This is a genomic window from Algibacter lectus (genome assembly GCF_900112395.1).
Classification (GTDB): Bacteria; Bacteroidota; Bacteroidia; order Flavobacteriales; family Flavobacteriaceae; genus Algibacter; species Algibacter lectus.
Genome location: NZ_FOLN01000012.1, coordinates 57672 through 115342, shown reverse-complemented (window position 1 = coordinate 115342; position 57671 = coordinate 57672). Strand labels below are relative to the sequence as shown.

Sequence of the window (57671 nt, the reverse complement as noted above, 5' to 3'; positions counted from 1 at the left end):
GCGCGACGGCTTTATTTCTATGGGACATGGCCGTGCTTTAATTACTATCGAAGACCAATCGATTCAATTAGATATTTACGAAAAAATCTTATCAAACAAATTATCGGTTAGAGACACCGAAGTATTAGTTCGTAATTATAACAACGACGAAACTGTTGCTGCTCCTGCAAAAAAGGAAGCCAATACAGCTATGCCAAATTTTGTTAAAACTGGCATAAGCTCGTTTTCGGAATACTTTGGACATAAAATTGACGTTAAAGTCTCTAAAAACGGAAAAGGAAAAATTACAATTCCATTTCATTCCGAAGAAGATTTTAACCGTATTAAAAAATTAGTCGAAGGTGATTCAAAATAAATTTCTAATAACAAGTTTTTGCGCTTTTCTATGTTGCTTTTCTTTATTTGCTCAAGATAAGGCTCCTCAGGAAGAACCTCTTCCGAAGGAAAAAACAAAAGAACTGCCAAAAGAATTTGTAATAGATTCTACACTACAAATAACAGAAGCTTACGATCCGTTAAGACCTGCAAAAGCTGCGTTTTACTCAGCAATTTTACCAGGTTTAGGGCAAGCTTACAACAAAAAATATTGGAAAATCCCTATTGTATACGCTGCATTAGGAACAGGAGTTTATTTTTACATAAACAACAGTAATGAATACACAAGGTATCGCGATGCCTATAAAAGTCGTTTAGCCGGATTTGAAACCGATGAGTTTTATTTCGATTCCTCTGGAACAAAACTTGACGAACCACGCGTAAGTACAGAGAGATTAGAAACAGCACAAGAATTTTATCGAAAAAATAAAGAAATTTCACTTCTTGTAACTATTGGCCTGTACGCTTTGAATATAATAGAAGCCAATGTGGATGCCCATTTACTACAGTATAATGTAGATGAGAATTTATCTTTGGCACCACACTACCAATTTAATGAGGTTGATGCAACTAGCAACCTTGGACTAACTTTAAATTTTAAATTTTAATATGAACATTGCTTTACTCGGATACGGGAGAATGGGTCAAACCATAGAACAAATAGCCATTAAACGCGGCCACAATATTGTTTTAAAGGTTGATAAAGATGATACAGATTACGATATTACTAAAGCCGATGTTGCCATAGATTTCAGTATTCCAAACGTAGCTTTCAACAATATTTCAAACTGTTTAAACAACAACATTCCTGTTATTTCGGGAACAACAGGTTGGTTAGATAATTATGATAATGCTGTAGCGTTGTGCGAAGAGAAAAAAGGCGCTTTTATTTATGCTTCAAACTTTAGTTTAGGTGTAAATATTTTTTTCGAATTAAATAAAACACTAGCTAAAATGATGAGCACCTTAGAGCAATATAATGTCTCTATGGAAGAAATTCATCACACAAAAAAGTTAGATGCACCAAGTGGCACTGCCATTACTTTAGCAGAAGGTATTATAAACAACAATCCACATTATGATGGTTGGATGCTTGACGATAAAGCTGATAAAAAATTACCTATAGTTGCTAAACGTATAGAAGATGTTCCAGGTACGCACACAGTAACTTACCAAAGTGAAGTAGATACCATTACTATAGATCACGTGGCACATAACAGACAAGGTTTTGCTTTAGGAGCCGTAATTGCATCGGAATGGATTGTTGGAAAAACAGGTGTTTTCACAATGAACGATGTGTTAAACATTGGTTAAAAAAATAAATTAATGTAACGCTACATCTCATTTAGCTACTTACATCAATAAATAAAATATTTAGGATTATGACGTTAATGCAATGGTTTATATTCATTTTAATAATTCAGGTTATTCATGGATTAGGTACCTGGAAATTATATATTAAAGCCGGTCGCCAAGCCTGGGAAGCATTTATTCCTGTTTACAACGGCGTAGTTTTAATGAAAATAATTAACCGCCCAATTTGGTGGGTTATTCTTCTTTTTCTTCCTATAGTAAACATGATTATGTTTCCTGTAGTTTGGGTAGAAACTGCTAGAAGCTTTGGAAAAAACAAACCTTTAGATACTGCTTTAGCCATTCTTACATTAGGGTTTTACAACTATTACCTCAATTACGCTGCCAATGTAACTTATATTGAAAATCGTGATTTACAACCAAAATCTTCTTCTGGAGATTGGGTAAGCTCTATTTTATTTGCCATTGTTGCTGCCACTATTGTACACACCTATTTTATTCAACCATTTACGATTCCGTCTTCTTCTTTAGAAAAATCTTTATTAGTAGGCGATTTTCTGTTTGTAAGTAAATTTCATTATGGTGCTAGAATACCAATGACAACTGTTGGAGCACCAATGGTACATGATACTATTCCTGGTTTAAAAAAGAAATCATATTTATTCAACGATAATTTCGAAGAACGTAAAACATCATTAGTCAATAAACTACAACTTCCGTACTTACGTTTTCCTGGTTTCGAAAACATAGAACGTAATGATATTGTTGTATTCAATCAGCCAGCAGATACATTGCTGGACATGAACGATTTTCAACCAGACAGAAACTATTACAAACCTATAGACAAAAAGACCAACCTTGTAAAACGTTGTGTTGGTATTGCAGGAGATAGCTTAGAAGTTCGCGATGGTTTTGTTTATATTAACGGAAAGAAAAACGAATTGCCAGATCGTGCACATTTACAATTTAGTTATTTGGTGCAACCAAAAACCAATCAATTTAATCCTGCATATTTAAAAGAACGTTATGATATTACTGATGGTTTTGGTATTATTAATAACAACAATACCTACTATTTTTCAGCGATTTCCGATGAAGCTTTATCACAGTTTAAAAACCATCCAAACGTTGCAAGCATAACGCCTAACAAGAAAGAAAAAGGCGTTCGTGATGCTAACATTTTTCCTCATGATCCAAATTATGATTGGAATGTAGATTTCTTCGGACCATTATACATTCCTGAAGAAGGAAAAACAATAGATATCAACTTAGATGTTTTACCTCTTTACAAACGCGTAATTAGCGAGTATGAAGGCAATGATGTAACCGTAAGAGGTAACCAAATTTTAATAAACGGAGAAGTTGCAACAACATACACTTTTAAACAAAATTATTATTGGATGATGGGTGATAACCGCCATAACTCTATCGATGCGAGAGCATGGGGTTTTGTACCGTTTGATCACGTTGTTGGTAAACCTGTATTTATATGGATGAGTTGGGATGGATCTAGCCCACGATGGGAACGTTTCTTTACAACCGTAAGCGGTTCTGGAAAAGCAACATCTTTTTTAATTCCATTTTTAATTCTGTTAGCAGGATATTTTGGATTCAAAAAATGGAAAGAAAGAAAAGCGGCCAATAGCTAATTATTGACTTAAATTTTATGGATAACACACTACTAGAAAGTCTACTTAAAGCCTTAGAGTTTTCGCCAGAAAACATAGAATTGCGATTTCAAATTGCAAAGCTATATTCTGATGCTTTAAATTATGAAGAAGCAGAGAAGCATCTATTATTTATTTTAGATAAACAGCCTACAGAAGCTCATAAATTTCTATTAGCAGAATGTTATTTTAAACAGAAAAAATATAATTTAACAGAGGTTATCCTCGAAGAACTTATTGAAAACAATGAAGCGACTGCTTATTTAGAACTTCAATGTTTTTGCTATATAGACCAAGACCAAAAGGAAGACGCACTTGCCACCTACCAACGTATTCTAGAAATTGACAAATCGTTTAGAAATGACGAATTTGAAAATTTATTTAGAATTCCGGTTGAAGATTTTGATGATGATTTTATAGATGAAGATGGCATATCTTTTCTAAGAAAACCAGACATTAATTTCAAAAATGTTGGTGGTATGGAAAAAGTAAAAGAGGAAATTGATTTAAAAATCATTAAGCCGCTTTTACATAAAGATTTATATAAAGCTTACGGTAAAAAAATTGGCGGAGGTATTTTACTTTATGGACCTCCAGGATGTGGTAAAACCCATATTGCACGTGCTACGGCAGGTGAAATTAATGCCAACTTTATAAATATTGGCATTAACGACATTTTAGATATGTGGATGGGAAGCTCTGAGAAGAACTTACACGAAATATTTGAAACTGCTAGAGCAAACACACCTTGCGTTATTTTTATAGATGAAATTGATGCCTTGGGTGCCAATAGAAATGATATTAATAAAACTGCAGGAAGAACTGTTATCAATCAATTTTTATCAGAACTTGATGGCATTGATTCTGATAACGATGGTATTTTAGTTTTGGGCGCTACAAATGCACCTTGGTATATAGACCCAGCTTTTAGACGTCCTGGGCGTTTTGATCGTATTATTTTTGTAGCACCACCAGATGAAATTGCTAGAGAGGAAATATTCAAAATTGAACTAAAAGAGAAACCTACAGACAATATTAAGTTTCAAGATTTAGCTAAAAAAAGTAAAGAATTTTCGGGAGCAGATATTAAAGCAAGTGTAGATATTGCCATAGAGCAAAAACTACTCGAATCTTTTAAAGATGGCATTCCTAAACCATTAACTACTAAAGATATTTTAAAAGCCTTTGGTAAAATGAAAGCTTCTACAAGAGAATGGTTTAATTCGGCAAAAAACTACGCTTTATACTCAAACGATTCTGGTTTATATGATGATATTTTAGTCTACCTAAAAATTAAAAAATAATGGATAGCCCAAATCTAGAACGCGGCATTCAGCTTTTTCAAATTGGTAGATATCAAGATGCTATCCCCTATTTCCAAACGGCTTTAACCGAAGATGTCAATAATAGTAATGCTAAATATTTTTTGGCACAATGCCTATTCCTTACTAAAGATTTAGATAAAGCGCTAAACTTGGCACTTGATCTTCGTGCGGAATTACCTAATTGGGCTAATGTTTACTTTTTACTGTCTCAAATATATTTACATCAAGATGATGTAAAAGAAGCGGAAATAAACATCGATAAATCTCTGGAGTTAGATCCATACGATGATACCGCTTTTGGACAAAAAGCATACATTGAAATTACAAAAAAGAAGTTTGAAGCGGCTTTAAATTTTGCCAACGAAGGGTTGCGAATTAATCCAAAAAGTAATTTCTGCCAAAATGCACGAACCACAGCATTAACAAAATTAAATAGAAAAGAAGAAGCAAAATCTTCTATTGAAAACTTACTAGAAGACGATCCTGAAGACGCTCACTCGCACGCTAACGTGGGCTGGAGTTATTTGGAGCACAACGATACTAAAAAAGCATTAACTCATTTTAAAGAAGCCTTATCACTAGACCCAAATTTAGATTACGCTAGATCGGGAATGGTAACCGCTATAAAATCTAAAAACAGAGTTTACAACCTCTATTTGCGTTACTCCTTTTGGATGAACAAGCAATCGGGAAAAAACCAATGGATTTTTATTATCGGTATTTATATTGCTTATAAAATTTCAGCAAAGCTCATTGCAGCGTCGGGGTATACTTTTTTATTAATCCCGCTAATTATTGCATATCTATTATTTGCTCTAGGCAGTTGGATTATGGAACCGCTTTCTAATATGCTACTTATTCTCGATAAATACGGCAAGTATTTATTAGACAAAAAAGAAAAACTAAGTGGTCAAATATTTTTCGCTCTACTTGTTGGAGCATTACTTATGTTTTTGGGTAATGTTTTAACAAAAAACGATTATTTCACCATGCTAAGCCTAACGTGTTTAGCCGCTATTTTACCGCTAACCCGTGGTGTTTTGGCAAATACCGAAAAATCTAAAATAATAAACTTAGTTTACGGCGGTATTATGCTATTAGTAGCCATTGTATTGTCGCTTACAGGTGGCTCTATTGCTCATATTGGCATTACGGTTGGTATTATGTTTATTGCGTATACTTGGCTAAGCAACTTTTTTACTAAATAATGAAAACTCTAATTCATCCCACATATTTCCCGAGTATTGCTCATTTTATAGCTATTGCAAATACAGATGAATTGATATTTGAAACCGATGATAATTTTTTAAAGCAAACCTATAGAAACCGCGCTTACGTATACGGTGCCAATGGTAAACTTACTTTAAATATACCCGTAATACACTCGCAAAAAAACAGGCAAAAGTATCGTGATGTTAAAATATTTAATGAAGAAAAATGGCAGAGCTTACATTGGAAATCTTTACTTTCAGCTTACAGAACATCTCCTTTTTTTGAGTATTATGAAGATGAGCTTCAACCTTTATTTGAAATGAAAACTGATTTTATTTTAGATTTTAATTTGAAGTGTTTTGAAACTATTACCGAGTGTTTACAATTAGACGTCCACACATCAAAAACTGAAATCTACCAAGAAACTCCAACAGATACTAATGATTTTCGATTTTTAGTACACGCAAAAAAAGAACAGCCACAAAATTTTGAAAGCTATACACAGGTTTTTAGCAACAAGCATGGGTTTATTCCCAATTTAAGTATTCTAGACTTACTTTTTAACGAAGGCCCAAATGCACTAAATTATTTAGAATCTCAAACCATTATTACGCCCTAATGTTACAGTCTATCGCACATTACGGTTGTCATTTTCTATTGCCTTTGGCTGTGGCGCTTATTTGGTTTAAACCGAATTGGAAAGTGACGTATTTAATAATGATTTCAGGAATGCTAATAGATTTAGATCACTTGCTAGCCGATCCTATTTTCGATCCAAATAGGTGTAGTGTTAACTTCCATCCCTTACATACGTATTATGCTTTGGCATTTTATATCGCTTTACTTTTCTTAAAAAAAACACGTTTAATTGGCTTAGGCTTAGTAATACATATTATTGCCGATACGGTAGACTGCTCTTTTATGTAAAAGATTACTTATTCTTAAAACTCTAACACCCGAATTTTAGGCCTAATAAACAAAACTTACTCATTTTCTAAACTAAGTGTTGTACTTATTGGATAATGATCAGAGAAGTGCTCACTGTAGCTTTTATAGCCATTAATAGCAAAAGCTTCATCGGTTAAAATAAAATCTATACGCATTGGTATAAACTGAAATTCATGTGTGCGCCCAAAACCATTACCGGCTTCCTTAAAAGAATCGTTAAGATCTCCCTTTATTTTTCTATACACATAAGAAAAGGCGGTGTTATTAAAATCGCCACAAATAATCATTTTGTATTTACACTTATTTTTGTGCTCCAAAAACAATTCAGTTTGGTTTTGTTGTTTTTTAAAAGCAGAACCTATACGTTGTAAAAGACGTTCGGAATTCTCTTTTTTTAAACTCTCTATTTTAGTATCGATACGAAGAGATTCCAAATGAATATTATAGACTCTAATAGTATCTTTTCCTTTTACAACATCGGCAAATATAGCGTTGTTTGCTGTTTTAGGAAACTCCACAGATCCGGAATTTATAATTGGAAAATTAGAGAAAATGGCTTGTCCGTATTTTATTTTTTTACCCGATAGTTTTTCGAACTTATATTTAAAACTAGACAGGTTAATATTCTCGTGCGGATGATATTCTTGAATGCTTAATATATCGGGTGCTTCTGCTTTTATAAAATCTACAATTTTCACTTCTACTTGGTCTTCTGGAATCCATTTATAAAGATTAAACAAACGAACATTATAGTTCATGACTTTAAAATTTTGATCGGATTCTATTTTTTTAGATGGTGAAAACTTGTATAAAGATCCAAAAGTTAAATACGCAAAAAGCAAAACTACTAAAGATGTTAATAGTTGCTTTTTTAACTTTACCAACCAATAAACTACAAAGAGTGCATTAATAATAATTAAAAAAGATACGCCTAAATTTATTACGGATAGGAATGAAAATGTTTTTGGCGGCAAGTAAGGAAAAACCATTGACAGCAATAATAACATCGCCACAATACTGTTGACGATATATATTATTTTATTAATGAAACTTAGGTTTTTCATTTTTGCTTTATTTGACTTCTATAGATACTCACTTTTTAATTAAATTAACTTTGCCCTTAGCAGATTTACCCGCGTTAGGGATTGAACGGTTTGTTTGAAATCCTTTTTGTTTTTAGCAAAAAACAAAAAGATTGAGTAGTGAAAGCCCGACCCTTTTCGGGTAACGCCCAAAACATTAATAATTACAATAACTTATTTACCTGCCCTGAAAAGCAATTCTTTTTCTTCGGCTGTTAAACTATCGTACCCACTTTTACTGATTTTATCTAAAATAATATCAATTTTTTTCTGATTATTAAACTGGCTAAAATCTGATTTTTTATAACCGCCTACCTTGCTTTTATTTTTATGAACCGTTTTTAAAGGTCCTTTTTTTGAAGCTTTAAACATATTTGCAATAGCATCTGCAAAACGCTCGAAACCGCTACCAATATCGTTTCCTTTTACTAATTGCGTGGCATAAACGTAACCTAAAAGTGCACCGCCAAGATGCGCTAAATTACCACCTGCATTTAACCCAAATAAACCAACAATGTCTAAAACAACAAGGCCAACACCAATATACCAAAGTTTAAGATTGAACATAAAAACACGTACATCTTGGTTAGGCATATAAGCACACAAGAAAATTAACAAAGCTCGGACAGCTGCCGAAGCGCCAACTAAACTAGAGTTACCGCCAAAAAAACTAGGTAATAATGCATAGCCCAAAAGAAACATAGCTCCACCACTTATGGCTCCTAAAAAATAAATATTTAAGGCTCTTTTTGGGCTAAATAAATTAAGAAACATACGTGCAATGACATACAGCCAAAGCATATTGAATAGTAGGTGTAAAAATTCGTAATGTACAAAAGCGTAACTTACTATAGTCCATGGGTTCACTAGAGCCGTAAAAGCATTACTAGGTAACTCGAACCACCTTAGGAATCTTGGCAAAATTAGCCCTACTAAAAAAACAACAACATTTACCGCTATTATTTTCTCTAATATGTTAAGCCGTGCTAACTTATATTTTATATCGGTAGTTAAACTCATTAGTTCCAACGGTTATTATTAAACTGTGTTTTTTTCCAATAATACATGATTAAAAACCCTGTAATTGCGCCTCCAACGTGGGCCATGTATGCCGTATTGCTTGGACTGAAAAATGACTGACCAGTAACGCCTGAAATTAAATCTAAAATAATGATTCCTGGGATAAAATACTTCGCTTTTATAGGAATTGGTAAAAAAATCATCATTAATTCTGCATTAGGGTTCATCATGGCAAAAGCAGCCATAATCCCCATTATACAACCAGATGCACCAACCATACTCGCGTTAAACGCCGGATAAATTTCCTTAAGCAGTGTTATTTGAGATTGCGATACTCCTGCTACAGTTTCATTATTGGTTAACATGGCTTTGATACTCTCTGAAGATAAACCAGAATCTAACAATGCATTATAATCTGGTAAATATTGAAAATAGTAAAAACCAACTTGTAATAATACAGCGCCTAGACCGGCAGAAATATAAATAAACAAAAAGCGTTTAGCTCCCAGAGTTTGTTCTACTGGCGAACCAAACATCCATAAAGCGAACATATTAAATAATAAATGCGTAATACTTAAATTATGGATATAACCACCACCATGCATAAACATATGCGTGATTAATTGCCATGGTTTAAATAATTCGTTTTGAGGAAAATACATTGCGAACCATTGATAAAAACCACCATTCCCTATAAATAAGGTACCGATAAACATAATCACGTTAATGATTATTAGGTGTTTAACGGTTTCTGAAATTCGCATCATAATTTATATAAATTTTTTGTCTAATTCGTCAACACTCATCGTTACAAATGTTGTTCTATTAGCCGGCGAAACATTAGGTTCTTTACAAGCAAACAGCTTATTTACTAAATGCTCTTGCTCGTCTTTTTGCAAAGACTGCCCTGTTTTTATGGCTAAACTTTTTGCCATAGATTTTGCTAGTAAATCCGTTGCCGAAAAATTACTGTCGGGCACTTCATTTTCTACATCACTAATAAGTTGCTCTAAAATAATAGACACCTCACTTTCTGGAACGCCAACTGGAACGCCTATAATTTCTATAGACTCTTCTTTAACGTTAGAAAACACAAAACCGGTATGCTCTAAATCTTCTTTTAACTGAATAATAACTGCTATTTCTTGATTTGAAAAATGTAAATCTAACGGAAATAATAGTTGCTGACTTAAAGCGCCTTTGATCGTTAGATGCTGAAGGTAATCTTCATACAAAATACGTTGATGCGCTCTATGCTGATCGATAACCAACATACCAGATTTAATAGTACTAACAATATACTTATTATGTAATTGGTATGTGGTGTGGGTTTTCTCGATATCTTTATCGAACATAGAAACTGTAGCTTCCTCGGTTTCGAAATGTACTTCGCTAAAATCTTGTTGCGTTTTTGTGCCTTTAGATTCTAAACCAACGTATAAACTCTCCCAACTTTCGGTGGGTTCTTTTTTATAAGAAACGGCTCTCTGTTTCACTGGAGCTTCATCCTGAAATGGATTAAAACTTCTATCTACTTCTATAGTTGGTGTACTCGCTCTAGCAGATTCTTTTTTAAGCTCGTATGGCGTATCTAAATTAGCATCGCGCTCAAAATCCAAAACTGGAGCAATGTTAAACTGCCCTAAACTGTGTTTTACAGCCGAACGAAGAATAGCATAAAGCGTATGCTCATCGTCAAACTTAATTTCAGTTTTAGTGGGGTGAATATTGATATCAATAGTTTGCGGATCTACTGTTAAATTTAAAAAATAACTAGCGTGTGTTCCGTTTTTAAGCAATCCATCATAAGCCGATGCTATGGCATGATTTAAATAGGCACTTTTTATAAACCTATCGTTCACAAAAAAGTACTGTTCACCTCTGGTTTTTTTGGCAAATTCAGGTTTACCAACAAAACCAGATATTTTAAGCACTTCAGTTTCTTCTTCTACCGGCACTAATTTTTCGTTAGTTTTTGTTCCGAAGATATTTACAATACGTTGTCTATAATTACTAATTGGTAAATTAAAGGCTTCGTTTCCGTTGTTATAAAAAACAAACCCGATGCCTGGGTGTGCCAAGGCTACACGATGAAACTCGTCTATAATATGACGTAATTCTACGTTATCCGATTTTAAAAAGTTACGTCTAGCAGGAATATTAAAAAACAAGTTTTTAACTGACACAGAAGTCCCTTGCGGTGTTACTACCACATCCTGGCTGGTAACCTTACTACCTTCCATAACAATGGTGTTTCCAACATCATCATGAGGTTGTTTAGTTTTCAACTCAACGTGTGCAATGGCCGCAATACTCGCTAAAGCCTCACCACGAAAACCTTTGGTATGTAGCTGAAATAAATCTTCTGCATTTCGAATTTTAGATGTTGCATGACGCTCGAAACTTAATCGCGCATCGGTAGTACTCATTCCTTTACCGTTATCGATAACTTGAACAAGTGTTTTACCTGCGTCTTTTATTATCAGTTTAATAGAGTCCGAGCCTGCGTCGATTGCATTTTCAAGCAATTCCTTAACAACAGATGCTGGACGTTGAACAACTTCTCCAGCAGCAATTTGGTTTGCGACATGGTCGGGTAAAAGCTGTATAATGTCTGCCATATAATTATTTAGAAAAGAATATAGATAAATCGAAATCGATAATAAATAAAAACACTAATAATAACACACCTACAATAATTAAAATGCGTCGGTTAGCTTCACGATCTCTATTATGCTTTAATTCGTTTAAAGCATTGTTTAGTTTTGTTTTAAATCCTTTGTTTGGCCCAACAGTGGTTCTGTATTCGTCAAACTTATGTTTTATTTCAAAAGGGTTTCCTTCACCTTTATCGTCAAAAAAACGAGGTGTATAACTGAATTTTTTATTTTTTCTTGCCTTTAAGATTCCCATAATTCTTGCGTTTTTAAATGATATGTATTACATGTATTTTTTCTCTAATAAATACATACAAATCAATAATAATACCAAAAATAAAATCAAGCTTTTTACGGGCATTGCACCGCGTACTTTTCTCTTACCTGCTCTATTTTCTTTCCATTGAGAAATATAGTCTTTGGTATTAGAGTCTTTGTTTAAACCAGAATCTGCTTTCTTTTCTTCAGAAAAACGAGATTGATAATCAAAGGTTCTATGTTTACGTTGTTTAAACAAAATCTAGTGGTGTTATCTTTCAAAAGTACTTAAAAATAGGCAGAAATAGGGCTTAGAAATGCTAAAAATATCTAAAAGTTAAGAGCTAAAAACAGGTAAACCCACCCGAATTAAAATATCAAATTCCAAAGGCGTTGATTAAAACACCTTTGGAATTTATTATAGTTTTATAAAAGGTATTAACTAATTCTGCGTAGTTCTGCCATTTTAATTGCAGCAATAGCAGCTTCAGTGCCTTTATTACCATGTTTACCTCCAGAACGATCTATAGATTGTTGTATGTTGTTATCGGTAAGCACACAGAAAATAACAGGAGTTTCTCCTTGCACATTTAAATCTTTGATCCCTTGTGTTACCCCATCACATACAAAATCGAAATGTTTAGTTTCACCTTGTATTACAGAACCAATAGCAACAATGGCATTAACCATTTGTTCTTGCATTTTTTTACATCCGTAAATAAGCTCGAAACTACCTGGCACATTCCAGCGTACAATATTTTCTGGGTCTACCCCATTTTCAATCAAAGCATTATATGCACCTTGATATAAACCTTCTGTAATAGTATCATTCCATTCTGAAACAACAATCCCAAATCGAAAGTCTTTCGCATTTGGGATTGTTGTTTTATCGTAATCCGATAAATTTTTATTTACTGTTGCCATATATGGTAAAGCTATTATTTGTTAGCCAACACCTGCGCTTTTCCGATAAACACATCTACAGTAGAAGCTTCGGTAGCGTTTGGATATTTTTCTTTAATTTGAGTAAAGTAATCTAAAGCCTTATCAGCTTCTCCTAAATCTAAAGCAATAGCACCTGCTTTGTATAAATACATAGGTGTAGTATACTCGTTATCTCTCATTTTAGCTGCTTTTTCGTAGTACTCTAAAGCATCTTCTTTTTGGTTTAACTGTACAAAAGCATCACCTATGTTTCCTTTTGCTAAAGGCGCTAAAACTTCATCTTCACTATCAAAAGCACTTAAATACTCTACAGCATTTTTGTAATCTTTCAATCTTAAATATGCTGTTCCTGCATAATAGTTTGCTAAGTTAGCTGCATCTGTACCGCTATATTCTTCTATAACATCTAGCATACCAAATTTACCTTCACCACCAGTTAAGGCTAAGTTGTAAAGAGAATCTTTAGCAACACCTGTTACCGCTTGGTCAAAATATTTTTGTGCTTGAAACATATCGTTCATTGCATTTTCTTGTTTAGGTGCAGCTACAAATTCTTTGTATGCTAACGATCCTAAAACAACTAATGCTACAACACCAATAATAATAAAAATATATTTTTGGTTCTTCGCTACAAAATCTTCTGTTTTAGAAGCTGTTTCATCAAGGGTGTTAAAAACTTCAGCCGTTGTTGATCCTTCTTCAATATCTTGTTCTTTCTCAACTTTCGTTTTCGGTTTGTAACCTCTCTTATTATATGTCGCCATTTTCTGTTTCTATTAATGTGGCGCAAAAATATAATTTTTCTTCAGAACTAAAAGGGTATTTATTTGATATTTTTCAATAATTTGCACTTCTTTTTAAGACTTTACCCTCTTTATGCGCTTTAAGTTGCTATTTATATGATTTTAAAATCACTTTCATTACTCAATTACAAAAATTTTGAAAGCAAAACCTTTGCTTTCAACGAGAAAATTAATTGCATTGTAGGCAATAATGGCATTGGAAAAACCAATGTGCTCGATGCTATATATCATTTATCCTTCGGGAAAAGCTATTTTAATCCGGTAGCTACTCAAAATATTAAGCACGACGAGGAGTTTTTTGTGATTAATGGCGATTATGAAAAAGAAGAAAAACTAGAGAAAGTAATTGTTAGTTTAAAACGCGGACAAAAGAAAGTTATAAAACGTAACGGAAAAGCTTATGATAAGTTTAGCGAACACATAGGTTTTTTACCCTTAGTTATTATTTCTCCTGCCGATAGAGATTTAATTATTGAAGGCAGTACAACACGTAGAAAATTTATTGATAGCGTAATTTCACAAAGTGACAACAGCTACTTAAACACGCTAATAAATTATAATAAAATTTTAACACAACGGAATGCGCTACTTAAGTACTTTGCACTAAACCACACCTTTAACAAAGACACTTTAGACGTATATAACAGCCAGCTAACCGATTTTGGAACTAAAATTTTCGAAAAGCGCGATGCTTTTTTACAAGAATTTATTCCTATTTTTAAATCTAGATACGAAGCTATAAGCAATGGTAATGAAGATGTAGATTTAAATTACCACAGTGATTTGTTTGATGATGATTTAAACACCTTACTAAATAAAGTCATTAACAAAGATAAAGCCCTTCAATACACAAGTGTTGGTATACATAAAGACGATTTGCATTTTAATATTTCGGGACACCCTATTAAAAAATTTGGAAGTCAAGGTCAACAAAAATCGTTTTTAATCGCTTTAAAACTGGCGCAGTTCGATTTTATCAAAGCACAAAGTGGTGTAAACCCCATTCTATTACTCGATGATATTTTTGATAAACTAGATGAACAACGTGTATCTCAAATTATTAAATTGGTTGACGATGAAAATTTCGGACAACTATTTATAAGTGACACACATGCTGAGCGTACGGAAAATGCTGTTAAACAAGTACATCAATCTTACGAGATTTTCAAATTGTAATACGCATGGATTTAGAGTATCATTATCAGGATTTATATGAAACGTCAATTAAAAAGATTAAAGCTGACGACTACCAAATTGACACATTAATCCACGACCCAACCGATAAACGTTTTGGAATTACACTTTTAATTCGTCCTTCCGAAGAAGTAAAACACAACATTCAAAAGTTTTTAAAACACCTAAAAACCATTGATCCCAATCAATATTATTATGAAAACTCAGACATTCATATTACGGTAATGTCTATCATTTCTTGCTATAACGGATTTAATTTGGATCAAATTGATATTTCAAAATATATAGAAGTTATAAAAAAAAGCATCATAGAGCAACCGCTTTTAGAAATTGAATTTAAAGGGGTAACAGCTTCGCCTTCTTGTATTATGTTGAAAGGTTTTATGAAAAATAATGGTTTAAACGCTATTCGGGATAATTTAAGAATTCATTTTAAAAACTCTAGTTTGGAGCAAAGCCTAGATAAACGCTACACTATACAAACAGCACACACCACTGTAGTTCGATTTTGCAATCCCTTAAATAACAAAACAGCATTTTTAACAGCAGTAGAATCGTATAAAAACTATAATTTTGGTACTTTTAAAGTTGATAACCTAGAATTGGTTTACAACGACTGGTATCAAAAAGAAGAACATGTAAAAACACTATTCAATTTTAGCATTTAATCTACAAAACTCTCATAAACATTTAACCTCATGGCAAAACGTAACAACGACAATATCAGTATTTCCGACGCATTAAAAGAATTTGTTGAAACTAACCGCTTAGAAAAAGGTTTAGATAAAGTTAATGTATCTGATGCATGGGCAAAACTTATGGGAAATGGCGTGCACAACTACACAAGTTCGGTAACGCTAGAGAGAGAAACCCTGTACATACAACTTACCTCAAGTGTTCTTAGGGAGGAATTAAGTTATGGCAAACAAAAAATAATAGACATGCTAAACGAAGAGTTAGGAAAGGATATTATTAAAAAACTGGTTTTAAGATAATTAGAGCAAAAGAATTAAAATAAAATATTTAAGATTATTTAGTTACTTATTGTTTTTTACATTATCTTTGGCACTTAATTATTTATAATACAAATTACAATGAGTAAAGGTACCGTAAAATTCTTCAACGATTCTAAAGGTTTTGGATTTATCACAGAAGATGACAACAACAAAGAACATTTCGTACACATTTCAGGACTTATCGATGAAATTCGTGAAGGTGATGCAGTTGAATTCGATCTACAAGAAGGTAGAAAAGGATTAAACGCCGTAAACGTAAAAGTAATCTAAGATTTATACTTTAACAATTACAACTTTAAAAGTCTGTCAATTTAAATTGACAGACTTTTTTTGTTTGCTATTTAAACAGAATAACTTTCATTTTAAAATTGTGGCATCACTTTTGTATTACAGTTAGTAATAATTTAATATTTTAATACAATGAGTAAAGGAACAGTAAAATTCTTCAACGATTCTAAAGGATTCGGATTTATAACAGAAGAAGGTTCAAACAGTGAGCATTTTGTTCACATTTCAGGGTTAATCGATGAAATTCGCGAAGGCGATTTAGTAGAATTCGATTTGCAGGAAGGCAGAAAAGGATTAAACGCCGTAAACGTAAAAGTAATTTAGTATATACTAGTAAACTTTTTTAAAACAAAAATCCCGCAACATAGGTTGCGGGATTTTTTATGTAATACTATTTTTTAAAACACTCTTAAGGCATAGCCTTGATGGATTAGTTTTAATTAAAATTGCTCTCTTCCAGCGAAGTGAAATTCACCTTCAATAGCTGCATTCTCGTCACTATCACTACCATGTACAGCATTTTCGCCCATAGACGTTGCATACATTTTACGAATAGTGCCTTCAGCTGCATCTGCAGGGTTTGTAGCACCAATTAAAGTTCTAAAATCGTTTACTGCATTTTCTTTTTCTAAAATTGCAGCAACTATTGGGCCTCTAGTCATGAATTCAACTAATTCTCCAAAAAATGGACGCTCGTTGTGTACAGCATAAAATGCTTCAGCGTCAGCTTTTGTCATTTGTGTTAATTTCATAGCTACAATTCTAAATCCTGAAGCTGAAATTTTTTCTAATATTGCACCAATGTGTCCGTTTTCAACAGCATCTGGCTTTAGCATTGTAAATGTTCTATTTGTTGCCATTTTTATTTTTTTAAATTTCTGCAAAAGTACAGTTTTATATTTGTTTACAGCTTAATAGGTTTGTAAAAGTTTTTGTTGCAATATATTACCTACACCTCGCATTTCCATAAGTACTGTTTTTGCTTCAAAATTAAATTTCAAAACACCAAAACTCAATTCAGGAACAACCTCTAAAACCCTGTATTTATTAGACTCTGAAGTAAAATCATTATAAACATGCGTTAAACCGCTAGATGTGAAATCTACTAAAGGAAAACTAACACCTTCTATTTTTGTTTTAGAAAATTCTGAAATATGTCGATCTCCAGAAAGCACCATCACACCTTTGGCATTAGATTTTTTGATTAAAGACTTCAACTTATCGACTTCGTGCGGAAAATTACTCCACTTTTCAAAACCATGTTCTGCAGACAATACCTGAATGCTACTTACAATTATATTAAAATCAGCATCCGACCCATTTAATTCTGCCTCCAACCATTGCCACTGTTTCTCACCCAAAATGGTACCTTCTCCGTAAACACCAGGTTCATATCTATTTTTATTTTTTTTGTCATCCGTTAATGCTGTCCGAAAATAACGAGTATCTAAAACAATAACTTTCACACTACCATTTAATGCCTTTACAATTTGAGAACTATAAACACCTTCGCGATATCGTCTTTCACTATCTTTTGGTACTTTCAAAAAATCCAAGAACAATTGCTGACTACCCTTTTTAGCTTCAAACTCGACACCACCATCATTTAAACCATAATCATGATCGTCCCATGTTCCTGTAACTTCAGTTGTTTCTCTTAATGCTTTATACCCTTTATTAGCAAGTAAAGTTTCATAATCAGCTCTCAATTTAACCATATCATCAGTATCAGCATAGACATTATCGCCTCCCCAAATCCATAAATCGGGCTTATGTTTTAGGACTTCAACCCAAAGTTTATTTTCGACATTTTGCTTATTGCAAGACCCAAAAGCAATAGTTGTATCATATTCTGTTTCTACATTTTTATTAAGTTCTAATTGCGATGTTTTACAAGCCCAGAAAACTGAAGCTAGCACAAAAACACTAAATATCAATCTTGTTTTCATCTACTTTACCGTTAATTTTTCTATAAAAGTACAAGATTCTATTTTAAGTCTATATTATTAAATTGTATCTTCGTTTCCTATGAAAAAAGAAGACATTACCAACATAAAGGAACTATTATCTAGCCCTAAAAAAATAGTTATTGTTCCACATAAAAACCCTGATGGCGACGCTATTGGATCAACTTTAGCGCTTTACCATTATCTTTTAAAAGGAAATCATAATGCGACTGTTATTGTACCAAATGATTATCCTACTTTTTTAAAATGGATTCCCGGAAATGACACAATTTCGGTTTACGATTATCAAACAAAAACCTGTAATAGTTTAATTGAATCTTCCGATATTATTTTTACTTTAGACTTTAACGCTTTCCATAGAACTGGAAATATGGAAATACCACTTTCTGAAAGCAAAGCTCTAAAGGTAATGATAGACCATCACCAAGCACCAGATGATTACGCGACTTACACGTATAGCGACGTAAGCATGAGTTCAACTTGCGAAATGATTTATAATTTTATCGACATGCTAGGCGATACCGATTTAATTGATGCCGATATTGCAACTTGCATTTACGTTGGAATTATGACAGATACCGGATCGTTTAGATTCCGTTCTACCACAAATAAAACGCACGAAATTATAGCGAAGCTTATTGAAAAAGGTGCTGACAACACTAAAATTCATAATAATATTTACGACACAAACAGCTATGAACGTCTGCAACTATTGGGTTGTGCCTTAAGTAATTTAAAAGTAGTTCCAGAATCTAGAGCGGCATATATTACGCTATCTCAAGATGAACTTAATCGTTTTAACTTCAAAAAAGGAGACACTGAAGGGGTTGTAAACTATGCATTATCACTAAGTGGAGTTGTACTTGCCGCTATTTTTATAGAAGATAAGCAAGAAGGAATTATTAAAATATCTTTACGTTCTAAAGGTGATTTTTCGGTAAACGAAATGTCTCGCGCTCACTTCCATGGCGGTGGCCACACCAATGCAGCCGGTGGAAAAAGCGACCTACCACTAGCTGAAACTATTGAGAAATTTATTAGTATATTACCTAGTTATAATAATGCTTTAAACAATGAATAAACTAATTGCCACAACCCTACTTGCCCTACTTGTTTTTAATTGTAAAAGCCCAGAAGCAAGGCAACCTATTTCTACAAAATCGGGATCGTATATTGATGCTTCTATCGCTCTTAACAAAAAACGTTTTGCTAAAGAAAAAGCCGTTATTGAAAAAATAATGGAAGCCGATGATGGCACTTATTTAGCCTCAGACACTGGTTTTTGGTATAAATACCAAACTAAAACAGAAAGCGACAGCTTAAAAACACCTGGCTTTGGAGACCTAATAAATTTCGATTACGATGTTAAAAGCCTTAATGGAAACGAAATTTACTCTAAAGCAGATTTAAAAACGCAAAATTATGCTATGGACAAGCAAGAACTTTTTACAGGTTTACGCCATGGCTTAAAACTCATGAAAGCTGGTGAAACTGTAACCTTTATTTTTCCTTCAGATCGTGCATACGGTTATTATGGAGATGAAAATAAAATTGGTCCAAATACACCTTTAATTTGTGAGGTTACCGTAAACTCTATTACCCAAAATCAAAACAACTAATATGTATTTATTAAAAAACGCTATAAAACTCGTTCTCTTTACATTAGTACTTAACCTAACATCCTGCAAAGCGCAATATCCAGATTTAGAAGATGGGATATATGCCGAATTCATTACAAACAAAGGCGTTATGGTAGCTAAATTAAACTATGAAATAACACCCGTAACGGTTGCTAATTTCGTTTCCTTAGCTGAAGGCGAAAATACCATGGTGGATAAAAAATTCAAAAAGAAAAAATTCTATAACGGCATTATTTTCCATAGAGTTATAGATAAATTTATGATACAAGGTGGTGATCCTACAGGCACAGGTTCTGGTGATGCAGGTTACAAATTTATGGATGAATTTTCTCCAGATTTAAAACATGACAAACCAGGTATACTATCCATGGCTAACTCTGGAGCAAATACCAACGGATCTCAGTTTTTTATTACAGAAGTTCCTAAACCTAATTTAGACAACAGGCATAGTGTTTTTGGTGAATTAGTTATTGGCTTAGATGTTCAAGATAGCATTTCTAATGTAGAAGTAGACAGAAACGACAGACCTATTGAAGATGTTATTCTTGAAGAATTAAACATTATCAGAAAAGGTAAAGCTGCCAAGAAATTTGATGCACCAAACATTTTCGTAAATCATTTTGCTGAAGCAGAACGTATAGCAAAAGAAAAAGAAGCAAAAGCCGCTGCTATTTTAAAAGCAACTAAGGATAAATTTAAAGCTCAAAAAGAAAAGGCAATCGCACTTCCTTCAGGCTTAAAATATCTAATTACAGAAAAAGGAACAGGAGAAAAGCTACCTGAAACTGCAGAATTAATAACGCATTACGCTGTTTATTTTGAAGACGGAAGCCTATTAGACACAAGTAAACTAGAAATAGCCGAAGCTTTAGATGCTGTAAACGAACGTAAAAAAGCCCATAATGCTTACCAACCTATTACTGCCGAAATTGGTCCAGATGCCAAAATGATTGCAGGTTTTAAAGAAGGCTTACAACAACTAAGTGTTGGAGACAAAGCGACCCTATTTATTCCATATCACTTAGCCTACGGTGAATCGGGAAACCGAGGTATACCAGGAAAAACCAATATTATATTTGAAGTTGAAGTTTTAGAGCTTTTAAAATAAAGAATACAAAACTTGAATACATCTCTGATATTTATTGATGTTTTAACGCAACATAGAATTACAAAGAAGCTTAGAGCACGTACAACTCTGAATTCTTATTTTTAAATAAAACATAACATAAAACCAGTCTGAAACGCTTAATTTCGCACTGAAAAACAAAACCTATGCAACTATTAAAATTTGATTGGAATCCCGTAACAGGAATCGATATTATTGGGAATTTTAAAATCCATTTTTACAGCCTTATGTGGGTTACCGCCTTTGTTATTGGTTGGTATATAATGAAACGTATTTTTACTAAAGAAAAAATATCGTTAGAATATTTAGATCCTTTATTTATTTATACTGTGCTTTCTACCATGATAGGTGCGCGCTTAGGTCACGTTATCTTCTATCAATCGGAATTAATATCTCAAGATTTTTTAAGCATCTTTCTTCCAGTAAAATTTAAAGGAGGCTTTGAGTTTACAGGCTTTCAAGGTTTAGCGAGTCATGGTGCAGCTATCGGAATTATTATTGGCATGTATTTATACAGACGAAAATATAATTACAAATCGATTTTATGGATTTTAGACCGCATTGTAATTCCTGTGGCCTCTGGTGCTATTTTCATTCGTATTGGAAACTTTATAAACTCTGAAATTATAGGTAAAATTACCGATTCTAGTTTTGGTGTTCGTTTTATTCAAGATGAATATTACAAAAATGAAATTATGCAACGTACAGGCATAAACGATGTTCAAGCTGCCTATAACGCTGTAACCAATAACCCAAAATTCAGTAGCTTATTAGAAGCTGTACCGTACAGACATCCAGCACAGTTATACGAATCGTTTTGCTATATTTTTGTCTTTTTAATTCTTTTATATTTCTACATAAAAACAGATAAAAGAGACCAAACAGGCTTTTTATTTGGCTTGTTTCTAGTCCTACTTTGGACGGTAAGATTCTTTGTGGAGTTTGTAAAAGAAGCGCAAGTTGATGAGCGTGCTACTTGGGCATTAAACACAGGGCAATGGTTAAGTGTTCCATTTGTACTTTTAGGGCTTTACTTTATGTTTATGTACAAACCTAAAAATGCAGTAAAATAAAATGACTTTAAAACAATTTGGTTTCATTTTAGCTATAGGTTTTACCGTATTATCCCTTTCAAATTGTAAAGATGAAGCTAAGGTAATCACTCAAACCGAAGTACTTTTCACTAAAGAAGGCGAGCTAACGATTACCAAAGCAAATGATTCTAAAGTAGTTTTAGATATTGAAATAGCTGACACCGATTTTGACATCCAAACCGGATTGATGTATCGAAACTCCATGGAAACCAACCAAGGTATACTCTTTGTTTTTGATGATGTCACCGAGCGTTATTTCTATATGAAGAATACAAAAATAGCATTAGACCTTATTTATATTAATGAGAATAAAACTATTGTAAGTTTTCAAAAGAATGCAAAGCCATTTGATGAAACTTCTTTACCGTCTAACGCTCCTGCAAAATACGTTTTAGAAGTTAACGCTGGTTTAGTCGATCTTTGGGAACTTTCTGTTGGAGATTCTATTAATTACAGTAAGATTTCGAAGTGAAAAAGATAAAAACAGTTTACATAAAGCCTCTTCTAGGTCATAAAAAAAGCATAAGATTTAATATTTTATGCTTTTTTTTATATCTCAAGTATTCAAATTTTCAACCTAAAACAATAATTTTATATTGGCATAAGAATTCTCTAATGCCTTAGCTGTTTTCTTTTTACCTAACCATTTCACTTTAGTTATACCTTCTTTTTTTTGAGGCTTAAGTTCTCCGGTAAAACTCGTTTTCATTTCAAACCAATACGTGATTTTTATTTTGTAGCGTCCATTTCTCTTAAAAATATGATACGTAGTTTCTAGCGGTCTCACAATTTCTAAACCTTCTACTTTGGTCTCTTCTTCAACTTCACGAATTGCCGTTTCCTCAATGGTTTCGTTGCCTTCGGCTTTTCCTTTAGGCAAATCCCATTTATCATTTCTAAAAATAAAAAGCACTTTTCCTTCATCATTATACACCTTTCCACCACCAGCAATTACATTGGGTAACTTCTTTAAAAACTTAGAAAGTAGTTTACTTTCATTTTTATGTGTAAGCCTAACCTCTTGTAAATTGGTTCTATTCAACTTCCGTATAGCTCGATATAAACCTACTCGTTTTAGCTTATAAGTTTTGTAACCTTCGCCCTTCTCGGTGTTGGTTGTTAAAGTTATTGGCTTATTATTTACAAAAATCTTGTGCATGGTTAGATTTGATTTAATGATATGGTAAAAATATCATTTTTACTCACAATCTGCTTATTGTTGAAAAAAAATATTTTTATTCCATTTACAACATCAGAATAAAAGCAAATTTATACGTAATTTTACGGCATGATATTCAACAAAGACACCGCTAAAAAAACTGCCGAAGTTTTATTGCAAGTTCATGCAATAAAATTAAGTCCAAAAGAACCTTTTACTTGGGCTTCTGGCTGGAAATCACCAATTTATTGCGACAATCGTATTATACTATCGTATCCAGCGATACGTAATTACGTGCGCGAAACCATGGCTAAACATATTGAAAACCAATACGGAAAACCAGATGCTATTGCAGGAGTAGCTACAGGAGCAATTGGTATAGGCATGTTGGTTGCCGAATACTTAGGGCTTCCGTTTATTTATGTTAGACCAGATGCAAAAGGACACGGCCGGAAAAACCAAATTGAAGGTTTTATTGAAGGCGGACAAAGTGTTGTTGTGGTCGAAGATTTAATAAGCACAGGAAAAAGCAGTTTAAACGCTGTAAAAGCTTTAAAAGAAGCTAAAGTAAATGTGAAAGGCATGGTTGCTATTTTTACTTACGGATTTGATGTCGCTACAAAAAACTTTGCAGAAGAAGGTGTTACATTAAATACATTAAGTAATTACGAGAATTTACTTGAGCAAGCGCTAGATACTAATTACATTTCTGAAAAAGAATTAAAAACCCTATCGGAGTGGAATTCCAATCCTAGTGAATGGAACGCTATTTGATATAAAATACGTGTACTGTAAAATAAAATAGCTTTTAAAAGCTATTTTATAGTCTAACGAAAAAAAAATAACACAATGAATTTAGAATCCCCAAAAGTTAACGTTACTAAATCGCCTCAAGAAGTTTTCAACTTTTTAGAAGATATAAAAAACTTTAAATCTTTAATGCCTGAAAACATTAGCAAGTTTGAAGTTTTGGACGACGACAAATTTCTTTTTGCTTTAAAAGGCATGCCAGAAATTGTTTTAAAAAAGAAAGAGGTTATCCCTCCAAATAAAATTGTTTTAGGTGCTGCAGGCGGAAAACTCGATTTTTCTTTAATTGGAAATATTGTTGAAACTGCAGATGGTAACAGTGAAGTACAATTAGAATTTGCTGGTGATTTTAACCCAATGATGGCCATGATGATTAAAGGCCCAATCACAAAATTTATTGAAACTCTTGCTACAAATATGCCAAAAGCTATTTAATACAACAGTGAAATTTCTTTTAAATCAAAGGTTTTTATAATTTCATCTTCTAGCAATACTACTAATTTGCCTTCAGGAGAAGTTCCTTTTATAAAACCAGAAAACATAGAACCTTCAGCATCTTTAAATGTTGAAGGTTTATTTTTTCGAAATAAATTGACTTCATATTCTTTCTTCAGGACTTTAAAGTCTCCTGTTTCTAAAATTCCGAAGTAATATTCTAAATTTAAAACCAGAGCAACCAACACTTCATCCAAAACAAAAACCCTACCCGATATTGATTTTAACGACGATGCTTTTGTTAAATTCTCGAATTCTGTTTGGTTTACATTCAACCCAATTCCTATAATAGAGGCTTTTAACTGACTTTGTTTTATGACATTTTCAATTAAAACACCACAAATCTTTTTATTTTCTGACAAAATGTCGTTCGGCCATTTCACACTTAATTTAGGAATACCAAGCTCCTTCAAAGTTTTTATTATCGCCAATGCAGTAACCACACTTATATAAAAAGCCTGATCGGTTTCTATGCGAGAAACGTCTTTAAACACACTAAACGTAAGGTTTTTTGCTGTTTTCGATTCCCAAACTGTACCCATTTGCCCACGACCTTTAGTTTGGTTTTTGGTTGAAACAACAGTAAAATCTTCCACATTACCCTTGCTAATAAGCTCGCGTAAATAGCTGTTTGTGGAATTGATGGCATCAAGTTTGATTATTCGCATACAGAAGTTATTGCACTAGTATAAAATCTTATGATTATTTTAAACCATAAAGAACTAAAAAAATAATAACTTTGCACAAATTAAATAAAATTAATGGCGAAACAAAATATAAACTCAGACCAATTAATATCTGTAATACTCAGTGGAATTGAAGACGTTAAAGGAAAAGAAATAAATATACTAGATTTACGAGAGATTGAAAATACGGTTTGTGACTACTTTATAGTTTGCGAAGGGACTTCCAATACACAAGTAAGCGCTATAGTTAATTCTGTTCAGAAAAAAGTAAGCAAAGAACTTAAAGATCATCCATGGCACACCGAAGGCTTAGATAATGCCGAGTGGGTGTTAATGGATTATGTTAATGTTGTAGTACATGTTTTTCAAAAACAAATTAGAGAGTACTATGATATTGAAAGTCTTTGGGGCGATGCAAAAATTACAGCTATAGAAACGAGTTACTAAAAAGAGACATGGCAAAAGACAAGAAAAACGCAAAGGAAAATAAGCCTAAATTCAGTCCGTATTGGATTTACGGAATTATAATCGCTCTATTTTTAGGGTTTCAACTATTTAGTGGTGCCAGCTACCAAGAAGGCAATATTACTACCCCATCCGATTTTTTTAAATACTTAAAAGATGGTGATGTAGCACGTGTTGATATTATAAAAAACACGCGTGTTGCTAAAGTTTACCTAACAAAAGACGCTCAAGAAAAAGAAATTCACAAAAATTCTAAACCAGAAACATTTATTCCTTCGGCAACAAAATTGCCTAATTATAAATTTGAATTTGGTGATTTACAGAATTTTGAAAACGAATTAAATACAACTACCGAAAACTTAGCTACAAAACCTGTTGTAAAGTTTGATACCGAAACCAACGATTGGAGTAATTTATTAATGGGTATTTTACCTTTTATTTTACTAATTGGTGTTTGGGTATTTATTATGCGTAGAATGTCTGGTGGTGCCGGTGGCGGAGCAGGCGGACAAATTTTCAACATAGGAAAATCTAAAGCAAAACTTTTTGACGAGAACACAGAAGTTAAAACAACTTTTAAAGATGTTGCTGGTTTAGAAGGTGCTAAAGAAGAGGTACAAGAAATTGTAGACTTCCTTAAATTTCCTGAAAAATATACAACCTTAGGTGGTAAAATACCAAAAGGTGCCTTATTAGTCGGCCCTCCAGGAACAGGTAAAACATTATTAGCAAAAGCCGTTGCAGGTGAAGCTAAAGTGCCTTTTTTCTCATTATCAGGTTCTGATTTTGTTGAAATGTTTGTTGGTGTAGGTGCATCTCGTGTTAGAGATTTATTTAAACAAGCAAAAGAAAAATCTCCTTCTATTATTTTTATAGATGAAATTGATGCCATTGGTCGTGCCAGAGGTAAAAATGCCATGTCTGGAAGTAATGATGAACGTGAAAACACATTAAACCAATTACTAACGGAAATGGATGGTTTTGGTACCAACACAAACGTTATTGTAATTGCAGCAACCAACAGAGCCGATATTCTAGATAAAGCTTTAATGCGTGCAGGTCGTTTTGACAGACAAATTTTTGTTGATTTACCTAACTTAAGTGAACGTAAAGCTATTTTTGAAGTTCATCTTAGACCTCTTAAAAAAGCGCCCGGTTTAGATATTGAATTCTTATCAAAGCAAACTCCAGGTTTCTCTGGTGCAGATATCGCTAATTTATGTAATGAAGCTGCTTTAATTGCCGCAAGAACAAATAAAAAAGCTGTTGAAAAACAAGATTTCTTAGACGCTGTAGATAGAATTATTGGTGGTTTAGAACGTAGAAGCAACTTGTTTTCTGTTGAAGAAAAACGCACCATTGCTTATCACGAAGCAGGACATGCTGTTGTAAGTTGGTTCTTAGAGCATGCCGACCCGTTGGTAAAAGTAACTATTGTACCTCGTGGTAGATCTTTAGGTGCTGCATGGTACTTACCACAAGAAGCATACATTACCAGAACAAATAAATTTCTTGATGAAATTTGTGTTACAATGGGTGGACGAGCTGCTGAAAAAATTATTTTTAACGAAATTTCTACTGGTGCCTTGGGTGATTTAGAAAGCGTTACTAAAAAAGCAAAAGCTATGGTAATGATTTACGGCCTTAATGAAAAGGTTGGAAACATTACCTATTACGATCCTGCTGGAGAAAGTGGCTTTGTTAAACCATACTCTGAAAAAACAGCTGAACTTATTGATAATGAGATTAAAGACATCATCGAAGTTCAATATCAAAGAGCTGTCGAGTTATTATCTTCAAAGAAAGATTTATTAGACAAATTAGCTCAAAGATTAATTGAAAGAGAAGTTATATTTAAAGACGATTTAGAAGAGCTTTTAGGAATATCTCCTTTCAAAAAGAGCCCTGTTATAATTGATAAAACTGAAGAAAAAGAGTAACGAGAAATATACAAAATAAAAATTTTGTTAAGCTTTTTGTAAAAATCTTAAATTAATCGTATGGTTAATTTAAGATTTTTTATATTTGAGGAATCTCTCGAAAAAAACAGTTAATTGCACCCAGCTAAATGAGTCTTTTCAGAAAAATTTTTGGTTTAAAAGCTGACAAATCAGACGATGAACTAAAATCCACAGACCGCGGCAGATATATGCCGGAAGTTAAGCTACCAATAGACGAAAGGTTTACTATAAACTTTAAAGCTAATGGCGGTAAATTTCTGTATTGTGAAAATTTATCTGAAGTTTTTCAAAATCTTGAAAACATAATACAAGAAAATGCTTGGGACTCAAAAAATGTACTGCTTTTAGATTCAAACTTAAAAGACAAGTTTAAAAATTCCGATTTAAAATCGACTCGAGTAATAAGTGAAGCCACATATTTTTTAACAACTTGTGAGAATCTTATTGCTAACGATGGTTCGCTACTTATATCATCTAACCAAATATTTGAGAAAAAACTTAACGAACTACCTTTAAACTTTGTGGTTTTTGGTACAACAAGCCAAATGGTAGAAAACATTGGCGAAGGTCTAAGAGGTATTAAATCTAAAAACCGCCAAAAAATACCAACGAATATTACTACAATTAAGCAGTTTAAAGCGCAAGATGATAAAGATTTTTTAAGTTATGGTAGCAGCGCAAAAAACCTATACCTTTTACTTTTAGAAGATCTATAAGCTTAATTGTTTATGATCAAAATCTTAATTGCACAAAAGAGAACTGTTATGTATATTACATGTGTCTTTATAAAAAACCATAATTAAAAGCACATGAAAGAAACCATTACCCGATCACTCTCAGGCCTGCTTTACGTTGTATTACTTATCACATGCTTATGGTTTGAGCAATCTATAACGGTACTTTTATTTGTTTTTGGCTTAATTAGCATGAATGAATTCTTGAAATTGATTCAGTTTAAAAGCAAGATTCCTTATTTCATATTCATTTTAATTTACGGCTTCATAGCTTATGTAAAACATTTTAAAGTTGAACATATAGCGGCCAATGAATTTATTAGAATCTTTATTGTACTTACTATTTTTGTTCTACTATTTTTAATTAGAGATTTATTTTCAAGAAAAACAATTCCGCTTTTTAGTTCTAAGCGTTATTTACTTACCACATTTTACATTACAAGTGGTTTTTCATTCTTATTTCTAATTGCCCATTACTTTAAAATCTACAATCCAAATATTTTATTAGGCTCTTTAATTCTAGTTTGGGTAAACGATACCTTCGCTTATTTAGTTGGCAAAAACTTTGGAAAACAGAAGCTTTTTGAAAAAATTTCACCTAAAAAAACGGTAGAAGGCTTTTTAGGAGGGCTATTTTTTGCGTGTATAGCAAGTTTTTTTATTGCTGGTTGCACAAATACATTAAACTCTACATATTGGCTTATTTTAAGCATAATAGTAAGCGTAACAGGTACTTTAGGCGATTTAATAGAATCTAAATTTAAGCGCCAAGCCCAAGTAAAAGACAGCGGAACTATAATGCCTGGCCATGGAGGTCTATTAGATCGATTAGATAGTATTATATTTGCAGCACCATTTATATATTTGTTTTTAAGAATTTTGCACTATGTTTCATAAAGAAGGAAATAAAATTATAGTTATCACGCTTGTTTTAGTCGTGGCCATGTTTTTATTAATTGATAGTTTTATAAACATATCATGGCTTAGAATTTTGCTAATGCTAACTGTATTGGCTTTTCTAATCATAATTCTACAATTTTTTAGAAACCCAAAACGTTTAACAGCTGCAAACGCTAAAACAGTAGTATCTCCTGTTGATGGTAAAGTTGTAGTTATTGAAGAAGTTTTTGAAAAAGAATTCTTTAAAGAAAAACGTTTACAAGTTAGTGTATTTATGTCTCCAATAAATGTGCACGTTACACGTTACCCTATTGCTGGAAATGTTATTTTTAGTAAATATCATCCTGGTAAATTTTTGGTTGCATGGCACCCTAAAGCTAGTGAAGAAAACGAACGTACAACAGTCGTTGTTGAAAACGAAACTTACGGTAAAGTATTATACAGACAAATTGCTGGAGCATTAGCAAAACGTATTGTAAACTACGCAAAAGTAGACGATATAGCGACGCAAGGTGCTGACTCTGGTTTTATTAAATTTGGTTCAAGAGTTGATTTATTCTTACCTTTAGACACTAAAATCAAAGTAGAACTTAATCAAAAAGTTCGAGGTGGTGAAAGTATTATTGCAGAAGTTAATGATTAGTAAAGAATTAGAAATACAGTTTGAAGATGCCGTAAACCGGGTAAATGCACATACAGAGCCATTTCCTGCAGATACGCTTTTAAAACTATACGCCTACTACAAAAAAGCTACAAACGACTATAGTCGCCCGAAAAGCAAGAAGCCTATTATCAACGCTTTTAAAACAAATGCTTTATTTCAAGTAAAGAATATTAGTGAAAGTGAAGCTATGGAAACTTATATTGAACTTGTAGATAATTACTTTTTATATCGCGAGTAGTATTATTAATACTTCGTTTTCCTTAAGAATACATCCTAATTAAACATTTTAAACTGAAGCAACTTCATTTAGTAATAAATTGAAGAACGCTTCACTAATAAACTCATTAGCTAACACAGCTAAAATGAGTTTTTCCCCCTTTTAAAACTTCTTAAACCAACACTTCTTGAATACATTTTAAGCCGTAGCACTAAACACTTATATAAGTTATCACGTTTTCTTCCGAAACAGACGCTTAAACTCATTATTTTATAAAACAAAAAAGGATATTTTGAATTAATCAAAATATCCTTTTTTGTAATTTATAGTTTTAGTTCGTTTAAACCAAACTTGCTAAACTCGCTTTTAAAGTTTCAATTTTAGCTAAAGCATCAGCTTCTTTTTTCTTCTCAGAAGCAACAACTTGTTCTGGAGCACCGGCTACAAAACGTTCGTTAGAAAGCTTTTTCTGTACAGATTTAAGAAAACCTTCGGTATAACTTAACTCTTCAGTAAGTTTTTTGATTTCAGCTTCAACATCAATAGCGCCATCCATTGGAATAAAATACTCGTTAGATTTCACTCTAAACGTTAATGCGCCTTCAACTGGTTCTTTAACGTATTCTAAAGTCTCTAAATTACCAAGTTTCGCAATAACCTCATCAAATGTAGTATCTGAATTTTCATTATTAATTACAGAAAAACCAATAGCATCTTTAAAAGCTATATTTTTTTCTTTTCTAATCGTTCTAATTCCAGAAATAACCTCTGAAGCAAACTCAAACTGAGCAATTAATTCATTATTAATTGGTTTAGCTTCTGGCCATTTTGCAACAATTAATGCATCTTCTGGAGCTCTTTCAGAAATATATTGCCAAATATCCTCCGTTAAGAAAGGCATAAATGGGTGTAATATTTTTAAATTATTTTCAAAAGCAGACATTACTTTATTATAAGTAACCGCATCAATAGGTTGTTGGTATGCTGGTTTTACAATCTCTAACAACCATCCGCAGAAATCATCGTAAATTAATTTATAAATGGCCATTAAAGCATCGCTTAAACGGTATTTACTAAAGTGATCTTCGATTTCTACTAAAGCTGCATGAAATTTAGCTTCGTACCATTCTAATGCAATTTTACTAGAATTTGGTTGCTCAATACTATCACTCACTTCCCAAAGGTTAGTTAAGTTAAAAGCATTCCAAATTTTATTTCCAAAACCTTTACCTTGTTGGCAAAGTGTTTCATCAAACATTAAATCGTTTCCGGCTGCTGAACTCAATAAAAGTCCAACACGAACTCCATCGGCACTGTATTGTTCAATAAGTTTTAAAGCATCAGGAGAGTTCCCTAAACTTTTACTCATTTTTCGGCGTTGCTTATCGCGAACTAAGCCGGTTAAGTATACGTTATTAAATGGCCTTTCATCTTTATACTCGTAACCAGCAATTATCATTCTAGCTACCCAAAAGAATAAAATATCTGGCCCCGTAACCAAATCGTTGGTTGGGTAATAATATTTTATTTCCTCGTTTTCTGGATTTCTAATGCCATCGAAAACGGACATTGGCCATAACCAAGATGAAAACCAAGTATCTAATGCATCAGTATCTTGACGTAAATCTGCTGTTGTTAAAGTAGCATTACCTGTTACTTTTTGAGCTTTTTCTAGTGCAGATTCTATATTTGCTGCAACTACAAAATCTTCTTTTCCATCACCATAGAAATAGGCTGGAATTTGTTGTCCCCAAAGCAACTGACGAGAAATATTCCAATCGCGAATATTTTCCATCCAGTGACGGTATGTATTTTCAAATTTCTTTGGAAATAGTTTAACCTCAGCATTTTCACCTAAAACAGCTTCAATCGCAGGTTTTACCAACTCTTCCATTTTAAGAAACCATTGATCGCTTAAACGTGGTTCTATTACGGCTTTTGTTCTTTCAGAAGTTCCAACTTTATTAATGTGCGTTTCTGTTTTTACTAAAACACCTAAAGCTTCCAGTTCTTTTGAAACCGATTTTCTTGCTACAAAACGATCTTGACCTTCAAATTGTAAACCAAAACTATTTAAAGAAGCATCTTCATTAAAGATATCAATAACTTCTAAATTATGCTTATCTCCTAAAACCTTATCATTTTCATCGTGTGCAGGCGTTACTTTTAAACAACCTGTACCAAATTCTAGATCTACATACTCATCTTCAATAATAGGAATGACTCTTCCGCAAATTGGAACGATTGCTTTTTTTCCACGTAAGTGAGTAAAACGCTCATCGTTAGGATTAATACAAATTGCTGAATCTCCGAAAATAGTTTCCGGTCTTGTAGTTGCAATGGTTAAAACATCTTCACTACCTTCAATTTTATAATTAATATAGTATAAATTTCCTTGACGCTCTTCATGAATAACCTCTTCATCAGACAACGTTGTTTTAGCCTCAGGATCCCAATTCACCATACGGTAACCACGATAGATAAGTCCTTTTTCATGTAAATCAATAAAAACTTTTATTACGGCTTCCGACATATCGTCGTCCATAGTAAATTTTGTTCTATCCCAATCGCAAGAACAACCCAGTTTTTTTAATTGCTCAAGAATTACTCCACCGTATTCGTGCGTCCATTCCCAAGCATGTTCTAAAAACTCTTCGCGTGTTAAATCGTTTTTATCAATCCCTTGTTCCTTTAATTTAGCAACTACTTTTGCTTCTGTAGCAATAGATGCATGGTCGGTTCCGGGAACCCAACACGCATTTTTACCCAATAAACGAGCACGACGTATTAATACATCTTGAATAGTATTGTTTAGCATATGCCCCATGTGCAAAACGCCAGTAACGTTTGGTGGCGGAATTACAATGGTGTAAGGTTCTCTGTGATCTGGTGTAGAATGAAAATAATTATTTTTCATCCAGTAGTCGTACCACTTACTTTCTACCTGACTTGCATCATATTTTGATGGAATTTGCATACTTTGGAATAGTTTTTGAATATTATATTGCAAAAGTACTTATATTTCTTTTTCTGTGAAAGCAATAAGCGGTATTGAAAAACATTTAAAACCAATACGCTTTTTCATTTTTAAATGAATTCGATAAAAAGGTATCTGTACTTCGAAACAAGTTAAATATGTTAATAAACATGTAATACATCCATTATTTTTGCAGATGATGGAAAAAGTGAGTATGTTTGACTTGATTTTAAAATTATTAACAATAAATTTTCCTACAATTTAGGATAACAATTGTAACCTATAGAATATTAAATAACAAAATCATGAAACAAATTATTACAATTTTATTTATCGGACTAGTAAGTTTCTCGGTAAATGCACAGGCTAAAATAGAGTTTAAAACCGATACAATCGATTATGGTACTATCGAAAAAGGATCGAACGGTGTTCGTGAATTTGAGTTTACCAACACAGGAAACGAACCATTAATTGTATCTAAAGTATCATCTAGTTGTGGTTGTACTATTCCTAAAAAACCAGATGCTCCAATTATGCCAGGAAAAACAGGTGTTATTGAGGTGAAATATGACACGAACCGTGTTAACCCAATTAGAAAAACAATTACTGTAATATCTAATGCTGAAACTCCAACAGTAGCTTTAAAAATTAAAGGCTTAGTTGTAAACGAAGTTACAGATGGTGTTTTACAGAAAAAAGATAAAAATATTGTTGAACAATAGACGTTATCTACAATAATTTAGAAAAAGGCTTAAAATCTCAAGATTTTAAGCCTTTTTTATTTTAACATATCTACCAGTTTAAAACTATAAGTTAATACTTCTCCTCCCCTTTCAACTTTTAACTTTATGCTCTTATTATGATTGCCATAAAAAAGCTCCATTAAATCTTGTAAAAGTGCAAACTGATGCGCCGGTTTATTATTTACACTTAAAACGGTATCTCCTATTTTTAATCCTGCTCTATAAGCAGGTGAATCTATTCGTAACTCCAAAATAACATAAGCTGGTTTTAAGCGGAGTTTATAATTGGGGCTGTATACAATTTGGGTATTATCTTCAACCATACTACTTTTATTCTTGGTTTTTGGTGAAACAAACCCTGTATCATCCTTTACCAAGCGCACGCCATTATGTGCTAATTCTATCCCACTTTTATTATACCGAAAAGACTCTTTAAAAAACCTGTTTTTTTTAAGCCTTACTTTTCCTTTTCTATAATTAAAAACAATATTAAAACGCTTTAAAATATTACCAGAAACACTACCATGTCGCTCTTTATGATCTAATGCATGTCCTATTGATGTGGTATCCGGAAATGCTACATTAGGGTTTTTAATTGTAAATTTATTTAAATGAAAGGCCTTAATCTTAGAGCGTTTACCATAAACACTTCCGCTTAATCCATGCCCTAAAAAATCTTGAAAAAATTTAGCATTGGAGTTAATACCAATGGCTTCATTTTCAAACAACCAAAGTGCATCGCTACCTCCAGAATCTATGAGCATTTTTACAGGAATATTCCTACTATCAATATCAACCACACCATTTACATAAGGTTTATTTTTATAAAATTCTAAATTTAACTCCTCACAACCTTTACACGATTTACGACGGTAATCTTCTTGATTAGTAAGTTTTAAAAAGCGCTTGGTATAATTGATTTCAACAACCAAATCTTTAAACAAATCGTAGCCAATAATACCATGTATAGGCAGTCCGAGTTTATGACTAAAATTTAAACTAGAATCGAGAATAGCATATAAATCTTGATTGATATTAATGGCTTCTCCAATTCTAAAAATATTATTCTTGGACCGTAAAGCTTCAATAGCATCGCCTTCCCCTAAACCTCTTAACATTATTTTTTGGGCATTTTTAATTTTTAAGGAATCGGAGATGTTCAAAAAATTAAAAACTATAGGCTTACTTACACCTGTATCAAGCAAAAAAGACAAGGAAACGCCGTTAATTTCAACAGGTATGATTATTAAGTTATTAACGAGCTTAAATTTCACTTTATCGACACCTTTCTTACTATTTACTATAAAATAGTCCTGTGAATAGCAAAAACTGCTACTCAAAACATATAAAATAATAACATAAAATGCCCTTTTCATATAGAATAAAACTAATCTCTAACAATTTAGTAAACATTATCATAACTACAGTATTAAAGCCTTGTTTTAAAAAATATCTAGGATTATTTTTGCAACTTTGCAAGTAAACACATATATATAATGCCAACAATATCTAAAAAAGGGCTATTAATGCCTGAGTCTCCAATTCGTAAGTTAGTTCCTTATGCAGAAGATGCTATTAAACAAGGGAAAACTATCTACCATTTAAACATTGGACAACCAGATATTAAAACTCCCCAAGTCGCTCTAGACGCTGTTAAAAACAATACTATAGAAATTCTTGAATATTCCAGATCGCAAGGTTCTGATACATATAGAGAAAAACTAGCTAATTACTACGCTAAACATGAAATTGATGTTACATTAGACGATATTGTAGTAACCACGGGAGCAAGTGAGGCTTTACAGTTTTTATTTAGTAGTGTTATGGATCCGGGCGACGAAGTTATTATCTCGGAGCCATTTTATGCTAACTATATTGCATTTTCTATTGCTACAGGCATTAAAGTGGTGCCAGCAGTATGTAATATTGATGATAATTTTGCATTACCAACTCTTTCTGCTTTCGAAAAATTAATTACGCCAAAAACAAAAGCTATTTTAATTTGCAACCCAGGAAACCCAACCGGTTACCTTTATTCTAAAGCAGAAATAAACAAACTTGCAAGCATTGCTATTGAACACGACTTATATTTAGTAGCCGACGAGGTTTACCGAGAATTTGTTTACGATGGCCATAAACACTACTCTATTTTACAAGAAAAAGGAGTCGATGAGCATGCTATCATAATAGACTCTGTTTCTAAAAGATACAGCATGTGCGGCGCACGTGTAGGCTGTTTAGTTTCTAAAAACAAAGCAGTGATGGAAACCGTTCTTAAATTTGCTCAGGCTAGGTTAAGTCCACCAACTTATGCACAAATAGCAAGTGAAGCGGCCTTAGAAACACCACAAAGTTATTTTGATGATGTTATTGAAGAATATGTTGAAAGAAGAAACACGCTAATTAGCGAATTACAAAAAATTGAAGGCCTTAAGGTTGCTAAACCAAAAGGTGCTTTTTATTGTATTGTGGAATTGCCAATAAAAGATTCCGATCATTTCGCTAAATGGTTATTAGAATCTTTCGACGTCGATGGAGAAACAGTTATGGTAGCTCCTGCCGCAGGTTTTTATTCAACTCCAGGTGTAGGCTCAAACCAAATCCGTATTGCTTACGTACTTAAAAAGGAAAGCTTAATAAAAGCTGTAAATATTTTAAAACAAGCTTTAGAAGTTTATAAAGATTAGTGCCAGTGCAAATACTTAACAACATATCCTTAAAACCCTACAATACGTTTGGTATTGATGCGGTTGCAAAACATTTTACGTCAGTATCATCTATTAGCGATTTAAAAACAGTTTTAACCTTAGAAAATCATCCAAACAAACTAATCCTTGGAGGAGGAAGCAATTTATTGCTCACCAAAGATTACGATGGTTTGGCACTTCATGTTAATTTAAAAGGAATTGAAATAATTTCTGAAGATGAAAACACCGCCATTGTAAAAGCTCAAGCTGGCGAAAACTGGCATGAATTTGTAATTTGGTGCTTAAAACATGATTTTGGAGGTTTAGAAAATCTATCGTTAATACCTGGAAATGTTGGCACCACGCCAATACAAAATATTGGTGCCTATGGTATTGAAATAAAAGACACCTTTGAATCTTGCGAAGCCATTAACCTTGAAAGTCTTCAATTTGAAAGTTTTACCAAGGAAGATTGTAATTTCGGTTATCGTAACTCCACCTTTAAACAAGAAAACAAAGGAAAATATATTATTACTAGTGTGTGCTTTAAGCTTTCTAAAAAAAACCACACACTCAACATCAATTATGGCACTATAGCCAATGAACTTGAAAATAATGGCATTACAAACCCAACTATTCAAGATATTTCTAAAGCCGTAATTGCTATACGCCAAAGTAAATTACCAGATCCAAAAGAAATTGGGAATAGTGGCAGTTTTTTTAAAAACCCTGTAATTTCTAAATTAGAATTTAACGAATTACTAAAAAACTTCCCGAATGCACCTAGTTATCCCATATCAGATAATGAAGTAAAAGTTCCTGCAGGTTGGCTTATTGAAAAAACAGGCTTTAAAGGAAAACAATTTGGTAATTATGGCGTTCATAAAAAGCAAGCTCTAGTTTTAGTAAATTATGGTGGAGCAAAAGGTTCGGATATTTTTAATCTCTCAAAACTCATTCAAAAAACGGTAAAAAGGCTTTTTGATATTTCAATTGAAGCTGAAGTAAACATCTTATAATTAAAAACAATCCTAACTTTGGTATATTTGCATATCATAAAACCAACTTTATATTGATTTCAGCTATAGAAAAAGACATAGTTTATTTATTAGAACGTGGTGATAAAAAAGCTATTACGCTATTGTATGAGAATTATGCAGACTCTCTATACGGCGTAATTCAGAAAATTATCAGCGATGAGGATACAGCGCAAGACGTTCTACAAGAAACTTTTGTTAAAATTTGGCGCTACGCTAAAAAGTATGATTCTAGCAAAGCCAAACTATTTACATGGCTGTATCGCATAGCATATAACACGGCTATAGATAAAGTAAGATCTCTAAAAAATAAAACAACCAAAGAAGTCCAGATAGAAACTTCAAGCGTATATAAAATAACTACGAACCAACTAAATGACGATGTTTTAGATATACAAAAACATTTAAGCACTTTAGAAGAAAAGTATCAAATAGTAATAAACGCCCTCTTTTTTGAAGGTATGACCCAGCAAGAAGCTAGCGAAGAACTGGACATTCCGCTAGGCACTATAAAATCGAGATTAAAAATTGGATTACGAGAATTGAAAAAAATTTATAATCCTTAAATTATTAACGTCATGAATGAAAAAATAACTAATTTTTTAAATTCTGGCCTATTAGAAAAATATCTAATTGGTGACACGACTTCTGTGGAAACAGAAAAAGTGGAATCTTTTATTTCAAAATACCCAGATGTGCAGAATGCCTACAACAGTTTACAACATAATTTAGAAATTGTTGTAAAAACAAATGCTGTAGAAGCGCCTAAATTTATTTTAGATAATATCTTAGACGAACTAGATGAGAAACCGGTAGTGAAATTAAACGCGAAAAAGAAATATAAAGCATGGTACAAATACACCATTGCAGCTAGTCTTATAGCTTTTATTTTTGCAGGAACCTCTTACTCGTTTTACAACCAAAACCTAAAACTTTCTAAAGAAAATCAGGTAGTTGTAGACGAAATATTTGACTTAAGAAGCGATATTGAGAAAAACAATATGATGCTCGATAACGTAATGAGGCAACTTTTAAAACTTAACAATCCCGAAACCGAAAAGTATATCATTTCTGGTAACGAGCGTGCTAAAGATTTAAAAACAGTAGCCTATATTAACCCTAAAGAAAAAACATCGATGATTGATGTGGTATCTTTACCAGAGCTACCCGAAGAACAATGCTACCAAATATGGGCCGACTTGCAAGGAGAAATGGTGAGCCTGGGTATTTTGAACGAAACAGATCGTAAATTAATGAATTTACCTTATGCGGAAAACGCATTAGCTTTAAATATAACTATAGAACCGAAAGGTGGTAACACCGTAGCTTCTGTTGAAAACTCTGTTGCAGAAATCACTTTACATTAAGTACTTTTTTAGCAACACGTAAACTAAACTAAATTTAAAAGCCTCATTTATTTATAAATGAGGCTTTCTTGCTATTAATAAAACGTCTTATACAATTTTACACAAATTGCTAATCGGGCTTATTCTTTTTATTCTTTCTCGAACAATGCTCTATGTATTATTCCTGCAACAATAGCACCCGCAATTGGAGCTACCCAAAATAACCAAAGTTGCCCAGTAAATTCTGGTCCAGCAAATAAAGCTTGACTAGTAGATCTCGCGGGATTAACAGATGTATTTGTAATAGGAATGCTTATTAAATGAATTAAGGTTAAACCTAAACCAATAGCTATTGGAGCAAAACCTTTAGGAACTCTATAGTTTGTGCTCCCTAAAATAATTAAAAGAAAAAACATGGTTAATAGAAACTCGGTAACTAAAGCAGCTGTTACAGAATAACCGCCAGGCGATAAATCACCATAACCGTTAGCAGCAAAACCACCAATTGTTTCAAAATCTGCTTTATTACTTACTATTAAGTACAACGCACCAGCAGCAGTAACCGCTCCAATTAATTGAGATACCACATAGCCAATTAAATTCTTGGCTTCAAACTTTCCGCCAGCCCATAAACCTATAGACACTGCCGGATTAAAATGTCCGCCAGAAATATGCCCTACAGCATAAGCCATTGTTAACACGGTTAAACCAAAGGCCAAAGCAACACCAGCAAACCCAATTCCTAACTCAGGGAAAGCGGCTGCAAAAACGGCACTACCGCAACCTCCAAAAACAAGCCAAAATGTTCCAAAAAACTCCGCAAATAATTTATTCATAATTAATAATTTTTACTTGTTAGCAATACTTAACACACTGTGTGCTTTCATTTTAGACACTATTTTTTCCAATAGGTCACAATTCATCAATTATGAGTTCCTTTTTTAAAGGTTAAAATCATATCTTTGTAACCTATTATTTTTCAAGGTTGAAAGTGTCGTGTTTCTGTAATTTTATGAAACTAATTTCGACTTATTTAAAAATTAAAATCTCATTTTATTATGAAACTTTTACTTATAACTGTTGCATTGTTAGGACTTGGTATTGCTGGAATTGCCATTAAATTATGGGCAAAAAAAGACGGTAAATTTGCTGGAACATGTGCCAGTCAAAATCCAATGCTTAATAAAGACGGTGAAGCTTGTGGTTTTTGTGGAAAAACGCCAGATCAATATGCCGATTGTAGCGAACCTCAACATTCTTAAAATTTAATGGTTATACTTGATACGTTACTCTACGCATTTATTGCTGTAGTCTTTATTCAAGTGGTTTATTATCTTTTTATTTTTGGAAATTTTGCTTTTCTGAAAATAAAAAAACCATCTTCTAAAAAACTTCCGGTTTCTGTTATTGTTTGTGCGAAAAACGAAGCTGAAAATTTAAAAGCATTTATACCCTCAATAATCAATCAAGATTATCCTGAATTCGAAATTGTTTTAATTAACGATGGTTCTCATGATGACACCTTAAATGTTATTGAAGAGTTTGCAAAAACAAACGATAACATAAAAATTGTTAACGTTAAAAACATTGAAGCTTTTTGGGGCAATAAAAAATATGCTTTAACATTAGGTATAAAAGCCTCTAAACACGATTATCTATTATTTACTGACGCTGATTGCCAACCTGTTTCTAAATATTGGATAAAGGATATGAGTGCTCATTTCAGCAATAAAAAGTCTATTGTTTTGGGGTATGGTGGATATTCAAAAGTAAAATATTCATTTTTAAATAAACTTATCCGTTTTGAAACGGTAATGACGGCTGTTCAATATTTTTCTTTAGCGAAAATAGGCATGCCATATATGGGTGTTGGTCGAAATCTAGCCTACGCCAAAACAGAGTTTTTTAACGCTAACGGCTTTATTCAGCACATAAAAGTACGTTCGGGCGATGATGATTTGTTTATAAATCAAGTAGCAAATTCAAAAAACACAGCAATTAGCTTTTCTCCTAATAGTTTTACCTCTTCAATACCTAAATCGAGTTTTAAAGCTTGGTACAAACAGAAAAGGCGTCACGTTTCCACAGCACAATTGTACAAACCTAAACACAAAATATTATTAGGCTTATTCTATCTTTCCAACGTTTTATTTTGGTTGCTTGCTATAGCACTTTTAAGCACGATGTACAACTGGCCTATTGCTCTTGGCTTATTTTTACTTCGAATAATTATTCAATATATAGTTATCGGCTTTTCATCGAAAAAACTTAAAGAAACCGATGTTTTACTTCTACTTCCTTTACTAGAAGTTACACTTATTATTTCTCAATTCGCTATATTTATAAACAACTTAATCTCAAAACCTAATTTTTGGAAATAAACGAAGCCATAAAACGAGCAAAGTCTAACGACCAAAAAGCCTTTAATTTCTTATTAAATTTATACTGGGATGATGTTTATGGTTTTCAATTAAAACGCATTCAAAATGAAAATGATGCTGAAGATGTTACCATCCAAACCTTTTCTCGGGCTTTTGATAAAATTGAAACTTTCGATGAGAAATACACCTTCAAAACTTGGTTGATTACCATTTCTAAAAATTTGCATATTGATTTACTTCGGAAGGAAAAAAACTCCATTACACAAGTTATTACTAATACCGATAAAAAAGCATTTCAAGTTTTAGACGAGTCGCCTTCGCCGGAAGATATTTTAATTACCGAGCAGCACCTAGCCAAGCTACTGCGCGACATAAAAAAACTAAAACCCCATTATCAAGAAATAATAAACCTACGCTATTTTCAAGAGCTTAGCTATAAAGAAATCTCAAAACAATTAAACGAACCTATGAATAATGTAAAAGTTAAACTTTTACGTGCAAAAAAACTACTTGCAGAAATTATTCAAGATAAGTAAACAAGGGTACTTTTTATAGAATACTTTGTATCTTTGCTTTCTACATTTTAAAGATATGAATAGCGAAACAATTTCAAATATACTCCCAGAACGTCAAGCTAAACCAAAATGGCTTCGTGTAAAGCTTCCAACCGGAAAAAAATACACAGAATTACGTGGTTTAGTAGATAAATATAGTCTAAACACTATTTGCACCTCGGGAAGTTGCCCGAATATGGGCGAATGTTGGGGAGAAGGTACTGCTACGTTTATGATTTTAGGTAATGTTTGCACGCGTTCTTGCGGCTTTTGCGGTGTTAAAACCGGGCGCCCAGAAACTGTAGATTGGGATGAACCTGAAAAAGTATCACGTTCTATCAAGATCATGAAGATTAAACATGCCGTTTTAACGAGTGTTGATCGTGATGACTTAAAAGACATGGGAAGCATTATGTGGAGCGAAACCGTAAAGGCCGTTCGTAGAATGAATCCTGAAACAACCTTAGAAACTTTAATACCAGATTTTCAAGGTATAGAGCAACATATTGATAGAATTATTGATGTAGCTCCAGAAGTTGTATCGCACAATATAGAAACAGTGAGACGCTTAACCCGCGAAGTACGTATACAAGCTAAATACGACCGTAGTATGGGGGTTTTAAAATATTTAAAACAACAAGGACAACGTAGAACAAAATCTGGTATTATGCTTGGTTTGGGGGAAACTCGCGAAGAAGTTATTGAAACTCTTCACGACCTTAAAGCGAATGATGTTGATGTGGTTACTATTGGGCAATATTTACAACCAAGTAAAAAACACCTACCTGTAAAACAGTTTATAAACCCAGATCAATTTAAAGAATACGAAGAAATTGGGCTAGAATTAGGTTTCCGTCATGTTGAAAGTAGCGCACTTGTAAGATCTTCTTACAAAGCTCAAAAACATATCAACTAAGCATGATTCACGTTGCAATTAATGGCTTTGGAAGAATAGGACGCCGTGTTTTTAGATTACTTCAAGATCATCAAAATATAAAAGTTGTTGCTATAAACGATTTGGCCGACACAAAAACACTGAGTCATCTACTAAAATACGATAGTGTTCATGGTAGGTTTAACGGTGAGGTTTCTTCAGATGAAAATCATATTATTGTTAACAACGAAAAGGTCACTCTCTTAAATGAGAATCACCCAAAACTTATTGATTGGGCGCCTTTTAAGGTTGATTATGTAATTGAATCTACAGGGAAATTTAAAACAATTCCGGAGTTAGAATTTCATTTAAAAAACGGAGCAAACCACGTAATACTAAGTGTGCCTCCTATTGAAGATGATATAAAAACTATAGTACTAGGTGTTAATGGCGATAGTATTGATGGTACCGAAACTATAATATCCAACGCGTCTTGCACAACAAATAATGCGGCGCCAATGATCGATATTATAAATAAACTTTGTGGTATTAATCAGGCTTACATAACTACGGTTCACTCCTACACTACCGACCAAAGCTTACACGACCAGCCACATAGAGATTTACGTAGATCTCGAGCTGCGAGCCAATCTATTGTACCAACAACAACGGGAGCAGCAAAGGCTTTAACCAAAATTTTCCCAGAGTTAGCTAATGTTATCGGTGGTTGCGGTATTCGCGTACCAGTTATAAACGGTTCTTTAACCGATATTACATTTAATGTAAAACGCACCGTTTCTATAGAAGAAATTAATAATGCTTTTAAAGAAGCCGCCAACACCAACTATAAAGGTGTTTTAGAATATACGGAAGATCCGATAGTGTCTATAGATATTGTTGGTAACACACATTCTTGCATCTTCGATTCGCAAATGACTTCGGTTATTGGCAACATGGTCAAAATTATTGGTTGGTATGATAATGAAACGGGATATTCCTCAAGAATAATAGACTTAATATGCAATTTATCAGTAAAAAGATGTACTTTGTCGAAGTAAAAATTTATATTTGTTGGTAACCATATATTTATGTTCAAAATAAAACCCTCTTTAATCGCTCTAATGGTGCTGTTTAGTGTTTTAGGTTGGTCTCAACAGACCATGGAGAACGACCCTGAACTTATTCAAAACAACATAGATCACTATATAAAACAAGCACAGTCTGCATTAGAAACTCATAATACTTATGATGCTCTAAAGAGTTTAGATGACGCTTTGGTTTTGGCCGAAAAAACGGAGGATCAACAAAGTAAAGGTCTTATATATTCTTTCAAAGGCCGTTTAGAACTTATTCTAGAACAACCAGACAAAGCCATAATCTCTCTTAATAAAGCGATAGAAATACAGCGCATGACGAAAGACGATGTCAATTTGGCGCGATCTTTTAAAATTTTAGGTGAAGTTTTTCTTAATAAGAAAGACTATACTCAGGCTCTAGACTATTTTATTTCATCAAAAAATCTTTTTCAACAAACTCTACAAGAGCGTAAACTTGCGCAAACTTTACTTCTAGAAGGTAAAACATACATGCTTCTAGAAAACTATAATAAGGCAAGAACAACACTTGAGCAAGCCTTAGTTTTATCTAGAAAAAACGACCTTTTAAGTACAGAGAGTGAAACTTTAATAAACCAAGCTATTGTTTACAACAAATTAAACGATTATAAACATGGTTTAGAAGCTAGTACAGAAGGCTTAAAAATAGCAAAAGCCAATAATTTTATAAACAACAAAAACTTAGCATACAAAGTACTTAGTGATATCTCTTATGCTACCAGAGATTTTAAAACATCACGAGATTATTTAGTTTTACATACAGAATTATCAGACTCAATTCGTGGTTTTAAAAACAACTTAGCAAAACAACAAATAAACCAACCTTTACTCAGTAACATGAGTGAAGAGCTAGAAACGGTTAACAAAAAGCTAGCAAAAAAAGAAGCCGAAAGTAGTATTAACACCTTAATATCAATATTGAGTGTTGCTCTAATTACAATTCTTTCGTTACTAACATTATCACTTTATAAAAACAATAATATTCGTTTAAAAACGAATAATATGCTTCATAAAAAAAACGGAGAACTTATTCTTGCTAAAGAAAAAGCAGAACTAGCTTCCAAAACTAAAGCTAACTTTTTATCTACAGTAACTCACGAGCTACGTACACCGCTTTATGCTGTAACAGGCTTAAGCAATATGCTACTAGAAGAAAACCCAAAGCCAGAACAAGTACAGCATTTAAAATCGCTTAAATTTTCGGGCGACTACCTATTAACATTTATAAACGACATTCTTCAAATTAACAAAATTGAAGCGAATAAAGTAGATCTAGAACCAGAACCATTCAACCTAAATAAAAAGATAAACAATATTGTATTGGCTCTAAAAAATTCTGCCGAAGACAATAATGTTAATATACATTTTGAATACGATAAAGATTTACCAGAAAACTTTATTGCCGATCAACTAAAAATATCTCAAATCCTTATTAACCTTGTTGGTAACTCTATTAAATTCACAAAAGATGGAGATATCTGGATTCGTGTTTACAAAATAGATCAAGTCGATAAAATTTACACATTACGTTTCGAAATTGAAGATAACGGTATTGGAATTACTCAAGAGAAACAAGACCATATGTTTGAAAGTTTCTCTCAAGGGTCCATACAAATTAACAGAAAATACGGTGGTACAGGCTTAGGACTATCGATTGTAAAAGGCTTAATTGAAATTTTAAAAGGGCAAATTTACCTTAAAAGTGAATTAGGAAAAGGGACTACCTTTTACTTTGAAATTCCAATTGAATTTGGCGCCATAAAAGAAGCTGCAGAAACAAAAGCAGATTATTTTGAAGGAAATAAAGACGAACTAGATCTAAAAAGTGTGAAAATATTAGTAGTTGAAGACAACAAAATCAACCAAATGATTACCAAAAAAATCTTGACTAAAATGGATCTTCAGTGTGAAATCACCGATAATGGTGAAGATGCTGTAGAGAAAATTAAAGCCAACGATTACAACATTATTTTAATGGATATCCACATGCCAGGCATTAGTGGTATTGAGGCGACCAAGCGTATAAGAATGTTTGATAAAGACTTAACTATTTTCGCGCTTACAGCGGTTACTATTGAAGATAAAATGCATGAGTTTGATGAGGCTGGCTTTACCGATATTATTCCAAAACCATTTAAGCAAGATGAGTTTGAAAAGAAACTTTACAATGCTTTAGCCGCTAAAAAAGATATATCACCAACGGCTTAAGCAGTTAAATACGCTTTGATAGTATCTCTAAATTCTGGTTCCTTATCGACAGCAATAGCTATAGGCAAATAGAATAACTTATCTTTTAAAACCTCGTAATCTTTAAGACGCATAAAATCTTTTTCGGTAGTTACTATCAATTCTTTTTTACTCAATTCTGCAATATCAGCCGGTGAAAAATTATGATGATCGTTAAAATTTAAATGGTCGAATTTTAACTTTTTGGTTTCCAAAAAATCAGTTAAAGGCTTAGAATTCGCAATTCCTGTAACTAAACAAAATGAAGTTAAATCCTCAACTTTCATTGTTTTTTCAGCAGACAATAACGTTTCCGCGTAAGCGATATTACTAAAAAACACATGTTGATTCTCATCAGCATTAATACGTTTTAAAACCAAAGTTTTATCTGTTTCGTTTAAATTATCAGGGCATTTTGTTACAACAATAATATTCGCTCTGTTAGCTCCTGACCTTGGTTCACGAAGGTTTCCTGTAGGCAAAACATAATCTTTAAAATATGGATTTGCATAAGTGGTTAGTAAAATATTGAAACCAGCCTCTACTTTACGGTGTTGATACGCGTCATCTAATAAAATAACTTCGGGCGCATTTGGTAAATTCATTAATTGTTCAATACCATTTTGTCTATCGGCATCTACAGCAACTAAAACATCTTCCTTAAATTTATTATAAAATTGAAAAGGTTCATCACCAATCGTTTCTGCGGAACCGTTTTTATCACCTAATTGAAACCCCTTAGTTTTACGCTTATAACCACGACTTAAAGTCGCTACTTTATATTCATTTTTAAGCACTGTAATTAAATGCTCAATCATGGGGGTTTTTCCTGTTCCACCAACACTTAGATTACCAACACAAATTACAGGCGTGCTATAAGATTTAGATTTTTTAATACCCAAATCGAATAATTTATTCCGTAACCAAGTTGCCAAATAATAAAAAGGCATAATAGGAAACAATATGTATCTCAAAATTTTCATCACCACGAAAGTAATTATTTTATCTTTGATGTAAAATTTATTTCAATATGATCATTCAAGACGTTATAAATCAATTAGAGCACTTGGCACCTTTAGCTTATGCCGAAGATTTTGACAACGTAGGCCTTTTGGTTGGAGATAAAAACTCGAAACTTACAGGCGTTTTAGTTACACTAGACACGCTAGAAGCCGTTGTAGACGAAGCCATAGAGCAAAACTGCAACCTTATTGTAAGCTTCCATCCTATTATTTTTAAAGGTCTAAAAAAAATAACAGGTAAAAATTATGTAGAGCGCGTGGTTTTAAAAGCCATAAAAAATGATATTGCCATTTATAGTATGCACACAGCGCTCGATAATGCGCAACAAGGTGTAAACCACATTATTTGCGAGCAATTACAACTTAAAAATCAACACATTTTAATACCACAAAGTAAGACTATAAAAAAACTTAGCACTTACGTACCTAAAAATGAAGCCAACAAACTCCGTGATGCTTTATTTGCTGTAGGTGCAGGTGCCATTGGTAATTACAACCATTGTAGTTTTAACGTAGAAGGCTATGGCACTTTTAATGGTAACGAAAACGCTAACCCAACTATTGGCGAAAAGGGCAAAACGCACACCGAAGACGAAACAAAGATTACGGTAACTTTTGCTAAACATTTAGAATCTAAAATAATAGACACCCTATTTAAAACACACTCTTACGAAGAGGTTGCTTACGAAATAACAACTTTAGAGAATAAAAATCAAAATATTGGCATGGGTATGGTTGGCGAATTAGCCGAAGCCATGGACGAAACCGATTTTTTACAACATTTAAAAATAAAAATGAATACAGGAGCCATTCGTCACTCCTCATTTTTAAACAAAAAAATTAAAAAAGTAGCCGTTTTAGGAGGTTCGGGAAGCTTTGCTATTAATAACGCTAAAGCAGCAGGCGCTGATGCCTTTGTAACCGCAGATTTAAAATATCACGACTTTTTTATGGCCGAAAACAGTATTCTTTTGGCCGATATAGGGCATTATGAAAGTGAGCAGTACACAAAAAACCTTTTAGTAGCGTATCTTACAAAAAAAATCACTAATTTTGCCATCATTTTATCAAAGACAAATACCAATCCTGTTAAGTATTTTTAAAGTATGGCTAAAAAGAAAGAAGTAACTGTTGAAGACCGCTTAAGAGCTTTATACGATTTACAACTCATAGATTCTCGTATAGACGAGATTAGAAATGTTCGTGGAGAACTTCCTTTAGAAGTTCGTGATTTAGAAGATGAAGTTGCCGGATTAAATATAAGATTAGAAAAACTTGTTGCAAGTTTAGAAGTTATAGACAACGACATCACTGGAAAGAAAAATTTAATGGAAGAAGCAAAATCTTTGATTAAAAAGTACAGCGAACAACAAAAAAACGTTAGAAATAATCGTGAATTCAACTCTTTAACAAAAGAAGTTGAGTTTCAAGAATTAGAAATTGAATTGGCAGAAAAGCACATTAGAGAATTTAAGGTGCAAATCGAGCAAAAGAAACAAGTCATTTCTGAAACTAAAGAGCGTTTAAAAGAACGTCAAAACCACTTAAAGCACAAGAAAAATGAGCTTGATGCTATTTTAAGTGAAACAGAAAAAGAAGAACAAGCTTTGTTCCAAAAATCTGAAGATTACAAAACACAAATCGAAGAGCGCTTGGTTGCTGCTTATAACCGTATTCGCAAAAATGTGAAAAACGGTTTAGCTGTAGTGCCAATTGAAAGAGGTGCATCTGGAGGATCGTTTTTTACAATTCCACCACAAGTACAAGTAGAAATTGCTTCTCGTAAAAAAGTAATTACCGATGAACACAGTGGTCGTATCTTAGTAGATGCTGCACTTGCAGAAGAGCAAAAAGCTAAAATGGAAAAATTGTTTTCTAAACTTTAATCCATTTACAACACATAAAAAAAGCCTTTAGTTAATCTAGAGGCTTTTTTTTATGCCTATATTTTTGGCAATCCCTTCGGGCCTAGCTTTCTGCTAAAGTTTTGTCTCGATGCGCGCCTCGTCAAAAGCGACCGCTGCAATCCCTATTTCGGGCCACTTTGTAAAAAAGTGCGTAACCTGCACGCTATAAACATATTTAAAATACATCTAGCAAAATAATTTTACATAATTCCCTTTAAGTTTTTATAACTTTATACGTCTAAAGCCATAGAACAAAACATATCTCATGAAACATATTATTCCAATCTTAGCAATTACATTATTTTTTAGTTGCCAAAATACAGCACAAAACAAAAAAGAACAACTAGACGTTCAAACTGCAGACCCCATAGAAGTGCCAATAAAAAATGGAAAAGCGCGCGCCTACTTTGCTAGCGGATGCTTTTGGTGTGTAGAAGCCATTTACGAAAGCGTAAAAGGTGTAGACGAGTCTATTTCTGGCTATTCTGGCGGCCACACAACAAAGCCAACCTATGCAGCAAGTAACACCGGCAAAACAGGTCATGCTGAAGCCGTAGAAATTATTTACGATCCAGAGGTAGTAAGCTTCGAAACTCTAGTAGATGTTTATTTTGCATCGCAAAACGTAACTCAAGTAAACGGACAAGGAAACGATCGTGGTTCTCAATACCGCTCTATCCTTTTTTATCAAAATGAAGCACAGAAAGAAATTATCTTAAAAAAGAAAGCAGCTCTTGCCGAAAAGCTGAATGTAAAAATTGCAGCCGAAGTTTATCCATTCCAAAAATTTTGGATCGCCGAAGATTATCATCAAAATTACGAGCGTTTACACCCAGACCATCCTTACATTCAAAATGTATCGGTACCAAGATTAAATAGATTTAAAGCTAAATTCCCGAAGGAATTATTGAAAGCCTCACATTAAATGATTTCCTTAAACCGAATACTTAGTAAAACTCAAAACTATAAAATGACAATATATAAGTATCTTTTAGCATTAGCATGCAGTATAACGCTTTTTGCTTGTAATAATAAGAAAAAAGAAGTGGTAACACCTTCTACTCAAGAAAACGCGACAACACCTGTAAAACCCGTTTCAAAGGCAGAAGTTATTTTGAACCAAGCCATAGAAGCTCATGGTGGTGACTTATACAATTCAGCTAATTACAGCTTTGTTTTTAGAGACAACACCTATAATTTTAAAAATGATAACCAAAATTACAAGTACACCAAAATTTCAAAAAAGAACAACAGCATAACTATCGATGTTCTTAAAAATGGTAAACTTTATAGAACCGTTAATGGAGATACCGTAAACCTAAACGAAAAACAAATTAAAGGAGCAACTGGTGGTATAAATTCTGTTATTTACTTTGCCACATTACCGCATAAGCTAAATGATGCCTCTGTAAATAAAACGTACATAGGCGACATAACGATTAAAGAAAAAAACTATGCTGTTTTGGGCATAACATTTAATCAAGAAGGTGGTGGAGACGATTTTGATGACGAATATCGTTATTGGATAAATACTGAAACTAAAAAAATAGACTACTTAGCTTATAACTATTCTGTAAATAAAGGAGGCGTTCGTTTTAGAGCTTCTTACAACAAACGGGGTGTAGATGGTATTATTTTTCAAGACTACACAAACTACGAAGCCGAAGTAGGTACGCCATTAGACCTGCTTCCAGAACTTTTTGAAACTGGAAAACTAAAGGAATTATCTAAAATTAAAACAGAGAATATTATTAATTTATCGACTAAATAATATTTTAAAATCAAAAAACAGACAGACTTGTCTGTTTTTTGATTTTTTTATCTACCTTTGCACTATGAAACATTCTGAAGTAAAAAATAGAATCATTGAAACGGCTTCGTTCTTATTTTATAAGAACGGCTATAATTCCACGGGAATCAATGAAATTATTTCAGAAGCAGGTATTGCAAAAGCAACGCTTTACAATCATTTTAAATCTAAGGAAGAAATTTGCCTGGCTTATCTTAAATTTAAAAACTCAAGTTTTATACAAGATGTAGAAGATTTCACAACATCTAAACCAAAAGGTAAAGCTCAAGTTCTAGCTATTTTCGATTTTCTCGAACTCTTTTTTAGAGATAAAGATTTCAACGGTTGTTGGTGTATTAAAACCGTTTCTGAAATTCCGAAAGACAACGAAATTATAAGAGCCGAAATTCAATTGCAAAAACATAGTTTTATTGATCTTATATCAAAACTTATTACAAATAATTTAGAAAATGTAAAAGAAGCGCAAGTTAAATCTCTTGCTAGACAAATATACTTACTCTACGAAGGTGCTGTTGGCGAAAGCCATTTACACCAAGAAGATTGGCCAATAAAAGAAACAAAACAATTGTGTTCGCAGATCATATCTTAAAAAAATTTGCACAAACAAAGACAGACTTGTCTGTTCAATTTTAAACTTTAAAAAATAAATAACATGAAAGAATTCGAAAACAAAGTAGCCTTAGTAATTGGCGGAACAAGTGGTATTGGTAACGCAACAGCAAACAGCTTATTAGAAGGCGGTGCAACTGTACATATTGTCGGTAGAAATATTGACAAAGTAGCGGATACTCCAAACTTAGTTAAACATGCCGTAAACATTTCTAAAACAGAAGAAGTAGATGCATTAGTATCTAAAATTTCAGAGTTAGAAAACTTAGATTTTCTAGTAAATGCCTCTGGTATTTTTGGTCCAAAACCATTTTTAGACCATACTATGGAAGATTACAACTCTTATTTAGATTTAAATAGAGGGTTCTTTTTCATCACTCAAAGTGCTGCTAAAAAGATGAAAGCTACTCAAGGCGGATCTATTGTAAACGTAGGTTCTATGTGGGCAAAGCAAGCCGTAAAAGCAACACCGTCTACAGCATATTCAATGCAAAAAGCAGGTTTACATTCTTTAACACAACATTTAGCAATGGAATTAGCAGAAGATAACATTCGTGTTAATGCCGTATCTCCTGCCTTAGTAAACACACCTGTGTATCATGGTGTTTTTGGAGGAGAACAAGCTGCAGCTGAAGCATTGGTTGGTTTTAACGGCTTTCACCCTATTGGTCGTTTTGGAGAATCTCAAGATGTAGCAAACAGCATTGTATTCTTACTTTCAGACAAAGCATCATGGGTTACAGGTGCCATTTGGGATACCGATGGTGGCGTTATGGCTGGTAGAAACTAAAAACATATCATGATAAAAGCCATAGTAAACAAAATACTACGGCTTTTTATTTCATTTTAATTTAAACCCATTTGATTAATAGCATTAAAATGGAATAAACACTTACATAATACATTATGAAAAATATAATTTACGCAATATCCATCCTACTCCTTTTTGCTTCTTGTAAAGACAACACCTCAGCACAAACCAACAGAGTAGAAACAAAAACAGAAACCTCCATTCAGCATGAAAATGTAGCCTACAAATCCATCGAAGTCAACGGGATAAATATAGCCTACCGAGAAGCTGGAAACCCTGAAAACCCAAGTATTGTTTTACTACATGGTTTTCCCGCATCATCACATCAATACAGAAAAGTATTAAATCAGTTATCAAATGAGTATCACCTCATCGCTCCTGATTATCCTGGTTTTGGTAATAGTGATTTTCCAGATTCAAAAACATTCGAATACACTTTTGATAACCTAGCGACAACCATAAACGCTTTTCTTGAAAAAAAGAATATTAACAATTACGCTATAATGATTCAGGATTATGGTGCCCCAATTGGTTTCAGGCTTGCCACTGCAAACCCAGAAAGAATTACAGCCATAATTAATCAAAATGGAAATGCTTACGAGGCAGGTTTAGGAGATGCTTGGCAAGGTATTAGAGCGCTTTGGAAAGACAGAAACGAAACTACCGAAACAGCATTATTACCAGCCTTTTCTTTAGAAGGATTAAAATGGCAATACACACACGGCGTTAGAAATATAGAAACCGTAAATCCAGATAACTGGAATTTAGATTACTTAAGACTTTCTAGACCGGATGCTCATGCTGTAAATTTAGATTTATTTTACGATTACCAAAACAATGTAAAATTATACCCAAAATGGCAACAATATTTAAGAGACAATCAACCGCCTTTATTAATTGTTTGGGGTAAAAATGATGCCTTTTTTCCTGAAAGTGGTGCAGCAGCCTTTAAAAAGGATGTTACAAATATTGATTACAACATTTACGATACGGGGCATTTTGCTTTGGAAGAAGATGGCGATGCTATTATTAAAAAAATGAGGAGCTTTATGCGCAAGCATACAAAATAAATACGTCTAATCTCTCAATCAGCAATTTTCAACCTGAAAACAAAAACAATGAAACACTTAATAATTATTTCAATTTTAAGCCTGTCATTATTTGGATGTAACAGTATTAAAGAAGATAACAACTTCTTTTTACCTCCCGCAACCACATACAACTATGCCGAGATTGATAGTGTAAAATTGTTTTACAGAGCTGCTGGTGATAAGAAGAATCCAGTTATAGTTTTACTTCATGGTTATCCATCGTCTTCACATTCCTATAGAAATTTAATTCCTATGCTATCAACGCACTACTATGTTATTGCGCCAGATAATTTAGGCTCGGGTTATAGCGCTCACCTAGACCCGAAAACAACTAAATATACCTTTGATTTATTAGCCAATTATACTCAGAAACTTTTAGAAACACTCCACATTGAAAACTATGTGATGTATATGCAAGATTTTGGAGCTCCTATAGGTTATAGAATGATGATGGAAAACCCTAACCGTATTGATGCTTTAATTGTGCAAAACGCAAATGCTTATCTTGATGGTCTAACCGAAAAAAGGCAACACTTTTTTAGAACAGCTCAATCCGACACCTCTAAAACACAATATGATTTTTTATACAGCCTAACCGGAAAAGATGCCGTGATTAACAAGCAGTATTTATTTGATTTGGATGAAACAAATATGAATATACAAAGCCCAGATGCATGGACACACGATTTGGCTTTTCTAAATTCAAAAAAAGATAGAGACATACAGGTACAACTATTTCAGGATTACAACACCAATTTATTGAGCTATCCACAATGGCAAAACATGTTAAATAAAAATCACCCCAAAACACTAATTGTATGGGGTAAAAAAGATTTAAAATTTAATGCAAATGGAGCTGAAGCTTACTTAAAAGATTTGCCAAACGCAGAGCTTCACCTTTTGGATGCAGGCCATTTTGCTGCTGAAGAAAAAACACGAGAAATAGCCGAGTTAATCTTGAAATTTTTAGATAAACATGATATAAAATAAAAAAGCTACTTTCCTAAACCTTAGTCGCTTTTAAAGTGAAAATTAAAGGATATAATTTATCCTGGGTTACAAACATACCGTTATCGGCTTCAGTCAAATTCGGCAATACATTGTAAGGGCTCTCATTATGTTCGGTTAAACACTCAATATGTAATCCGGCTTCGGTAAGTGCAGAAATCACTTCACCTAAACCATGATTCCAACCATATTCTTTACTCGTTATTGCCGATTCTTGGTCAGCGTATGTACCTTCATACTCTTCATAAATCACCTCATCTTGCATATAGCCATAAGTCATTATTGGTTTTTCATTTAAATAATCAAACATCCAAACTATGGGGTGAAACTCCGCCATAAAAAAAGTCCCACCTTGTTTCAGGCGTTCGGCTATCATTCTTCCCCAAGGTTTTAAATCGGGTAACCACCCAATAACGCCATAACTTGTAAATACAATATCGAACTCTTCTTTTATATACTGAGACGTTTCCAAGACATTGCAACATACAAACTGAGCATCTAACTCTAATTCTTCACTTAAAGATTTTGCAAGTTTTATACCCTCATCACTTAAATCTACACCAGTACATTTAGCACCTAGCCTACTCCAACTTAAAGTATCTTGTCCAAAATGACATTGTAAATGGAGAAGAGATTTTCCTTTTACATCTCCCAAAGCATCCAACTCGTAAGACATTAAAGAAGACCTTCCTTTTTTAAAAGCTTCCATATTATACATATCACTTTCGGCATGTACTTTTACTTTCTGATTCCAAGTAGCCTTATTCGTTTTAAAATATTTAGTATTATTTGTCATCTTCAAAGTATCTTTACAAAAAATCTAAATTATGAAAAACTTCATCTACATAACTCTAATAACACTATTAATTACATCTTGTAAAGACAATACCAAATCTATTCCTGAAGTGAAACCATTAACCATTGCTGAAAAAATAGCCAATGCCCACGGTTATGAAAACTGGAAAAATGTTAATGAAATTGCTTTTACTTTTAACGTAGATAAAGATAGTACACACTTTGAAAGACGCTGGGTTTGGAAACCTAAAACTAACGATATCACATCTATTACAAGCACAGATACTATTAGTTACAACCGCTCTGCATTAGATTCTATTAGCTTAAAAGTAGACCCAGGTTTTATTAACGATAAATTCTGGTTGCTTATACCATTTCAATTAGTTTGGGATTCTGGAACAACCATTTCCACGCCAGTTAAAACAGAAGCTCCAATAAGTAAAACGGCTTTAAATAAAATAACGTTAACCTATTCTAACGATGGCGGCTACACACCCGGCGATGCTTACGATATTTTTTATGATGATCACTTTTTAATTAAAGAATGGATTTTTAGAAAAGCCAATCAAAAAGAACCATCGATGATGACTACTTTCGAAAACTATAAAGACATTAACGGGTTAAAACTTGCTGCAGATCACAAAAAACCAAATGGTAATTGGAATTTAAATTTCACTAATATTTCTATAAAATAAAAAGAACAATTTTAGGCTAAGTTCACCTTCATTGTAAACAAAAACGAGGTGCCTACATCAACTTCGCTTTTTAAAGATATGCTACCACCAAGCATTTCTATATAGGCTTTTGCTATAGTTAAACCCACACCAGAACCATGTAGGGCATTAACATTTTCAACATCTACTTGATAAAAGGTATCGAAAATATTCTCGAAATTATCCTCATGGATCCCAATACCTGTATCTTTTAAATTAAATGCTATAAGGCTCTCGTCTTGGCGCTCGCATGTTAATTCAACTATACCCTCATCTGTATATTTTATAGCATTTTTTATAAGATATTTTAAAACAGAAGTTACCTTATCGCTATCCGAACTTATGTAAGCATCTTGTATAGCAATAGAATTATTTAAAATAAACACGATACCTTTTTCTTCTGCTTCTGGTAAAAATGCATTGTAAATGGTATTTATATTATCGTTGATATTAAACATTTTAATATTTGTAATCATTAAACCAGATTCTATAATAGAAATATTAATAATATCCGTCATAATATCCAATAACTGCTCACCACTATCCTCGATAACCTCTATGTATTCCTGGTAATCTGGATCATCTTCATTGTATTCCCTCAAAAACTGTGCACAGCCTAAGATACCGTACATCGGTGTTCTAATTTCATGACTCATATTAGCTAAAAACGCCGATTTTAATTTATCCGATTTCTCAACCCTGTTTTTTGCTTCTACCACATTATTATGCTTTTTAAACAACTCATTTTGTAATTCATTTTCTTTTAATAAAGCAGTATGTAATTGGTTTATTAAAAATGAAACAGAAAGAACTAAAAGCAGGTTAAATAATAAATTATTCAACGTAATAATAGCTAAGAGTTGAAACTCATACTGTTCAAAAATGGGGAGATAAAAAAGATTAAAACATGAACCCAATAATAAAACCCCATAAAAAATCGCGATAATTAAAATAGAAAACAGTCCATGTTTTTTACCATTAAAAAGCGTGATTAAAATAGATAATGCAAATATTAGCACGCTCCCATTCCCCTCGAACCCAAGCACCACAAACATGACAATAGATAGGATAAAGAAATTAATTGAAAACAATATTTTCTTGGCATAAAAACTAAGTCCTCGATAAAACACCGTAAAGATTAACACCAAAACAGTACATGTATTTAGAACGGCAATTATATCTTCACCCCTAGCAATGGCGACATAAGTACTAGGTACATAAGAAAATAAACCTAAGACAAAAGTTAATAATAAAATAGAAATAAAAAGTTTATCTCTAAAATATGGCAACCCTTCTTTTTCTTCTCGTTCTGAAAATCTACTATACCGGACGTACCTTTGTACATAAGATTTCCAAATATCACCTAACATGGACACTTTTGTTTTATTCGTTAATTCAATAAAGTTAAACAATTCCTACAAAATGAATTAGATTTAAGTCAAGTTTTTATTTGATATAATTGTTTTATTTTTGCTAGGAACAGAAAATCCACAAACCTTTGTCTGAATTTAAAACAGGTCTAGAATTTGCAAAACAGCAGGACCAAAACGATATATTAAAATCGTATCGCGACGCATTCTACTTACCAAAAAACAAAAATGGGGAACCACTTATTTACATGACAGGGAATTCGCTTGGGCTACAACCAAAAGCGACAAAACAATATATTAACCAAGAACTAGAAGACTGGGCAAACTTAGGTGTAGAAGGTCATTTTGAAGCTAAAACACCTTGGTTACCATACCATGAGTTTTTAACTGAAAGTATGGCACATGTTGTTGGCGCAAAACCAATTGAGGTTATTGTAATGAATACGCTTACTGCCAACCTACATTTTATGATGGTTTCATTTTACAAACCAACAAAAAAACGCTATAAAATTTTAATTGAAAGTGATGCTTTTCCTTCAGATAAATATGCTGTAGAATCGCAATTACGTCACC

The 57671-nt window shown here is 33.0% G+C and carries 65 protein-coding genes (2 of these 65 cut by a window edge); 47 read left to right on the top strand and 18 right to left on the bottom strand.

From position 1 onward, the window contains the following. The 8 genes from BM246_RS17395 to BM246_RS17360 all read left to right on the top strand — a co-directional run. A protein-coding gene (locus BM246_RS17395; protein WP_042505754.1) for a ParB/RepB/Spo0J family partition protein crosses the window boundary here: on the top strand, positions 1–355 show its 3' portion. Its footprint begins 560 nt before the window's first position; the window shows 355 of its 915 coding nt (coding positions 561–915); its start codon lies off the left edge, out of view; the stop codon is at positions 353–355. Then, positions 345–983, top strand: coding sequence for a DUF5683 domain-containing protein (locus BM246_RS17390; RefSeq protein WP_074939755.1), 639 nt, complete (start codon positions 345–347; stop codon positions 981–983). The genes BM246_RS17395 and BM246_RS17390 overlap by 11 nt, the downstream gene beginning before the upstream one ends. A gap of 1 nt (position 984) precedes the next feature. Then, on the top strand, positions 985–1689 hold the full coding sequence (gene dapB, locus BM246_RS17385) for a 4-hydroxy-tetrahydrodipicolinate reductase (RefSeq protein WP_074939692.1): 705 nt from the start codon (positions 985–987) through the stop codon (positions 1687–1689). A 68-nt stretch (positions 1690–1757) separates the two neighbouring features. After that, positions 1758–3338 carry a signal peptidase I gene (gene lepB, locus BM246_RS17380; protein ID WP_074939690.1) on the top strand — a complete coding sequence of 527 codons (1581 nt, stop codon included), beginning with the start codon at positions 1758–1760 and terminating at the stop codon, positions 3336–3338. A 17-nt stretch (positions 3339–3355) separates the two neighbouring features. Next, on the top strand, positions 3356–4660 hold the full coding sequence (locus tag BM246_RS17375) for an ATP-binding protein (protein ID WP_042505748.1): 1305 nt from the start codon (positions 3356–3358) through the stop codon (positions 4658–4660). Beyond that, the gene (locus BM246_RS17370; protein WP_074939689.1) at positions 4660–5889 is read left to right on the top strand and encodes a tetratricopeptide repeat protein; all 1230 of its coding nucleotides are present in this window, start codon (positions 4660–4662) and stop codon (positions 5887–5889) included. The genes BM246_RS17375 and BM246_RS17370 overlap by 1 nt, the downstream gene beginning before the upstream one ends. Further along, positions 5889–6512, top strand: coding sequence for a WbqC family protein (locus BM246_RS17365; RefSeq protein ID WP_074939687.1), 624 nt, complete (start codon positions 5889–5891; stop codon positions 6510–6512). Before BM246_RS17370 ends, BM246_RS17365 begins: the two co-directional genes overlap by 1 nt. Next, positions 6512–6820: a DUF6122 family protein gene (locus BM246_RS17360; protein ID WP_042499737.1), complete on the top strand. Its 309-nt coding sequence runs from the start codon at positions 6512–6514 to the stop codon at positions 6818–6820. The genes BM246_RS17365 and BM246_RS17360 overlap by 1 nt, the downstream gene beginning before the upstream one ends. A 56-nt stretch (positions 6821–6876) precedes the next feature. Here BM246_RS17360 and BM246_RS17355 read toward each other — a convergent pair whose 3' ends face one another. The 8 genes from BM246_RS17355 to BM246_RS17320 form a co-directional block, all read right to left on the bottom strand. After that, positions 6877–7905 carry an endonuclease/exonuclease/phosphatase family protein gene (locus BM246_RS17355; RefSeq protein ID WP_074939685.1) on the bottom strand — a complete coding sequence of 343 codons (1029 nt, stop codon included), beginning with the start codon at positions 7903–7905 and terminating at the stop codon, positions 6877–6879. A 192-nt stretch (positions 7906–8097) separates the two neighbouring features. Continuing rightward, positions 8098–8943 carry a rhomboid family protein gene (locus tag BM246_RS17350; protein WP_074939682.1) on the bottom strand — a complete coding sequence of 282 codons (846 nt, stop codon included), beginning with the start codon at positions 8941–8943 and terminating at the stop codon, positions 8098–8100. Then, entirely contained in the window at positions 8943–9710 is a 768-nt protein-coding gene (locus BM246_RS17345) for a rhomboid family intramembrane serine protease (RefSeq protein ID WP_074939681.1), read from the bottom strand. Before BM246_RS17345 ends, BM246_RS17350 begins: the two co-directional genes overlap by 1 nt. Before the next feature lie 3 nt (positions 9711–9713). Further along, entirely contained in the window at positions 9714–11564 is a 1851-nt protein-coding gene (gene mutL / locus BM246_RS17340) for a DNA mismatch repair endonuclease MutL (RefSeq protein ID WP_074939680.1), read from the bottom strand. Between the two features lie 4 nt (positions 11565–11568). Continuing rightward, entirely contained in the window at positions 11569–11856 is a 288-nt protein-coding gene (locus BM246_RS17335) for a hypothetical protein (RefSeq protein ID WP_042499885.1), read from the bottom strand. A 27-nt stretch (positions 11857–11883) separates the two neighbouring features. After that, complete coding sequence (locus BM246_RS17330) at positions 11884–12117, bottom strand: hypothetical protein (protein ID WP_074939679.1); 234 nt, start codon at positions 12115–12117, stop codon at positions 11884–11886. Between the two features lie 179 nt (positions 12118–12296). After that, complete coding sequence (gene ribH, locus BM246_RS17325; RefSeq protein ID WP_042505737.1) at positions 12297–12782, bottom strand: 6,7-dimethyl-8-ribityllumazine synthase; 486 nt, start codon at positions 12780–12782, stop codon at positions 12297–12299. A gap of 14 nt (positions 12783–12796) precedes the next feature. Continuing rightward, positions 12797–13567 (bottom strand): tetratricopeptide repeat protein, encoded by a 771-nt coding sequence (locus BM246_RS17320; protein ID WP_042499749.1) that lies wholly within the window; start codon positions 13565–13567, stop codon positions 12797–12799. Positions 13568–13702: 135 nt separating this feature from the next. Here BM246_RS17320 and recF point away from each other — a divergent pair, with 135 nt between their 5' ends. The 5 genes from recF to BM246_RS17295 all read left to right on the top strand — a co-directional run bounded on the left by recF (position 13703) and on the right by BM246_RS17295 (position 16428). Beyond that, entirely contained in the window at positions 13703–14782 is a 1080-nt protein-coding gene (gene recF, locus BM246_RS17315; protein WP_074939678.1) for a DNA replication/repair protein RecF, read from the top strand. 5 nt (positions 14783–14787) lie between these two features. Next, positions 14788–15468: a 2'-5' RNA ligase family protein gene (locus BM246_RS17310; RefSeq protein ID WP_074939677.1), complete on the top strand. Its 681-nt coding sequence runs from the start codon at positions 14788–14790 to the stop codon at positions 15466–15468. A gap of 30 nt (positions 15469–15498) precedes the next feature. After that, positions 15499–15795, top strand: coding sequence for a DciA family protein (locus tag BM246_RS17305; RefSeq protein WP_042499753.1), 297 nt, complete (start codon positions 15499–15501; stop codon positions 15793–15795). 99 nt (positions 15796–15894) lie between these two features. After that, positions 15895–16086, top strand: a complete 192-nt coding sequence (locus BM246_RS17300; protein ID WP_034044451.1) for a cold-shock protein — start codon at positions 15895–15897, stop codon at positions 16084–16086. A gap of 150 nt (positions 16087–16236) precedes the next feature. After that, a complete protein-coding gene (locus BM246_RS17295) occupies positions 16237–16428 on the top strand; it encodes a cold-shock protein (protein ID WP_042499758.1) in 192 nt (63 codons plus the stop codon). Between the two features lie 116 nt (positions 16429–16544). On the opposite strand, the gene BM246_RS17290 is transcribed toward BM246_RS17295, so the two are convergent. Together BM246_RS17290 and BM246_RS17285 are read right to left on the bottom strand one after the other, a co-directional pair. Beyond that, the gene (locus tag BM246_RS17290) at positions 16545–16964 is read right to left on the bottom strand and encodes a nucleoside-diphosphate kinase (RefSeq protein WP_042499761.1); all 420 of its coding nucleotides are present in this window, start codon (positions 16962–16964) and stop codon (positions 16545–16547) included. Positions 16965–17015: 51 nt separating this feature from the next. Further along, a complete protein-coding gene (locus BM246_RS17285; RefSeq protein WP_074939676.1) occupies positions 17016–18053 on the bottom strand; it encodes an alkaline phosphatase D family protein in 1038 nt (345 codons plus the stop codon). Positions 18054–18132: 79 nt separating this feature from the next. On the opposite strand from BM246_RS17285, the gene BM246_RS17280 reads away from it, so the two are divergent. The 5 genes from BM246_RS17280 (at position 18133) to BM246_RS17260 (ending at position 22403) form a co-directional block, all read left to right on the top strand. After that, entirely contained in the window at positions 18133–19152 is a 1020-nt protein-coding gene (locus tag BM246_RS17280; RefSeq protein WP_074939673.1) for a DHH family phosphoesterase, read from the top strand. Further along, positions 19145–19690 carry a gliding motility-associated peptidyl-prolyl isomerase GldI gene (gene gldI / locus BM246_RS17275; RefSeq protein ID WP_074939671.1) on the top strand — a complete coding sequence of 182 codons (546 nt, stop codon included), beginning with the start codon at positions 19145–19147 and terminating at the stop codon, positions 19688–19690. Before BM246_RS17280 ends, gldI begins: the two co-directional genes overlap by 8 nt. A 1-nt stretch (position 19691) precedes the next feature. Next, entirely contained in the window at positions 19692–20819 is a 1128-nt protein-coding gene (locus BM246_RS17270) for a peptidylprolyl isomerase (protein WP_074939668.1), read from the top strand. Between the two features lie 164 nt (positions 20820–20983). Then, positions 20984–21910 carry a prolipoprotein diacylglyceryl transferase gene (gene lgt, locus BM246_RS17265; protein WP_042499764.1) on the top strand — a complete coding sequence of 309 codons (927 nt, stop codon included), beginning with the start codon at positions 20984–20986 and terminating at the stop codon, positions 21908–21910. Position 21911: 1 nt separating this feature from the next. Then, on the top strand, positions 21912–22403 hold the full coding sequence (locus BM246_RS17260) for a DUF192 domain-containing protein (protein WP_074939666.1): 492 nt from the start codon (positions 21912–21914) through the stop codon (positions 22401–22403). A gap of 105 nt (positions 22404–22508) precedes the next feature. Here the strand turns inward: BM246_RS17260 and BM246_RS17255 are convergent, their stop codons facing one another. Beyond that, a complete protein-coding gene (locus BM246_RS17255; protein ID WP_042499769.1) occupies positions 22509–23090 on the bottom strand; it encodes an NUDIX hydrolase in 582 nt (193 codons plus the stop codon). A 129-nt stretch (positions 23091–23219) separates the two neighbouring features. Here BM246_RS17255 and pyrE point away from each other — a divergent pair, with 129 nt between their 5' ends. Together pyrE and BM246_RS17245 are read left to right on the top strand one after the other, a co-directional pair. Then, positions 23220–23864, top strand: a complete 645-nt coding sequence (gene pyrE, locus BM246_RS17250; RefSeq protein ID WP_042505731.1) for an orotate phosphoribosyltransferase — start codon at positions 23220–23222, stop codon at positions 23862–23864. Between the two features lie 75 nt (positions 23865–23939). Then, on the top strand, positions 23940–24335 hold the full coding sequence (locus BM246_RS17245; RefSeq protein ID WP_042505730.1) for an SRPBCC domain-containing protein: 396 nt from the start codon (positions 23940–23942) through the stop codon (positions 24333–24335). On the opposite strand, the gene BM246_RS17240 is transcribed toward BM246_RS17245, so the two are convergent. Continuing rightward, entirely contained in the window at positions 24332–25063 is a 732-nt protein-coding gene (locus tag BM246_RS17240; protein ID WP_074939664.1) for a biotin--[acetyl-CoA-carboxylase] ligase, read from the bottom strand. The genes BM246_RS17245 and BM246_RS17240 overlap by 4 nt on opposite strands. A gap of 93 nt (positions 25064–25156) precedes the next feature. Here BM246_RS17240 and rsfS point away from each other — a divergent pair, with 93 nt between their 5' ends. The 6 genes from rsfS to BM246_RS17210 all read left to right on the top strand — a co-directional run bounded on the left by rsfS (position 25157) and on the right by BM246_RS17210 (position 30043). Further along, positions 25157–25528, top strand: coding sequence for a ribosome silencing factor (gene rsfS, locus BM246_RS17235; protein ID WP_042505726.1), 372 nt, complete (start codon positions 25157–25159; stop codon positions 25526–25528). Between the two features lie 8 nt (positions 25529–25536). Further along, a complete protein-coding gene (gene ftsH, locus BM246_RS17230; protein WP_042505725.1) occupies positions 25537–27486 on the top strand; it encodes an ATP-dependent zinc metalloprotease FtsH in 1950 nt (649 codons plus the stop codon). A 128-nt stretch (positions 27487–27614) separates the two neighbouring features. After that, the gene (locus BM246_RS17225; protein ID WP_042499780.1) at positions 27615–28223 is read left to right on the top strand and encodes an LUD domain-containing protein; all 609 of its coding nucleotides are present in this window, start codon (positions 27615–27617) and stop codon (positions 28221–28223) included. A 93-nt stretch (positions 28224–28316) separates the two neighbouring features. After that, on the top strand, positions 28317–29138 hold the full coding sequence (locus BM246_RS17220) for a phosphatidate cytidylyltransferase (RefSeq protein ID WP_074939662.1): 822 nt from the start codon (positions 28317–28319) through the stop codon (positions 29136–29138). Beyond that, a complete protein-coding gene (locus BM246_RS17215; protein ID WP_074939661.1) occupies positions 29128–29784 on the top strand; it encodes a phosphatidylserine decarboxylase family protein in 657 nt (218 codons plus the stop codon). Before BM246_RS17220 ends, BM246_RS17215 begins: the two co-directional genes overlap by 11 nt. Then, positions 29777–30043, top strand: coding sequence for an acyl-CoA-binding protein (locus tag BM246_RS17210; protein WP_042499786.1), 267 nt, complete (start codon positions 29777–29779; stop codon positions 30041–30043). The genes BM246_RS17215 and BM246_RS17210 overlap by 8 nt, the downstream gene beginning before the upstream one ends. 319 nt (positions 30044–30362) lie before the next feature. Here BM246_RS17210 and BM246_RS17205 read toward each other — a convergent pair whose 3' ends face one another. Further along, a complete protein-coding gene (locus BM246_RS17205; RefSeq protein ID WP_074939659.1) occupies positions 30363–32999 on the bottom strand; it encodes a valine--tRNA ligase in 2637 nt (878 codons plus the stop codon). Between the two features lie 305 nt (positions 33000–33304). Between BM246_RS17205 and BM246_RS17200 the strand changes: the two genes are divergently transcribed. Then, the gene (locus BM246_RS17200) at positions 33305–33721 is read left to right on the top strand and encodes a DUF1573 domain-containing protein (RefSeq protein WP_042499789.1); all 417 of its coding nucleotides are present in this window, start codon (positions 33305–33307) and stop codon (positions 33719–33721) included. Positions 33722–33777: 56 nt separating this feature from the next. Here the strand turns inward: BM246_RS17200 and BM246_RS17195 are convergent, their stop codons facing one another. Continuing rightward, positions 33778–35118 (bottom strand): aspartyl protease family protein, encoded by a 1341-nt coding sequence (locus tag BM246_RS17195; protein WP_074939656.1) that lies wholly within the window; start codon positions 35116–35118, stop codon positions 33778–33780. A gap of 120 nt (positions 35119–35238) precedes the next feature. On the opposite strand from BM246_RS17195, the gene BM246_RS17190 reads away from it, so the two are divergent. From BM246_RS17190 to BM246_RS17175, 4 genes are read left to right on the top strand one after another with little or no spacing between them, the layout of a single operon-like run. Then, the gene (locus BM246_RS17190; RefSeq protein WP_042505719.1) at positions 35239–36429 is read left to right on the top strand and encodes a pyridoxal phosphate-dependent aminotransferase; all 1191 of its coding nucleotides are present in this window, start codon (positions 35239–35241) and stop codon (positions 36427–36429) included. 5 nt (positions 36430–36434) lie between these two features. Beyond that, positions 36435–37448 carry a UDP-N-acetylmuramate dehydrogenase gene (murB, locus tag BM246_RS17185; RefSeq protein WP_042499886.1) on the top strand — a complete coding sequence of 338 codons (1014 nt, stop codon included), beginning with the start codon at positions 36435–36437 and terminating at the stop codon, positions 37446–37448. Between the two features lie 53 nt (positions 37449–37501). Continuing rightward, positions 37502–38032, top strand: a complete 531-nt coding sequence (locus BM246_RS17180; protein ID WP_042499790.1) for an RNA polymerase sigma factor — start codon at positions 37502–37504, stop codon at positions 38030–38032. Between the two features lie 12 nt (positions 38033–38044). Next, entirely contained in the window at positions 38045–38833 is a 789-nt protein-coding gene (locus BM246_RS17175) for an anti-sigma factor (RefSeq protein WP_042499793.1), read from the top strand. Positions 38834–38961: 128 nt separating this feature from the next. Here BM246_RS17175 and aqpZ read toward each other — a convergent pair whose 3' ends face one another. After that, positions 38962–39648, bottom strand: a complete 687-nt coding sequence (gene aqpZ, locus BM246_RS17170; protein ID WP_042499795.1) for an aquaporin Z — start codon at positions 39646–39648, stop codon at positions 38962–38964. Between the two features lie 222 nt (positions 39649–39870). Here aqpZ and BM246_RS17165 point away from each other — a divergent pair, with 222 nt between their 5' ends. From BM246_RS17165 to BM246_RS17140, 6 genes are read left to right on the top strand one after another with little or no spacing between them, the layout of a single operon-like run. Further along, the gene (locus tag BM246_RS17165; RefSeq protein ID WP_042499798.1) at positions 39871–40074 is read left to right on the top strand and encodes a membrane or secreted protein; all 204 of its coding nucleotides are present in this window, start codon (positions 39871–39873) and stop codon (positions 40072–40074) included. 6 nt (positions 40075–40080) lie between these two features. Next, positions 40081–41193, top strand: coding sequence for a glycosyltransferase (locus tag BM246_RS17160; RefSeq protein ID WP_162857690.1), 1113 nt, complete (start codon positions 40081–40083; stop codon positions 41191–41193). Next, positions 41184–41729, top strand: coding sequence for an RNA polymerase sigma factor (locus BM246_RS17155; protein WP_042505718.1), 546 nt, complete (start codon positions 41184–41186; stop codon positions 41727–41729). Before BM246_RS17160 ends, BM246_RS17155 begins: the two co-directional genes overlap by 10 nt. Before the next feature lie 55 nt (positions 41730–41784). Further along, entirely contained in the window at positions 41785–42663 is an 879-nt protein-coding gene (gene lipA, locus BM246_RS17150) for a lipoyl synthase (protein ID WP_042505717.1), read from the top strand. 2 nt (positions 42664–42665) lie between these two features. Beyond that, positions 42666–43679 carry a type I glyceraldehyde-3-phosphate dehydrogenase gene (gene gap, locus BM246_RS17145; RefSeq protein ID WP_074939655.1) on the top strand — a complete coding sequence of 338 codons (1014 nt, stop codon included), beginning with the start codon at positions 42666–42668 and terminating at the stop codon, positions 43677–43679. A 30-nt stretch (positions 43680–43709) separates the two neighbouring features. After that, a complete protein-coding gene (locus tag BM246_RS17140) occupies positions 43710–45944 on the top strand; it encodes an ATP-binding response regulator (RefSeq protein WP_074939654.1) in 2235 nt (744 codons plus the stop codon). On the opposite strand, the gene lpxK is transcribed toward BM246_RS17140, so the two are convergent. Continuing rightward, on the bottom strand, positions 45941–46945 hold the full coding sequence (lpxK, locus tag BM246_RS17135; RefSeq protein WP_042505715.1) for a tetraacyldisaccharide 4'-kinase: 1005 nt from the start codon (positions 46943–46945) through the stop codon (positions 45941–45943). The genes BM246_RS17140 and lpxK overlap by 4 nt on opposite strands. A gap of 47 nt (positions 46946–46992) precedes the next feature. On the opposite strand from lpxK, the gene BM246_RS17130 reads away from it, so the two are divergent. The 8 genes from BM246_RS17130 (at position 46993) to BM246_RS17095 (ending at position 54202) form a co-directional block, all read left to right on the top strand. Further along, positions 46993–48087 (top strand): Nif3-like dinuclear metal center hexameric protein, encoded by a 1095-nt coding sequence (locus tag BM246_RS17130; RefSeq protein ID WP_042499804.1) that lies wholly within the window; start codon positions 46993–46995, stop codon positions 48085–48087. Between the two features lie 3 nt (positions 48088–48090). After that, positions 48091–48870, top strand: a complete 780-nt coding sequence (locus BM246_RS17125) for a zinc ribbon domain-containing protein (RefSeq protein WP_042499807.1) — start codon at positions 48091–48093, stop codon at positions 48868–48870. 286 nt (positions 48871–49156) lie between these two features. After that, the gene (gene msrA, locus BM246_RS17120; RefSeq protein WP_074939652.1) at positions 49157–49816 is read left to right on the top strand and encodes a peptide-methionine (S)-S-oxide reductase MsrA; all 660 of its coding nucleotides are present in this window, start codon (positions 49157–49159) and stop codon (positions 49814–49816) included. Between the two features lie 45 nt (positions 49817–49861). Next, positions 49862–50662: a DUF6503 family protein gene (locus tag BM246_RS17115; RefSeq protein ID WP_042499812.1), complete on the top strand. Its 801-nt coding sequence runs from the start codon at positions 49862–49864 to the stop codon at positions 50660–50662. Positions 50663–50726: 64 nt separating this feature from the next. Then, a complete protein-coding gene (locus BM246_RS17110; RefSeq protein ID WP_042505714.1) occupies positions 50727–51290 on the top strand; it encodes a TetR/AcrR family transcriptional regulator in 564 nt (187 codons plus the stop codon). A gap of 63 nt (positions 51291–51353) precedes the next feature. Continuing rightward, positions 51354–52100 (top strand): SDR family NAD(P)-dependent oxidoreductase, encoded by a 747-nt coding sequence (locus BM246_RS17105; RefSeq protein ID WP_042505713.1) that lies wholly within the window; start codon positions 51354–51356, stop codon positions 52098–52100. Positions 52101–52216: 116 nt separating this feature from the next. Continuing rightward, a complete protein-coding gene (locus tag BM246_RS17100; RefSeq protein WP_083415849.1) occupies positions 52217–53191 on the top strand; it encodes an alpha/beta fold hydrolase in 975 nt (324 codons plus the stop codon). Between the two features lie 48 nt (positions 53192–53239). Beyond that, positions 53240–54202: an alpha/beta fold hydrolase gene (locus BM246_RS17095; RefSeq protein ID WP_074939650.1), complete on the top strand. Its 963-nt coding sequence runs from the start codon at positions 53240–53242 to the stop codon at positions 54200–54202. 13 nt (positions 54203–54215) lie between these two features. On the opposite strand, the gene BM246_RS17090 is transcribed toward BM246_RS17095, so the two are convergent. Further along, entirely contained in the window at positions 54216–55016 is an 801-nt protein-coding gene (locus tag BM246_RS17090) for a class I SAM-dependent methyltransferase (RefSeq protein ID WP_042505710.1), read from the bottom strand. A gap of 31 nt (positions 55017–55047) precedes the next feature. Here BM246_RS17090 and BM246_RS17085 point away from each other — a divergent pair, with 31 nt between their 5' ends. Then, positions 55048–55710: a hypothetical protein gene (locus tag BM246_RS17085; protein ID WP_074939648.1), complete on the top strand. Its 663-nt coding sequence runs from the start codon at positions 55048–55050 to the stop codon at positions 55708–55710. 11 nt (positions 55711–55721) lie between these two features. On the opposite strand, the gene BM246_RS17080 is transcribed toward BM246_RS17085, so the two are convergent. Beyond that, positions 55722–57098, bottom strand: coding sequence for a sensor histidine kinase (locus tag BM246_RS17080; protein ID WP_052415449.1), 1377 nt, complete (start codon positions 57096–57098; stop codon positions 55722–55724). A gap of 128 nt (positions 57099–57226) precedes the next feature. Here BM246_RS17080 and kynU point away from each other — a divergent pair, with 128 nt between their 5' ends. Further along, positions 57227–57671, top strand: partial view of a kynureninase gene (kynU, locus tag BM246_RS17075; protein WP_074939645.1) — the 5' portion only. Its footprint extends 827 nt past the window's final position; the window shows 445 of its 1272 coding nt (coding positions 1–445); its start codon is at positions 57227–57229; its stop codon lies beyond the right edge, outside the window.

Excerpts from the sequence above, each read along its gene's own strand:
- ribH (WP_042505737.1), bottom strand. The coding sequence starts at position 12,782 with ATGGCAACAGTAAATAAAAATTTATCGGATTACGATAAAACAACAATC.
- BM246_RS17210 (WP_042499786.1), top strand. The coding sequence starts at position 29,777 with ATGATTAGTAAAGAATTAGAAATACAGTTTGAAGATGCCGTAAACCGG.
- BM246_RS17255 (WP_042499769.1), bottom strand. The coding sequence starts at position 23,090 with ATGCACAAGATTTTTGTAAATAATAAGCCAATAACTTTAACAACCAAC.
- BM246_RS17165 (WP_042499798.1), top strand. The coding sequence starts at position 39,871 with ATGAAACTTTTACTTATAACTGTTGCATTGTTAGGACTTGGTATTGCT.
- BM246_RS17270 (WP_074939668.1), top strand. The coding sequence starts at position 19,692 with ATGTATTTATTAAAAAACGCTATAAAACTCGTTCTCTTTACATTAGTA.
- BM246_RS17115 (WP_042499812.1), top strand. The coding sequence starts at position 49,862 with ATGACAATATATAAGTATCTTTTAGCATTAGCATGCAGTATAACGCTT.
- BM246_RS17375 (WP_042505748.1), top strand. The coding sequence starts at position 3,356 with ATGGATAACACACTACTAGAAAGTCTACTTAAAGCCTTAGAGTTTTCG.
- BM246_RS17100 (WP_083415849.1), top strand. The coding sequence starts at position 52,217 with ATGAAAAATATAATTTACGCAATATCCATCCTACTCCTTTTTGCTTCT.
- BM246_RS17260 (WP_074939666.1), top strand. The coding sequence starts at position 21,912 with ATGACTTTAAAACAATTTGGTTTCATTTTAGCTATAGGTTTTACCGTA.
- BM246_RS17350 (WP_074939682.1), bottom strand. The coding sequence starts at position 8,943 with ATGAGTTTAACTACCGATATAAAATATAAGTTAGCACGGCTTAACATA.
- BM246_RS17355 (WP_074939685.1), bottom strand. The coding sequence starts at position 7,905 with ATGAAAAACCTAAGTTTCATTAATAAAATAATATATATCGTCAACAGT.
- recF (WP_074939678.1), top strand. The coding sequence starts at position 13,703 with ATGATTTTAAAATCACTTTCATTACTCAATTACAAAAATTTTGAAAGC.
- BM246_RS17290 (WP_042499761.1), bottom strand. The coding sequence starts at position 16,964 with ATGGCAACAAATAGAACATTTACAATGCTAAAGCCAGATGCTGTTGAA.
- BM246_RS17175 (WP_042499793.1), top strand. The coding sequence starts at position 38,045 with ATGAATGAAAAAATAACTAATTTTTTAAATTCTGGCCTATTAGAAAAA.
- BM246_RS17280 (WP_074939673.1), top strand. The coding sequence starts at position 18,133 with ATGAAAAAAGAAGACATTACCAACATAAAGGAACTATTATCTAGCCCT.
- lpxK (WP_042505715.1), bottom strand. The coding sequence starts at position 46,945 with ATGAAAATTTTGAGATACATATTGTTTCCTATTATGCCTTTTTATTAT.
- BM246_RS17130 (WP_042499804.1), top strand. The coding sequence starts at position 46,993 with ATGATCATTCAAGACGTTATAAATCAATTAGAGCACTTGGCACCTTTA.
- BM246_RS17105 (WP_042505713.1), top strand. The coding sequence starts at position 51,354 with ATGAAAGAATTCGAAAACAAAGTAGCCTTAGTAATTGGCGGAACAAGT.
- BM246_RS17365 (WP_074939687.1), top strand. The coding sequence starts at position 5,889 with ATGAAAACTCTAATTCATCCCACATATTTCCCGAGTATTGCTCATTTT.
- lipA (WP_042505717.1), top strand. The coding sequence starts at position 41,785 with ATGAATAGCGAAACAATTTCAAATATACTCCCAGAACGTCAAGCTAAA.
- lgt (WP_042499764.1), top strand. The coding sequence starts at position 20,984 with ATGCAACTATTAAAATTTGATTGGAATCCCGTAACAGGAATCGATATT.
- BM246_RS17335 (WP_042499885.1), bottom strand. The coding sequence starts at position 11,856 with ATGGGAATCTTAAAGGCAAGAAAAAATAAAAAATTCAGTTATACACCT.
- BM246_RS17140 (WP_074939654.1), top strand. The coding sequence starts at position 43,710 with ATGTTCAAAATAAAACCCTCTTTAATCGCTCTAATGGTGCTGTTTAGT.
- gap (WP_074939655.1), top strand. The coding sequence starts at position 42,666 with ATGATTCACGTTGCAATTAATGGCTTTGGAAGAATAGGACGCCGTGTT.
- lepB (WP_074939690.1), top strand. The coding sequence starts at position 1,758 with ATGACGTTAATGCAATGGTTTATATTCATTTTAATAATTCAGGTTATT.
- BM246_RS17305 (WP_042499753.1), top strand. The coding sequence starts at position 15,499 with ATGGCAAAACGTAACAACGACAATATCAGTATTTCCGACGCATTAAAA.
- BM246_RS17220 (WP_074939662.1), top strand. The coding sequence starts at position 28,317 with ATGAAAGAAACCATTACCCGATCACTCTCAGGCCTGCTTTACGTTGTA.
- BM246_RS17195 (WP_074939656.1), bottom strand. The coding sequence starts at position 35,118 with ATGAAAAGGGCATTTTATGTTATTATTTTATATGTTTTGAGTAGCAGT.
- BM246_RS17240 (WP_074939664.1), bottom strand. The coding sequence starts at position 25,063 with ATGCGAATAATCAAACTTGATGCCATCAATTCCACAAACAGCTATTTA.
- BM246_RS17110 (WP_042505714.1), top strand. The coding sequence starts at position 50,727 with ATGAAACATTCTGAAGTAAAAAATAGAATCATTGAAACGGCTTCGTTC.
- BM246_RS17090 (WP_042505710.1), bottom strand. The coding sequence starts at position 55,016 with ATGACAAATAATACTAAATATTTTAAAACGAATAAGGCTACTTGGAAT.
- BM246_RS17190 (WP_042505719.1), top strand. The coding sequence starts at position 35,239 with ATGCCAACAATATCTAAAAAAGGGCTATTAATGCCTGAGTCTCCAATT.
- BM246_RS17310 (WP_074939677.1), top strand. The coding sequence starts at position 14,788 with ATGGATTTAGAGTATCATTATCAGGATTTATATGAAACGTCAATTAAA.
- dapB (WP_074939692.1), top strand. The coding sequence starts at position 985 with ATGAACATTGCTTTACTCGGATACGGGAGAATGGGTCAAACCATAGAA.
- BM246_RS17370 (WP_074939689.1), top strand. The coding sequence starts at position 4,660 with ATGGATAGCCCAAATCTAGAACGCGGCATTCAGCTTTTTCAAATTGGT.
- aqpZ (WP_042499795.1), bottom strand. The coding sequence starts at position 39,648 with ATGAATAAATTATTTGCGGAGTTTTTTGGAACATTTTGGCTTGTTTTT.
- BM246_RS17205 (WP_074939659.1), bottom strand. The coding sequence starts at position 32,999 with ATGCAAATTCCATCAAAATATGATGCAAGTCAGGTAGAAAGTAAGTGG.
- BM246_RS17285 (WP_074939676.1), bottom strand. The coding sequence starts at position 18,053 with ATGAAAACAAGATTGATATTTAGTGTTTTTGTGCTAGCTTCAGTTTTC.
- BM246_RS17200 (WP_042499789.1), top strand. The coding sequence starts at position 33,305 with ATGAAACAAATTATTACAATTTTATTTATCGGACTAGTAAGTTTCTCG.
- BM246_RS17080 (WP_052415449.1), bottom strand. The coding sequence starts at position 57,098 with ATGTTAGGTGATATTTGGAAATCTTATGTACAAAGGTACGTCCGGTAT.
- BM246_RS17300 (WP_034044451.1), top strand. The coding sequence starts at position 15,895 with ATGAGTAAAGGTACCGTAAAATTCTTCAACGATTCTAAAGGTTTTGGA.
- BM246_RS17345 (WP_074939681.1), bottom strand. The coding sequence starts at position 9,710 with ATGATGCGAATTTCAGAAACCGTTAAACACCTAATAATCATTAACGTG.
- BM246_RS17360 (WP_042499737.1), top strand. The coding sequence starts at position 6,512 with ATGTTACAGTCTATCGCACATTACGGTTGTCATTTTCTATTGCCTTTG.
- gldI (WP_074939671.1), top strand. The coding sequence starts at position 19,145 with ATGAATAAACTAATTGCCACAACCCTACTTGCCCTACTTGTTTTTAAT.
- BM246_RS17245 (WP_042505730.1), top strand. The coding sequence starts at position 23,940 with ATGAATTTAGAATCCCCAAAAGTTAACGTTACTAAATCGCCTCAAGAA.
- BM246_RS17215 (WP_074939661.1), top strand. The coding sequence starts at position 29,128 with ATGTTTCATAAAGAAGGAAATAAAATTATAGTTATCACGCTTGTTTTA.
- BM246_RS17125 (WP_042499807.1), top strand. The coding sequence starts at position 48,091 with ATGGCTAAAAAGAAAGAAGTAACTGTTGAAGACCGCTTAAGAGCTTTA.
- ftsH (WP_042505725.1), top strand. The coding sequence starts at position 25,537 with ATGGCAAAAGACAAGAAAAACGCAAAGGAAAATAAGCCTAAATTCAGT.
- rsfS (WP_042505726.1), top strand. The coding sequence starts at position 25,157 with ATGGCGAAACAAAATATAAACTCAGACCAATTAATATCTGTAATACTC.
- BM246_RS17085 (WP_074939648.1), top strand. The coding sequence starts at position 55,048 with ATGAAAAACTTCATCTACATAACTCTAATAACACTATTAATTACATCT.
- BM246_RS17295 (WP_042499758.1), top strand. The coding sequence starts at position 16,237 with ATGAGTAAAGGAACAGTAAAATTCTTCAACGATTCTAAAGGATTCGGA.
- mutL (WP_074939680.1), bottom strand. The coding sequence starts at position 11,564 with ATGGCAGACATTATACAGCTTTTACCCGACCATGTCGCAAACCAAATT.
- BM246_RS17225 (WP_042499780.1), top strand. The coding sequence starts at position 27,615 with ATGAGTCTTTTCAGAAAAATTTTTGGTTTAAAAGCTGACAAATCAGAC.
- BM246_RS17160 (WP_162857690.1), top strand. The coding sequence starts at position 40,081 with ATGGTTATACTTGATACGTTACTCTACGCATTTATTGCTGTAGTCTTT.
- BM246_RS17320 (WP_042499749.1), bottom strand. The coding sequence starts at position 13,567 with ATGGCGACATATAATAAGAGAGGTTACAAACCGAAAACGAAAGTTGAG.
- msrA (WP_074939652.1), top strand. The coding sequence starts at position 49,157 with ATGAAACATATTATTCCAATCTTAGCAATTACATTATTTTTTAGTTGC.
- pyrE (WP_042505731.1), top strand. The coding sequence starts at position 23,220 with ATGATATTCAACAAAGACACCGCTAAAAAAACTGCCGAAGTTTTATTG.
- BM246_RS17095 (WP_074939650.1), top strand. The coding sequence starts at position 53,240 with ATGAAACACTTAATAATTATTTCAATTTTAAGCCTGTCATTATTTGGA.